The organism is uncultured Fibrobacter sp., assembly GCF_947305105.1.
GTDB lineage: Bacteria > Fibrobacterota > Fibrobacteria > Fibrobacterales > Fibrobacteraceae > Fibrobacter.
The window spans coordinates 1-42,264 of record NZ_CAMZCS010000029.1 but is presented as its reverse complement, the minus strand read 5'-3'; the positions used below and the strand labels follow the sequence as shown (position 1 = coordinate 42,264).

Annotated in this window: 31 protein-coding genes; 29 read left to right on the top strand and 2 right to left on the bottom strand. The window is 48.3% G+C overall.

Translation table 11 applies throughout. The features are described from left to right. Positions 1–243 precede the first annotated feature (243 nt). From Q0Y46_RS11830 to Q0Y46_RS11805, 6 genes are read left to right on the top strand one after another with little or no spacing between them, the layout of a single operon-like run. Positions 244–825 (top strand): ATP-dependent Clp protease proteolytic subunit, encoded by a 582-nt coding sequence (locus Q0Y46_RS11830; RefSeq protein ID WP_297947601.1) that lies wholly within the window; start codon positions 244–246, stop codon positions 823–825. Continuing rightward, on the top strand, positions 825–1,745 hold the full coding sequence (gene ftsY / locus Q0Y46_RS11825) for a signal recognition particle-docking protein FtsY (RefSeq protein ID WP_295679859.1): 921 nt from the start codon (positions 825–827) through the stop codon (positions 1,743–1,745). The genes Q0Y46_RS11830 and ftsY overlap by 1 nt, the downstream gene beginning before the upstream one ends. Before the next feature lie 17 nt (positions 1,746–1,762). After that, positions 1,763–2,125: a hypothetical protein gene (locus Q0Y46_RS11820; protein WP_295679856.1), complete on the top strand. Its 363-nt coding sequence runs from the start codon at positions 1,763–1,765 to the stop codon at positions 2,123–2,125. Then, positions 2,122–2,586, top strand: a complete 465-nt coding sequence (locus tag Q0Y46_RS11815) for a DUF255 domain-containing protein (protein WP_295679854.1) — start codon at positions 2,122–2,124, stop codon at positions 2,584–2,586. Before Q0Y46_RS11820 ends, Q0Y46_RS11815 begins: the two co-directional genes overlap by 4 nt. Continuing rightward, positions 2,571–3,743 (top strand): glycosyltransferase family 2 protein, encoded by a 1,173-nt coding sequence (locus Q0Y46_RS11810; RefSeq protein ID WP_297947600.1) that lies wholly within the window; start codon positions 2,571–2,573, stop codon positions 3,741–3,743. The genes Q0Y46_RS11815 and Q0Y46_RS11810 overlap by 16 nt, the downstream gene beginning before the upstream one ends. Positions 3,744–3,751: 8 nt before the next feature. Then, positions 3,752–4,213, top strand: a complete 462-nt coding sequence (locus Q0Y46_RS11805; RefSeq protein WP_295679850.1) for a hypothetical protein — start codon at positions 3,752–3,754, stop codon at positions 4,211–4,213. Here Q0Y46_RS11805 and Q0Y46_RS11800 read toward each other — a convergent pair whose 3' ends face one another. After that, positions 4,214–4,630, bottom strand: a complete 417-nt coding sequence (locus Q0Y46_RS11800; RefSeq protein ID WP_295679848.1) for a GtrA family protein — start codon at positions 4,628–4,630, stop codon at positions 4,214–4,216. It lies immediately after the preceding gene. Between the two features lie 167 nt (positions 4,631–4,797). Between Q0Y46_RS11800 and Q0Y46_RS11795 the strand changes: the two genes are divergently transcribed. The 19 genes from Q0Y46_RS11795 (at position 4,798) to Q0Y46_RS11705 (ending at position 31,665) form a co-directional block, all read left to right on the top strand. Next, on the top strand, positions 4,798–6,285 hold the full coding sequence (locus tag Q0Y46_RS11795; protein ID WP_297947599.1) for an acetyl-CoA hydrolase/transferase C-terminal domain-containing protein: 1,488 nt from the start codon (positions 4,798–4,800) through the stop codon (positions 6,283–6,285). Between the two features lie 143 nt (positions 6,286–6,428). Beyond that, the gene (locus tag Q0Y46_RS11790; RefSeq protein WP_297947598.1) at positions 6,429–8,588 is read left to right on the top strand and encodes a phosphoglycerate mutase family protein; all 2,160 of its coding nucleotides are present in this window, start codon (positions 6,429–6,431) and stop codon (positions 8,586–8,588) included. A gap of 60 nt (positions 8,589–8,648) precedes the next feature. Next, positions 8,649–10,964 (top strand): histidine phosphatase family protein, encoded by a 2,316-nt coding sequence (locus Q0Y46_RS11785; RefSeq protein WP_297947596.1) that lies wholly within the window; start codon positions 8,649–8,651, stop codon positions 10,962–10,964. Positions 10,965–10,981: 17 nt separating this feature from the next. Beyond that, complete coding sequence (locus Q0Y46_RS11780) at positions 10,982–12,289, top strand: histidine phosphatase family protein (protein WP_297947595.1); 1,308 nt, start codon at positions 10,982–10,984, stop codon at positions 12,287–12,289. A gap of 121 nt (positions 12,290–12,410) precedes the next feature. Next, a complete protein-coding gene (locus Q0Y46_RS11775) occupies positions 12,411–14,183 on the top strand; it encodes a histidine phosphatase family protein (protein WP_297947593.1) in 1,773 nt (590 codons plus the stop codon). Positions 14,184–14,373: 190 nt separating this feature from the next. Continuing rightward, positions 14,374–15,837: a hypothetical protein gene (locus Q0Y46_RS11770; RefSeq protein WP_297947591.1), complete on the top strand. Its 1,464-nt coding sequence runs from the start codon at positions 14,374–14,376 to the stop codon at positions 15,835–15,837. Between the two features lie 184 nt (positions 15,838–16,021). Continuing rightward, positions 16,022–16,870, top strand: a complete 849-nt coding sequence (locus tag Q0Y46_RS11765; protein ID WP_295679827.1) for an OadG family transporter subunit — start codon at positions 16,022–16,024, stop codon at positions 16,868–16,870. Between the two features lie 46 nt (positions 16,871–16,916). After that, positions 16,917–17,273: a biotin/lipoyl-containing protein gene (locus Q0Y46_RS11760; RefSeq protein ID WP_297947589.1), complete on the top strand. Its 357-nt coding sequence runs from the start codon at positions 16,917–16,919 to the stop codon at positions 17,271–17,273. Between the two features lie 13 nt (positions 17,274–17,286). Beyond that, complete coding sequence (locus Q0Y46_RS11755; protein ID WP_290959271.1) at positions 17,287–18,447, top strand: sodium ion-translocating decarboxylase subunit beta; 1,161 nt, start codon at positions 17,287–17,289, stop codon at positions 18,445–18,447. A 161-nt stretch (positions 18,448–18,608) separates the two neighbouring features. Beyond that, complete coding sequence (locus Q0Y46_RS11750) at positions 18,609–20,213, top strand: hypothetical protein (RefSeq protein ID WP_297947587.1); 1,605 nt, start codon at positions 18,609–18,611, stop codon at positions 20,211–20,213. Positions 20,214–20,408: 195 nt separating this feature from the next. Next, entirely contained in the window at positions 20,409–21,263 is an 855-nt protein-coding gene (locus Q0Y46_RS11745) for a TIGR02147 family protein (RefSeq protein ID WP_297947585.1), read from the top strand. Beyond that, positions 21,260–22,123 (top strand): hypothetical protein, encoded by an 864-nt coding sequence (locus Q0Y46_RS11740; protein WP_297947583.1) that lies wholly within the window; start codon positions 21,260–21,262, stop codon positions 22,121–22,123. Before Q0Y46_RS11745 ends, Q0Y46_RS11740 begins: the two co-directional genes overlap by 4 nt. Positions 22,124–22,132: 9 nt before the next feature. Continuing rightward, positions 22,133–23,785, top strand: a complete 1,653-nt coding sequence (locus Q0Y46_RS11735) for an FISUMP domain-containing protein (RefSeq protein ID WP_297947581.1) — start codon at positions 22,133–22,135, stop codon at positions 23,783–23,785. 195 nt (positions 23,786–23,980) lie between these two features. Continuing rightward, complete coding sequence (locus Q0Y46_RS11730; protein WP_297947579.1) at positions 23,981–24,853, top strand: TIGR02147 family protein; 873 nt, start codon at positions 23,981–23,983, stop codon at positions 24,851–24,853. After that, positions 24,834–26,645, top strand: coding sequence for an FISUMP domain-containing protein (locus Q0Y46_RS11725; protein ID WP_297947577.1), 1,812 nt, complete (start codon positions 24,834–24,836; stop codon positions 26,643–26,645). The genes Q0Y46_RS11730 and Q0Y46_RS11725 overlap by 20 nt, the downstream gene beginning before the upstream one ends. Before the next feature lie 180 nt (positions 26,646–26,825). After that, positions 26,826–27,683: a TIGR02147 family protein gene (locus tag Q0Y46_RS11720; RefSeq protein WP_297947575.1), complete on the top strand. Its 858-nt coding sequence runs from the start codon at positions 26,826–26,828 to the stop codon at positions 27,681–27,683. Next, positions 27,680–28,504: a hypothetical protein gene (locus tag Q0Y46_RS11715; protein ID WP_295679805.1), complete on the top strand. Its 825-nt coding sequence runs from the start codon at positions 27,680–27,682 to the stop codon at positions 28,502–28,504. The genes Q0Y46_RS11720 and Q0Y46_RS11715 overlap by 4 nt, the downstream gene beginning before the upstream one ends. Positions 28,505–28,521: 17 nt before the next feature. After that, entirely contained in the window at positions 28,522–30,069 is a 1,548-nt protein-coding gene (locus Q0Y46_RS11710; RefSeq protein ID WP_297947572.1) for an FISUMP domain-containing protein, read from the top strand. Positions 30,070–30,117: 48 nt separating this feature from the next. Then, positions 30,118–31,665: an FISUMP domain-containing protein gene (locus Q0Y46_RS11705; protein WP_297947570.1), complete on the top strand. Its 1,548-nt coding sequence runs from the start codon at positions 30,118–30,120 to the stop codon at positions 31,663–31,665. A 63-nt stretch (positions 31,666–31,728) separates the two neighbouring features. On the opposite strand, the gene Q0Y46_RS11700 is transcribed toward Q0Y46_RS11705, so the two are convergent. Beyond that, the gene (locus Q0Y46_RS11700) at positions 31,729–32,847 is read right to left on the bottom strand and encodes an ATP-binding protein (protein WP_297947568.1); all 1,119 of its coding nucleotides are present in this window, start codon (positions 32,845–32,847) and stop codon (positions 31,729–31,731) included. 209 nt (positions 32,848–33,056) lie between these two features. Here Q0Y46_RS11700 and Q0Y46_RS11695 point away from each other — a divergent pair, with 209 nt between their 5' ends. The 4 genes from Q0Y46_RS11695 to Q0Y46_RS11680 form a co-directional block, all read left to right on the top strand. Further along, positions 33,057–33,908, top strand: a complete 852-nt coding sequence (locus Q0Y46_RS11695) for a TIGR02147 family protein (protein ID WP_297947566.1) — start codon at positions 33,057–33,059, stop codon at positions 33,906–33,908. Between the two features lies 1 nt (position 33,909). Then, complete coding sequence (locus Q0Y46_RS11690; protein WP_297947564.1) at positions 33,910–36,027, top strand: FISUMP domain-containing protein; 2,118 nt, start codon at positions 33,910–33,912, stop codon at positions 36,025–36,027. Positions 36,028–36,038: 11 nt separating this feature from the next. Then, complete coding sequence (locus tag Q0Y46_RS11685; RefSeq protein ID WP_297947562.1) at positions 36,039–38,666, top strand: FISUMP domain-containing protein; 2,628 nt, start codon at positions 36,039–36,041, stop codon at positions 38,664–38,666. Between the two features lie 380 nt (positions 38,667–39,046). After that, a partial coding sequence (locus Q0Y46_RS11680) for an InlB B-repeat-containing protein (protein ID WP_297947560.1) occupies positions 39,047–42,264 on the top strand: 3,218 nt, incomplete at its 3' end.

Here is a 42,264-nt window from a genome sequence, read left to right as displayed (position 1 = left end):
AACGCTTGCGTTTCGGCATGGCTGAGCCGACGAGTCATGCGCCTGCGAATGACAACTTTTTAGGCTCGAGCTGTGATTCTCCTAACCACTAACCACTGCCTACTGTCTACTGTCTACTTCCTACTGTCTACTTCCTACTGTCTACTATCTCTCATCTCTCGTCTGTAGCCGCGTAGCGGCGTTCTCTCGTCTATATTCCCCTCTCTATTTTTCTACATTATACCCGAACAAAAAGGATTAACTATGGCCGATTGCAACGATAAGAAAGAAAACCAGGTTCCCGAGATGATGAAGAAGGCGGAAGAATTCCTCGCCTCCAAGCGCCGCATCTTTTTGTGGGGCGGTGTCGATGACGAGAGCGCCGAACGCATCGTAAAGCAGCTTCTGTACCTCGATTCGCTGAACCACGAAGACATCGTGTTCTTCATTAACAGCCCGGGTGGCGTGATTTCCTCTGGCCTTGCCATCTACGACTGCATGAACGCCATCCAGAGTGACGTGGTGACGGTCTGCTGTGGCCAGGCGGCTTCGATGGGCGCTGTGCTCCTCACCGCCGGTGCAAAGGGCAAGCGTGTGGCATGGCCGAACGCCCGCATCATGATTCACCAGCCGCTCATCCACGGCGAGATTGTGGCGCCTGCTAGCGACATCCAGATCCAGGCCGAAGAAATGCTGCGCATCCGCGGCATCACGGGCAAGATTCTTGCCGAGACGACCGGACACACCATCGAGGAAATTGACCGGGATACGGAACGCGATAACTTCATGTCGGCAGAAGAGGCGAAGGCCTACGGTCTTGTGGACAAAGTCGAGAGTCTTATCTAATGGGCTTGTTTTCTGCAATAAAGAAAGGGCTATCCAAGACCCGTGACGCCTTGGTGGGCGAACTCAAGGGTATTGTCGGCGCCGGTAAAATCACCGACGACACCTTGGAAGAACTTGAAGAACATTTGATCAAGGCGGACGTGGGCGTAGAAGCCGCGTTCCTTTTGACCGACGCACTGCGCGAGAATGCGCTTGGCAAATCGCTGACGACAGAGCAGGTGCTCGACATTATGCGCGACGAAGCCGAACGCCTCCTCAAGGACCCGCCGCCGTTCGAACTTAAGGGCAAACCGCATGTGGTGCTTGTCATCGGCGTGAACGGTGCAGGCAAGACGACCACCATCGGTAAGCTCGCCGCCCGCTGGATAAACGAGGGCAAGAAGGTGATGATTGCCGCTTGCGATACGTTCCGTGCCGCAGCGATCGACCAGTTGGAAACTTGGGCTCAGCGTAGTGGTGCCGAGTTCGTGAAGCACCAGGAAGGCAGCGACCCGGCTGCGGTCGCCTACGATGCCTGCCAGGCCGCCGTGGCCCGTGACTGCGACATCCTCATTGTTGATACGGCTGGCCGCCTCCACAACAAGGACTACCTGATGGAAGAACTCAAGAAGATAGTCCGCGTGATGAAAAAGGTGAACCCGGATTTCCCGCAAGATATATGGCTCGTGATTGACGGAAACACCGGACAGAACACCATAAACCAGACGAAGATTTTCAACCAGAGCTTCCCGCTGACCGGCCTTGTCGTGACCAAGCTCGATGGTACGGCGCGTGGCGGTTCGGTCCTTTCTATCACGAGTTCGCTCCAGATTCCTATCCGCTGGGTGGGCATGGGCGAACAGATCGACCAGCTCGTGGAATTTGACAAGCGTGAATATATAGACGGCCTTTTCGAGAACGCCCTCGAAGAGTCGAAGTAGGCAGAAGGAATCTCGTGATGCGGTTTGGGCGAGATAGTGCAGGACGGGCTTGCTTGGCGCTGCTCCTTTGTGCGCTTGGGCTTGTGTTGTCTGCTTGTGACAATGGTCCCCCCTCGGTAGATTCTAGGCTTGTATCCACGTATGTTGATATCCGCGTCATGGAACAGGCCCTCGGGACCGATACTCCGGAGTCTCGCCTCGCTCGCAAAGAAATTATTGAAAAATACGGCTACACGTTGGAGTCTTACAAGGCGGCTATCGACAGAATCCTTGAAGACGATAGTCGGTGGATTCCCTTCCAACAGGCTGTAGTTCGTAACATAGACTCTTTGCTCGGCAATCCGCTTGAGCCGCTGGGAAAGAAGGGAAAGAAAAAATGAGGCTAGCCCTTTTGTTGCTCCTGGCTGCCTGTTGCGCCTTTGCGGCACCCTTGAAAAAAGACAAGGAGGTCCATTGGCTTTCTTATACGGATGGGCTGAAAAAGGCCGTGAAGGAATCGAAACTTGTGTTCGTTTCGGTCTATGCCGACTGGTGCATTCCCTGCCACATCATGGACAAAAACGTGTATTCCGACCCTGACGTGGCGACACTTTTGAATTCCAGATTCATCCCTGTGAAGTTGAATGCCGAGTCGCAAGACACAATTATGTGCGATGGTCAGGCCAAAATTGCAGAACGATGCTATTTTGATGTATGGAATTTGTCCGCAGTCCCGTCTTACGTGTTGGTCGCTCCGAAAGGCATGAGTATCTTGACCCTCACGCAGTCGCTGGATGTCGATGACATGATTGTTTTGCTGAATCAAATTTTGATAAAAGAGAAAGAATGGATAGCTCGGTAATGGAACAGGTCTACTTCGTTGCGCTGGTTGGCTTTTGGGTTTCTCTGGCCCTCCTGGTGCTTTGTTATGCGCTGTTTCCGATAACGCTCCCGTTCGTCAGCGAGATTTTCAAGCGCAGGCACAAGCCGCAACCGTCAGGGCAAGCCTTCTTGCCGACGGTTTCCATATTGATTTCGGCCTATAACGAAGAAGGCGTCATCGAACGCAAGATTCACAACATCCTCTCCATCGATTATCCCAAAGACAAGTTGCAGGTGCTCATCGGCGACGATGGTTCTGCCGACAGGACTGCAGAAATTGTCGCGAGTTATGCGGATCGAGGAATCACTTTGGTGAAGGCTCCCAAGAATGCGGGCAAGGCCGCCATGCTGAACCGGTTACACAAGCACGCTACCGGCGATATCCTTGTATTCTGCGATGCGAATACGATGTTTTTCCCCAATGCGGTGCGTAAACTGGTTGGCCCCTTTATCGACAAGAAGATGGGCTGCGTCTGCGGCCACTTGATACTTTCTGACCGTAGCGGAAGTGTCTTGGGCAAGGGCGAGAGTTCTTACTGGGATTTGGAATCTGAGATGAAAAAATTCGAGGGCGCCTTGGATTTGCTGATAGGCGGTAACGGCGCTCTTTATGCCATCCGTAGGGAACTTTATACGGAACTTCCGGTAAAGAAGAGCGTCATGGATGACTTCTACATCACGACGAAAATTCTGCAGAAGGGTTACTACAGCACGTTTGTGGGCAGTGCCATCGGTACGGAGCAGACATCGAAGGAATCCTCCGGTGAGTACCGACGCAAGGTTCGTATTGGCCGAGCCAACTTCAACTACTTGCTTTCTTACCTCCCGCTTTTGAACCCGTTCCGCCCGTTGCGTGCGTATTTGTTCTTCTGCCACAAGGTGGTGCGCTGGTTCTCTCCCCATATTTTTGTTTTGCTGGCTCTGTGTAATGCAATCTTGTTGCCGAAGGGACTGTTCTACCAGGTGTTCTTTGGCGTGACGGTTTTCTGTGTCATTGTGGGCGTATCCCGGATGGTGCCCCACGCTTATTATTTCCTGATGATGAATGTGGCCATGCTGAAAGGGTTTTTCCTTTCGTTCACGCGGGAAAAGAGTGGCGGATGGGCTCGTGAGGCCCGTGGAGACGACGACGCATAGGAGCCGATATGAAACGCTTGCTTGCAATCCTGTTTGTCTGTGCCTTGACGTTTGCTGCGCCTAGGGCGAACGCGTTTACCATGGATGTCCAGGGCGGCATCGTGAATGCGGTGAGCGACATTACGTCGTTCAACCTGAATGTATTCGGGCATATTTGGTTCCCTATCGACCAGATGGTTTTCTTTGGTATCGGCAGTGGCTACAACGAGTTGGACAACGTTGGCTATATCCCCGTGATGGCATCGGCATGGGTCCGTTTGCCGATAGGGGGGCAGACTTTGCCTGTGGTAACAGGTGATATCGGCTATGCTTTTGGTGACGACCACCAGATGATATGGCGTGCCGGCGGTGGCTTCGATATCAAGAACGGAGATTATTCTTCGATTTTGTTGATGGGCGGTTACCAGTTCCTCGAAGAACGCGGCAGGGGATACGTTTATCTGCAAGCCGGCATTCTGGTGGAACTGTAATTACTTTTTAAAGACCCATTTCTTGTAGAGCATGAAGCTCACGATCACGTACACGACGTTCGCGATGATATTGGCGAGGTAACCGGGTTTCATGAATCGCGACATGAAATTGCTGATGCTCATGCACCAGGAAACGTGTGAGAACAGGTAGACGCAACCTTCGAGCACGAGCAGGTTTATCGAGTACGAACACAGGAAGACGATGGCAAAGCGAATGACTTCGGTCCGCTTCTTGTTCGTGCTCTTGAAGTTCCAGATGCGGTTACAGAGGTAGCTGTTCAATCCCCCCGCGACAAAGCCGAGAAAGTTGGAGAGTTCCAGGTTCCAGTCAAGAATTTGGTGGAGAATCCAGACCACGATGAGCGTGATGAGGGTATTTAGAATGCCGATGATATTGTATTTGATAAAATGAAGCACGAGGGGGAAGATAGTAAATAGTAAACAGTGAACAGTGGTTAGTAAACAGTAAACAGTGATTAGTAAACAGTAAACAGTGATTGGTAACCACCAATCACTAATCACTAACCACCAATCACTAACCACTAATCACTAACCACCAACCACTTTTATTTATCTTTTACGCCATGGACTGGATTACTTCAAGGAAATGCAGTGCCGAAATAGCTGCAGGAATGATAAATAACGGGGATGTTTTGGGCTTGTCCGGCTTTACGCTCGCGGGGTATCCCAAGGCTGTCCCTGCCGCCCTTGCCGAACGCGCCACCCGGCTGCACGAGGCCGGTGAGGATTTCAAGGTTACGCTTTTTTCGGGAGCCTCTACTGGCGACAGCTGTGACGGCGCCCTCGCCCGTGCCAATGCCGTAAGCCTCCGCATGCCTTACCAAAGCAATCCGAGCCTCCGCAAGGCGATAAACGACGGCAGTATCCACTATATCGATGCACATCTCGGCAAGATGGGCTATCTTGTTCGTACCGGGGCCGTTCCTGCACCGACGGTTGCCATTATCGAAGTATCCGCCATTTTGCCGGATGGCCGCGTCTGCCTTTCGACATCGGGTGGCAATTCCGTGTGCTACCTCGAAATGGCCCAAAAGATTATCCTGGAATTGAATACCCGCCTGGGCGACAGCTGCATCGGCATGCACGACAGCGCTTTGCCCGAGCTGCCGCCCCACGCAAAGCCCCTCCCGATTTATTCGGCTGGAGACCGCGTCGGGAGCGAATTTGTGCAGATTGATACGAACAAGGTGGTCGCCATTGTCGAACAGGACTGTCTTGACGAAGTGACTCCTTTCGTGGAACCTGACGAAGTTTCAAAAAATATCGGCGAGCGCATTCTGGACTTTATCCGCTTCGAGGAATCCCGCGGGCGCCTGCCCAAAGGCATGGCCTACCAGAGTGGTGTCGGCAAGGTGGCGAATGCCGTGCTTTGCGCCATGGCCGAAGACGATCGCTTGGGCCAGATTGACCTTTTTACCGAGGTTATCCAGGAAGCCTGCCTGCCGCTCCTCAAACGCGGTAAACTTGGAATTGCTTCGGGAACGGCGCTTACGCTTTCGCAGTCGGCCCAGAAGGAATTCGTGGAAAACAGCGCTGAGTGGAAAAAGCATTTTATCCTGCGCCAGCAGGAGGTGAGCAACAGCCCCGACGTTATCCGCCGTCTTGGGGTTATCTCTATGAACACTGCGCTTGAGATGGACATCTTCGGCAACGTGAACAGTTCGCTGGTCTGCGGTTCTGCCATGATGAACGGCATTGGCGGCTCGGCGGATTTCGCTAGGAACTGCGCACTCGGCTTTTTCCTCACACCTTCGGTCGCGAAGAACGGCGCTATCAGTTCCGTGGTCCCTTACGTGAGCCACGTGGACCATACCGAGCACGACACGATGATTTTCGTGACCGAGCAGGGCTTGGCTGACTTGCGTGGGTTGCCCGCCGAGGAACGCGCTCGCCTGATTATCAGGAACTGCGCCCATCCCGATTTCCGCGACGAGCTGACCGATGTATTGGAGTTCGGCCTGAAGCATGCCAAGGGGGTTCACCTCCCGCTTGCCCTGTCCCGGGCCTTTGAGATGCATAACCGGTTCTTGGAAACGGGGAAAATGCTTTAAAAGTGGTTTGGGCTGCCCTTATAGGCTGTCGCCCGGCTTGAATTCTTGTTACAAAAAAATTATTTTTTAGCGAGCTTTTGACTGAACCGGTCCAAGGCTTGGTTTTTGGGATGCTCTGTTGGCTTTATCGGCAAGGATACGATATGTCAAAGTATTGCATGGGTAAACTCATGGGATTGAAGGCCTTGGGTCTTGCAGTGTACGGTGTTTGTACATTGTGTTTCTTTGTGTCGTGTGGTGATGACAGTACTAGTGGCTCCGATTCGAAGTACGAGATGCGCCTGTGCGATTCCACGAGCGTTGGGGCTGTCGATTCTTTGGATGGCGTCCAGTATATTTGTGGGGCCGATGGCTGGGCCAAGGTTTTGGACAGTTCTTCTGTAGAACCGGCGAAGACGGATTCCCTTGGCCAGGGTTCTTTTGTCTCGCATCAGGACACGGCGACGTCTACAGATTCCTTGAATCAGAATTCGACTGTTGGCGATTCTACGCAACGCCACGATACTTCCGAAGTCGTGCAGACGGATCCGTCCAACACAGACGATAAGGATCCTTCGAAATTGGAAAATGTCATGGTCACGGGCTCGTTCGGCTATGGCATCTTCGATTCTAGGAGTTCCGTTGTTGTGGAAGTCCTGGATGAGAGTTTCAAGAAGACCGGGAGCAGTTTCCCTGCAACGATTTCTGCGAAAGATGGGGCCTATTCGGCTGCAAACGTGACGTTCCTCCCTCCTTATGCGCGTGCGAGTGTTTTCGGCAAGGTCACCGACTTGGTGCATGGCGGCTCGATAACGATGAAAGACACCTTGTATGCACTCGTGAATGCTCAGGGAAAGGGCGGCGAAGCCAATGTCAACGTCCTTACGTATCTCAAGTCCGTTTACATGCAACACCTTTTGAAGTCGTCCGAATCGACGACTGTGGGGAAGGCTTCCCAAAAGGCGTCTGACGCCGTCTGGAAGGCGTTCCATTTCGACAAGGCCGGTTTGGGCTCGGTTGATTCGGTGACGTCGTTTGCTGCTGGCGAAGCGGGTGCCGCTCTCTTGGCCGTGACGATCATGATGCAGGCTGTTGCAAACGATACTGCTGCGAACTTGTGGAAGGTGGCCGCTGACTTCGCGGATGGTTCTTGGAAGGATTCCTCTGCCCGTGCTAAAATTGCAGACTGGGCGTTTGGCGTGGATGTCAACGATGAATTCGAGACCGTCCATAAGAATGTGGAAAAAATTGGGCTTGCCTCTGTACCTGGTTTTGAAAAGTACATCAGGGCCTTCTACCTGGCAGAATTGGGGATAGAAGCCTGCGCTGCCGAAAGCTATGGCGCTGTCGTCCATGCGAAAAATAAGTTCAGCAAGTATTATGCTGCGGACGATTCCGATGTATCGGTCACGATGGATCGCTTCGTGTGCGACGAGAGTTCGGGAGCCTGGCGCGAAGCGACGGACAAGGAAAAGGACACTTACGGGTTTGGTGCCGGCCAGGATGGCGAAACTCGCCAGGGCCTTGTCAATGCAGGAATTGTCTACACCTACAATGCGGCCAGTAGCAGTTGGCGTGTGGTGTCTTCCCGTGCCGAACGTGACGCCTACTTTGTCAAGAAGTCCGCCATTACCGACTTTGTCGATATTCAGAAAGTCTATGATGGAATCAAGGACGACGAGAAGGTGATTTTCCTGCTCCGCCATGGTGAACGCGACAAGGACATTGTGAGTAGGGAAGGGCCCTTGACCAGTAAGGGGGTTCAGGAATCCAAGGAAGTCGGAGCCAAGCTAAAGAAACATAAAGAGGATTTCCGTCTCGGGGCTTCCGAGTTCTACCGTGCGCAGCAGACGGTTATTTCGATTGCTCTCGGGCGTGGCCAGGATACGACGATTGCTGATACTTTCCCCGAGTTGAACGACGACTGGTACATGGTCAACCGTGATACGGTGAACAAGGTGGAAAATGCTTCCGGTGGTGGCTGGGAGGCAATCGGCCTTTATGTGTACAACGGCGCCTACACCGATGGCGCAGAAACGGTCGCATACTACAACTTGAAGGACCGCTCCGCCGAATTGATCGAAGATGTTTTGCTCGCCAAATACGATACGGTCCCCGAAAGGTTCATCATGCTCAGTTCGCATGACAAGCTGATGGTTCCGTTTGTCGCCTACTGCTCAGATTTGAATATTAACATGAACGTGAAAGACGGCGGAACGTGGATTAATTACCTTGCCGGAATCGCTATTATCTGGGATAAATCCGGAAATCGTCGCTATGTAGCCTTTAAAGGGCTAAAATCTGGCTATTTCCAGGGATGGTAAGCTAAAAATCAGTCAATAGGATTTGGATAATAGAAGAAAATAATCTATATCTATGTTACTATGAAGAAATTATGTTCCTTATTCCTTATTGCCTTGTTGGCAATTTCGTGTGGAGACGACAAGTCGTACTCTCCGGAGGAAGAGGAATTTTCAGAAAGTAAAGATGCAGATTCGACCCGTACGGGGCATCACAGTCACAGGCAAGGGTACTCAAGCAGTTCTAAGAAGGGCTCGTCGGATTCCAAAAATCCTTGGGAAAATCAGAATAAGGTGGATTCTGTCAACCATTCGGGTGTGAACCCTCCTGACCTTGAAACCATAGTCGTCGATACAAGCGTCGTGAGCACAAAAAAGGAACTTCCGCCTTGCACCGCGCAAAACGAGGGCGAAACCTTCTTGGTCGACGAAGCCAGCGACTTGTATTTCTGCATCAATGGTGAATGGCGGACTTCTGTAATCGGTATTGTGAAGGCGACTTGCGCAGATGGCAATTTGACGGTGGATCCGTTTACGGCGAGTGACGCTGCCGAAGTCGAAGACCCGGCACTTGCGGGGACGTACCGCAGGGTGGCTGTCCCGGTTGCGGGTGCCGCTCAGAAGGGGCCGTTCCGCTATGGGGCTTCGGTCAAGATTATTGAACTGGACAGCGCAAAGCGCATGGCCGATTCTAGGCGGACGCACGAAACCTGCATTGCCTCGGGTGACGGCAGCTATGCGTTCCCGGGAGTGAACCTGGTCTCCCCGTATGTGCGCGTCGAGGTGAACGGGTATTTCCGTAACGAACTTTCGGGCGGGCTCTCGACGTCGATGGTCACGCTCCATTCTGTGACTGATTTGACCGAACGTGATTCTGTGAACGTCAACATGCTGACTCACCTGGAATCTCCGCGCCTCATGAAACTCGTCGAAAATTCCGGGTTCAACCAGCCTATCCGGAGCATGAAGGCGCAGGCGCTCAAGGATGTGCTCTCTGCGTTCAACATCGATCTCGGTGGCGGTAGTGGAAGCAGTGGCGGGGGCAACAACGGCGGTTGGTTCTTTGGCGGCGGTGGAAATAATGGTGGCGGTAGCTGGGGTGGTGGCCACACTCATACCACTACGGCTTCGGGCTCTTCGGTCACGGCAGACGAGGTGAACCTTTTTGGTGGCGATGAGTATAGTGCGGCCTTGCTTGCGATTTCAATCATGATGCAGCGCAAGGGCTCCGGTCACGAGATGGTAAGCTATGCCAACGGTATTGCCGAACGCATCAAGGGCAATGGCAACTGGGACGACAACAACGCCCGTGCGGACTTGGCGGACTGGCTCATGGAGTTGGATGCAAGTGGCGGCTACGATAAGATTCGCCAGGTCTTTGCCTCGTGGGGCAGGGGCGACGCTCCCGATTTCGAAAAGCATTTGCGCAATTTCTGGTCTAAGGTTTACGGCTTTGAGACCTGCAATTCCTATACGGCGGGCCAGGTCAAGAACGTGAACACGAGCCTCAGTGCTTATTTCGCTCCGTACTACGACCATCCGGATAGCCCCAAGATTCGCTTCATCTGTGACAATACGCTCAAGTCTTGGCGCGTGGCCACCGACATTGAAAAAGATACGGTGGGCTTTGGGCCCGGGACCTACGCCGGCCAGATCCGTAACGGGAAAATAAATACGGACAAGTCTTACGTTTACGAACAGAGCAAGCGTATTTGGCGCGAAGCGACCGCTGCCGACGTAACCCCGTTCGAGGATATCGCCGATGTGCTTGCGACGGTTGCTCCTGGCGAGAAGGTTATCTTCATCCTGCGCCACGGGGAACGTACCGACGATACCGGCAAAACCGGTCACTTGACCGACAACGGCAAGAAGCAGTCGCAGTCAGTGGGCGCCAAGTTGAAGGGCGAAAGTATCAGTTTTGCGAACTCGACTTACACGAGAAGCAAGGAAACTGCGGAGAATTTTGCGACGGGTGCCGGGTTGACGTTTACCGAAAACACTATCGAGGAATTGGATGGCGCCTGGTTCGTGAAAGACGACTCAAGGCTGGAAAACTATAAGAGCTCCGATGGTGGTGGCTGGGTCGTGACTTCGGCTTATGCTTACCAGGGCAAGTATAGCGATGCTTTCTATGATTTGGATAAACGTGGCGAAGAATTCATAAATACGGTCGTGATGCCGCGATTTGCCGATATCAACCGCATTGGTGTTTGGATTTCCCACGACATGTTGGTTGTCCCGTTGGCGGTTTATGCCACGAGCAAGAAAGTCAATCTGCGTTACTTTGATACAAAGCAGTGGATTAACTATTTGGCAGGTGTTGCCATTATACTGGACTCGAATGGGATTGCTCGCTATGTGCCTGTCAAGGGCTTGGCCTCGGGAACAATGACCTTGTAGCCTAAACAAAAACAAAAATGAGAAAGAGAAAATTAATCAAGATCCTGTTCTGTTTATCTATTCTGGCGTTACTTAATTCTTGCGGTGATGATTCGGAAACTTCTGTAAATTCTAAAGGTTCGGATGCGGGGGAGCGCGATTCGGTCGTCGTTCATGATAGCGTGAACGTGATCGATAGTATCCGGATTATCGATAGCGTTGTCGTGAAGGATAGCGTTCGCATCATTGACAGCGTAGACGTGAAAGACAGCGTCCGCATCAAAGACAGTGTTGTCGTGAAAGATAGCGTCCGCATCGTTGACAGCGTAGATGTAAAGGATAGCGTCCACATTATCGACAGCGTGAACGTGAAGGACAGCGTCCGTATCATCGACAGTGTGAACGTGAAGGATAGTGTCCGTATTATTGACAGCGTGAAGGTGCGAGACAGCGTCCATGTTGTGGATAGCGTGAAAGTGCGTGACAGTGTTGCCGTCCGGGACCCGGAATATTTCCTGGGAAAATGCAGCCAAGAAAACAAGGGAACGCTCAAGTCGGCTATTATTCAGGATGAACTCCGCTATTTTTTATGTGACGAAGGAACGGTCATGTGGCGTGCGGCGAGCAATGTCGACGTGAATAACTACTATGTCCAAAAATCGGCGGTGACCAAGTTTGTCCGTTTGGATTCGGTTGCAGGCATTTTGGCAGAGGGCGAAAAACTTGTCGTGGTGATTCGCCATGCAGAGCGGAATACTGATTCTGCATCTGGGACACCTTTGAATGCAAACGGGGTGCAGCAGGCAAAAGAACTGGGTGGAAAACTGGCCTCCAACCTAGAATACCATTATGGAGCTTCGGGTTCCATTCGCACCCAGCAGACTTGCCGCTATGTCGCGGCAGGCCGTGCAAGAGTGGATACCCTTGTCGATCTCTCTGTCGATACGCTTTCCCATATGGGAGAATCCTGGTATGTGAAGGATACTGATGCCTACAATACGGCAAAGAACAGCAAAGGTAGCTGGTATGTTCTTTCCAAGTGGGCTTATGAGAACAGCTATTCGAGTGCGTTTTACGATTTTGAGCCGAGGTGCTCCGAATGGATTGATTCGGTGGCTATCCCATTTTCCGAGCGGGCTGGAACGGACGTGGCGTTCGTTGCGACGCATGATTTGTTGATAATGCCTTTGGTTGCGTATATCTCGGCTAAGAAAATAGACATCAAGTATTACGATTCCAAAAAATGGCTGAATTATCTTGCTGGTTTTGCCATCGTTCTGAAACCGGACGGATCCCGTGTTTTCTACGCCGTCAAGGGCCTGGATGCCGGAAGAATCTCATCGTAGTCAATATAAAGTAAATTAAACTAAACGTAAAACAGGCCTTGAAATTTTTGTAAGAAAAAAGTAAATTTGCGCACAACTTAAACAAAATTACCTAGTCGCGGTAGCGACAAAGATGTGCCAAATGAAATCAAAAATCCTTAATGCCTTGTTGAGCGCTTCGTTCGCTCTTGTTTTTACTGCTTGCGAGGACACGGCAATTAGCCTGGAAGGTGAAAATGAGCTTTCGGCTGATTCGGTTCTTGTCCGTGATAGCATAAACTGGATTGACAGCGTAAATTATATAGATAGCGTTCGAATTACCGATAGCGTGAATATTATCGATAGCATCCGCTACGAGAAGGTGACTCGCTTTTTGGACAGCTTGCGCATTACGGATAGCTTGCGTATTCGGGACAGCCTGAACATCATCGACAGCGTTCGTTACAAGGATGTCGTCCGCTACGTCGATAGCCTGCGTGTTACGGACAGCTTGAATATCATCGACAGTGTCCGCTATAAGGATGCTGTTCGGTTTGTCGATAGCTTGCGCATCACGGACAGCTTGAATATCATCGACAGCATTCGTTATAAGGATGTTACGCGATTCCTTGACAGTTTGCGCATTACCGACAGCCTGAATATCATCGATAGCATCCGTATCGTTGATAGCCTGCATGTCATTGACAGCGTCCACATCATTGACAGCCTGCATGTCATTGACAGCGTCCACATCGTTGACAGCTTGCATGTCATTGACAGCGTCCACATCGTTGACAGTTTGCATGTCGTTGATAGCATCCATATCATTGACAGCCTGAATGTAATTGACAGTGTTCATATTGTAGATAGCATTCGTATTACAGATAGCATACATGTTATAGACAGCATCCGTATAAAGGATAGCTTGAACGTGATTGACAGTATCCGTATTCGTGACAGCTTGAACGTAATCGACAGCATCCGTATTCGGGATAGCCTGAATATCATCGACAGCCTCTACATTCGGGATAGCCTGAATTTGATAGACAGCATTCTTTACAAAGACAGTACCCGTGTCGTGGACAGCATCGTTTTCCATGGCCCGGAGGAATACTTGGGCGTGTGCGGCCGAGCCAATGCAGGCGAGGTTAAGACTGTCACCATCAACGGCGAAAATCGTTATTACGTTTGCGACAAGAGTACGCTCTTCTGGCGCATTGCCGCCGGGCATGACCTGGACAGCTATTTTGTGACCCAATCCGCGGTTACGCATTTCACTCCGTTCGACTCGATCGTTAATGGGCTTGCCGAAGGTGAAAAGGTGGTGATAATGGTGCGCCATGCCGAACGGGGTTCCGATTATTCCAGGACGGGCCCGCTTACGGATAATGGAAAGCTCCAGTCGTATGAACTTGGTGCTAAATTGAAGAGTGGCGCGGAAATCTATTATGCGGGTTCGCAATTCATCCGTACCCATCAGACGTGCAACAACATTGCCAAGGGTCACGGCGATGCCGATACGCTGGCTGATACTTTGTCTGTGTTGAATGACGGCTGGTTCATAAAGAACCAGAATGCCTACAATTCAGCCCAGTGGCAGGCGGGGGGCGCCTTTGCGTTTCTCTCCAGATGGGCGTACGAGGGAGGATATACCAATGCATTCTACGATTTGGCCGAAAGGAGCTCTGAATTGATCGAAGATCATCTCATTCCTGCATTGGAAAAATCCGGAAAGTCGATAGGAGTGTTCGTCTCGCACGATGTGATGCTCCTGCCTTTGATTGCGTATGTCTCCGATGGAAATATCGATTTGAAGTATTACGAGTCTACGAAAAATCGCTGGGTGAACTATCTTGCGGGTTTTGCCGTCGTTATCAAGCCGGATGGAACCAAGGTGTTCTATGCAGTCAAGGGGCTTGATTCGGGTACGATGTAGGATTTTGTAAATTACACGGGCTATGCAGATTATAGCCTGTGTATTACAAATAAATTGTTAATAAAAATTTTACCTTATCTGTGGTGTAGCTGCGTAGATAAAAATTGACTTCACATTACAACTAAAGTATATTTTGTGTACAACTTAAACTTGCTGACAAATGGTGTTGGTAAAAAGGAGTCTGCACAAAATGAAATCACTCACTCTAAAATTATGGACAAGCGCCCTGCTTGTCTTTTTCTTTGCTGCCTGCGAAGACAGTACAAATGTTTCCGTAAACGTGGAAGAAACGGATGCGGTTGCTTCTGATTCTGCTGGCCCTGATTCGGTCGTGATTCGGGATAGTGTGAATCTGATAGACAGCGTCCGTTATATCGATAGTTTGCGTATTAAAGATAGTGTACGTATTAAGGATAGCTTGAATATCATTGATAGTGTCCGTTATAATGAAGTTACTCGTTATCTGGACAGTTTGCGCATTAGAGATAGTGTGCGTATTATTGATAGCCTGCATATCGTCGATAGCGTCCAGTATAGGGAAGTGACGCGCTACCTTGACGGCTTGCGTATTAAAGATAGTCTGCGTATTGTCGATAGCTTGAACATTATCGATAGTGTTCGCTATAAGGATGTCGTGCGCTATATTGATAGCCTTCGCGTGACGACTCGCTTGAACGTCATTGATAGCATCTATATCGTGGACAGTTTGAATATCATTGATAGCTTGCGTATTACGGATAGCATTAATGTGATTGACAGTATCCATGTCGTGGATAGCGTGGTTGTCCATGGGCCGGAGGATTACTTGGGCGCATGTAACGACTCGACTAAGGGCGAACTCAAGGTGGCCTCCATTAATGGCGAAGATCGTTATTTCTACTGCGACAACGGAACGCTCCTTTGGCGTTTAGCGACTGAACAAGAGAAGATGGGGGTCATTAACAGCCAGCTTGTCACTCAATCTGCGGTCAGTGACTTTACCCCGGTCGATAGTGTCTTTGCACGACTCGCCGAGGGTGAAAAGTTGGTGGTGATGTTGCGCCATGCCGAACGCGTGAACACGATTAGCAAGGAAACACCGCTGACGGATAACGGAAGGCTTCAGTCCCAACAGCTCGGGGCCAAGTTGGTGGGTGGCCCGGAAATCTATTATGCGGGTTCGGAATATATCCGTACTCACCAGACGTACAATAATATTGCCATAGGGCGTGGTGACGCCGATACGCTTGGCGATACTATAAAAGTGCTGAACGAGGGTTGGTTTGTAAAGAACCAGATGTCCTACTACATGGCCCTTTACAACGAAAATGATGATGGCAGGGGCGTCACGACGAGATGGGCGTTCGAAGGCGGCTACGACGATGCGTTCTACGATTTGAAGACCAGAAGCTCTGAATTGCTTGAAGATCATATTATCCCGGCGCTGGAAAATTCCGGAAAGACAATCGGCGTGTTCATCACGCACGACATTATGCTCATTCCTCTTGTGTCCTATGTTTCCGAAGGGCGAATTGACTTGAGGTACTATGAGTCTCCAGAAGACCACTGGCTGAACTATCTTGCCGGTATCGCGGTGGTCCTGAAACCGGACGGAACCAAGGTGTTCTATGCGGTCAAGGGCCTCGATGAAGGTAAAATGACCATCATTGAATAAGGCTTTGTTTAGGAATGTTAACATTTGGGGCGCGCAGAAAATGCGCGCCCTTTTTATGTCTATCCAACTCCCGATAACCACCCATCACTTCCTACTTCCTACCTCCTGCTTCCTACTAAAATTCTATATTTCCCCGCGCTGATTTTTACAAAACAGAAACCCATAAGAATGGATTGAATCCAATATGAACGAAACACAGAACAATGCACCCGAATCCCAGGAAGTGGCTCCCGCCGCAGTCCAGGAAGCGGACGTGCAGCAGCCGGCTCTCGTTGCTCCGCAACCTGAAGCAAAGGTGAAGGGCAAGTTCGACGAACAGCTCGGGCTCATGCTCCCCTCCGATGCCGCCCAGGTCCAGGCGCAGCTTTCCATGCCGGGCATGGATGATTCGATGGTTTACAAGATTGTGGAAACCCACAGCGGTAACCATTCGGTCCTTTACAAGACATACGAACAGGCTGTCCTTGCCCGCGATGTTCGCGATTCTATCGAGAACGCCGCTGGCCACAAGGTGCTCCCCATCGCGAAGGCGAAACTCGGGTCCACCTACTGCAAGGGCCAGTATTCCACCGAACAGGGCTGCAAGGGCGACTCTGACACGTTCGGCATCGGCTCCCTGGTTGAATTCCAGGCGACCGGCCTTATCGTGGTGATGTGCGTCATCATTGGCCTCACGGTGCTCTGTTACCTCATGAACTTCATCATGGCGAAGCTCGGCCTCAACAAGGACAAGGCTCCTGCCCCCGCGGTCAAGGCTGCTCCGGCACCTGCCGCTGTCGCGCCCGTGACTATCGGCCCCGCCCACTGTGACTGGGATCCGAACGCGAAGAGCGTACACCCGGGCTTCACCAACAAGCAGCTCCAGGCCTTCCTCGGCATTGCCGCCGTCGCCGCCCTGGAAGAACACCCCGGCATGAGCAACGAACAGTTCCTTGCCCTGGTGACCGCCGCTGCGACCCAGGCCATTGGTCAGCCCTGCCGCGTGACCGCCTACAGAAACATTAACTCCCCTGCTTGGACGATTGTCAAGTAAGGTAAACTTTTAAAACTTAACAGGCTTAAAGCCAGGAAAAATCAAAATGAAGAAAACAGTCCGTATCAGTTTCGAAGGCAAGACCTACGACGTCGAAGTAGAAGTTCTTGATTCTGCCGTTGCCGCAGCTCCTGCTGCTCCGGTTGCCGCCCCCGCTGCCGCTCCTGCCGCAGCTCCTGCTGTTGCTGGTGGTATCGAAGTCAAGAGCCCGCTCGCTGGCTCCGTGTTCAAACTGAAGGTCAAGGTTGGCGACAAGGTCGAAGCCAACCAGGAAGTGGCTATCATCGAAGCCCTCAAGATGGAAAACCCGGTGGTCGCTCCGTGCGCAGGTTCCGTTACCTCCATCTCCGTCAAGGAAACCGACACCGTCGTTGACGGTCAGACCATGATGACCATCGCCTAAGAGGTACAGATAAATGAGTTCACTCTTGCAATCGGTCGTCGAGTTCGCAAGCGATACCGGGTTCGCATACGTCACCCCTTCGATGGTGATTATGTGGGTCGTGAGTTTCGTCTTGATGTACTTGGCGATTGTCAAAAAGTATGAGCCGCTGCTGCTCTTGCCGATTTCGCTCGGCGCATTGGCGGTGAACATCCCGAGTGCGGGATTCTACGATGGCGGCTGGAGCATCGAAGGTATGTTTACCCCGACGGCCGGCCTCTATTACTACATCAGCCAGGGTATCCACCTGGAACTCTTCCCGCCCATCATCTTCTTGGGCGTGGGTGCCATGACGGACTTCGGACCGCTTATCGCTAACCCGCGTACACTGCTCCTCGGCGGTGGCGCTCAGTTCGGCGTGTTCGCGACCATGTTCTGCGCTGTGGCTTTCGGTGGCTTTACTCTCGGTGAAGCGGCCTCCATCGGTATCATTGGTGGTGCCGACGGTCCGACCTCCATCTTCACTGCAAACAAACTTGCCAAGCACTTGATTGGCCCCATCGCGGTCGCGGCCTACACTTACATGGCCCTCGTTCCGCTGATCCAGCCGCCTATCATGCGCCTCATGACCAACGACAAGGAACGCAAGATCCGCATGAAGGCTCTCCGCAAGGTGTCGAAGGCCGAACGCATCGTGTTTGCCGTGATGGTGATGATCGTGTGCATCCTCGTGGTGCCCGATGCTTCTGCTCTTATCATCATGCTCATGCTCGGTAACATCTTCAAGGAAGCCGGTGTCGTGGAACGTCTCGTGAAGACCTCTTCCAACGAACTCATGAACATCGTGACCATCTTCCTCGGCACGTCCGTAGGCCTCACGATGTCTGCCGACATCTTCCTCAAACCGCAGACCCTCATGATTATCGCCATGGGCGTTGTCGCCTTCGGTTTCTCGACCGCAGCCGGCCTCTTCCTTGCGAAGATCATGAACTGGTGCTCTCCGAAGAACCCCGTGAACCCGCTCATCGGTTCTGCTGGCGTGTCCGCCGTGCCGATGGCCGCACGTGTTTCGCAGGTGGAAGGTGCCAAGTATGACCCGCAGAACTTCTTGCTGATGCACGCCATGGGCCCGAACGTGGCTGGCGTGATTGGTACCGCAGTCTGCGCCGGTTACATGATTTCCAGACTCTCGTAGTCTAGACTGTGTCATGGCGAGCCCGCAAGGGCGTGGCCATCACAGACCCGCGAAGGCGGGATCCCCTTGCAAAGGAATGCCCTCGGCAATACGCCGGGGGCTCCTTTTTTTCTAAATTTGCTTGCCACAGGGAATATGGTAGTTGTGTGTGTGGAGTATGCATGAAAAGACTGATTGTATTGATTTCGTTGTTGCTGATGGCTACGGCTGCCATGGGTCAAACAGATAAACCCCAACCCAAAATGAACTTGCGTATGGGAAGTACTCAGCAGACGGTATTTCCTGGCGATACCATAGAACCCGTTGTTTTTGTGGTTGAAGGGGCTCATGTTGTAGAATACACGCTTTTGGATTCGCTCACCGGTGTGTTTGAGTACGACGATTGGGTCGAAAAATCGCTTGCCACTGTTTCGGGGACTGTCGCTACTGACACGGACCCCGGCAAATACCTGATAGAGATTCTTGCAACGGATACGATAAATGGAACCAGCGTTTCCATGTTTTATATTACGGTCCTCTCGTTAAAGGATGCGTTTGTACTTTCTGACGGAAGCTTGAAGCAGAACGTTATGGCTGGGGATTCCATCGAGCCGATTGTGTTCGACTACCAGCAGTTTCACAGTTATCGCATCGATAATTTGCCGTCGGGCCTGATAGTCCAAAAAGACACTAATTCCAAGACAATCACGATTGAAGGGGCTGTCGAAGACTCTCATAAAGACGAAAAATACAAGTTTGCTTTGGCCGTTTATTTGACAGAACGGGATTCTGTTGTCTATAACTTCGAACTTGAAGTGGAACATATTCCCGTCGTTACAGACATTAAGATACTCAAAAATGATTCGCAGGTTGTTGTTGCTGGCGACAGCATCAAGCCCGTCACGCTCAAATACGAAAACATTACCGACTTGCACTTTAAGGACATCCCGAAGACTTTAGATCCCTATAATGACCCAGAGGCAAAAATGATCTTGTTGCAGGGTGCCATTCCAGAAGATTTCGGTGACTCGACACTTGTCATGAGTATATGCGCAAAAGGCCTCGACAACAACGACACGGCATTCGTAAAGCTCGTAATCAAACACAAACCCGGCGAAACGAAAATGGAACATGCCAGCGGCAAAACCACGCAGACCGTAAACGCTGGCGATTCGATTGAGCCCATCGTGTTCAAGTACGAACTGGCAATGAACGCTCTGGGATTAAATTACCCCGAAGGGACACTTGTCGCTGAGAGGGACACAAAGGCAAAAACTATCACCGTTAAAGGTGCCGTGAGCGAAAATGCGAGTGGCGAATACAACGTGAAGGTCGTTGCCGAAGGCTACGAGAATAACGATACGGCAGAGGTGAAAATCGTCGTGAAGGATCCGGAAGCCACTTCGAGTTCGTCAGTTGCGAAATCCTCCAGTTCCAAATCGAAATCCTCGAGCAGCGTCAAGTCTTCGAATAGTGCAAAGTTGAGTTCTTCGGGCAAGTCCAGTAGCTCTTCGCGTAAGTCCAGCAGTTCCAGCAAGAAGGGCAAGGATGCTTTGCCGATGGTTACTGTTGTTCCGCAGTTTAGCGTGGAAGTTGTCGGTCGCAATATACAGGTGTTTGGCGCCGTCGATGCTGCACTTGGTGACACCTATGCCCTTCTCGATATGCAGGGCCGTGTACTCCGCCGTGGGCCTGTCACTGGCGCGAACTTTGCCATCCCAGTAGGCCAGGCGGGCACGTACTTTGTCCGCATCGGCAACGGAATGCAACGTGTTTCCGTGAAATAAATAGCTTGTTGAAATCTAGGGAAGCCCTTCGGCTCTGCGCCGAGGGCTCTTTTGTTTTATAGTTTTGTATTTTTGTTTTATAGAATGCAAAAAATATTTTATTTAAATAAATAATGTGCGAAATTTGCTTAAAATCGCCATTTTTGTTTTTTAGAAAATGTTGCATCCCCAAAAGGGATAATCTATCTTATTGTCATGATGAAAACGGTTACTGAATACAAAGATTATCGCCAGTATATTCTGGACTACTACAGCGAACGCAAGCGTAGTTCTGCATTTACTTGGCGCGAGTTTGCGAGGCTTGCGGGGTTTGCCTCGGGGTCGTACTTGAAGCTTGTTTGCGATGGTAAGACCCGGCTTCGTGAGGAAGGGGCGAAAAAGACGGCTTCTGCCATGGGTTTGCTGGGCTTCGAGTACGACTATTTTGTCTTGATGGTTCGCTACGAAAGTGCGAAAACGGATCGGGAAAAGAAAAAGTGCTTCGAAGAAATGCAGGCGCTGAGTGCAGCGCACCATGTCAAAATCCTCGGGAGCGACTTGTACACTTTCTACGAAACATGGAAACATTCCGTGGTGCGTGAACTTGCGGTTGCTATGCCGGGGGCGAAGCCGCATGAGATTGCCAAGGTTTGCAGGCCCGCGATTTCTGCTGCCGACGTGAGCGACAGCCTTCGCTTCCTTCTCAAGTCCGGCTTGCTGGAAAGGGATATCAAGGGCAATTACCACCAGACGAATCGTTCGCTAAGTACGGGCCGCCTGAACGTGGTGGTTGTGGCGATACATTCGCTGCTGCGCCAGATGGGCGAGTTTGCGCTTGAGGCACTTGACAAGTTGCCGATTTCGGAACGTCATTTTAGTGGAATTACCATGGGCATGACTGCCGAAAGCTACGAAAAGGTTGTCGTGGAACTCACGGAATGCCGCAAGCGCATCGTGTCGATTGTCTCGGCGGATAAAAACGTGGAAAAGGTTTGCCGTTTGAACATGCAACTTTTCCCGTTGACAGAAAATTTGAAAACAGTAACAGCGGGTAAAGGAGAAGAAAAATGATGAATTGTTTTGATGAAACCAGAAATGCTTTCCGTCCGGGCAAGCCGTGGAGAGCGAAAACAGGAATTTTGCTGGCCCTTGTATTGGGAGTTCTGTTCGGTGCCTGTTCTGATAGTGAAAAGGTTTCCGGCACGAGCGAAGAGGCGGAAGGCATTGTTGCGATTACGAACAAGCAGATTGCCGGCGTGGCGCAGAAGGGCCCTTTTGTAAAGGGTTCGAATATTGTCCTCGCGGAAACGTCGGCGGATGGTAGCCTTAAGCCTACGGGCAAGGAATTCTTTGCCACGACTCGCACCGACAAGGGGGATTTCCAAATAGATGGCATCAATTTGGAAAGCCAGTTTGTCCGGCTGAAGGCGACAGGTTATTATAAAAGAGAAACGACGGGCGAGAACACGGTATGCCAGATTAGCTTAAGGGCTCTGTCCGACATCCGAGATCGAGACCAGATAAACATCAATATCCTTACGCATCTTGAATACGATCGCGCTCTTTACCTCGTTAAAAACGGGAAATCGTTTGCCGAGGCAAAAAAGCAGGCTCGTGAAGAATGGATGCAAGAGTTTGGCTATGAAAACCTTGCAGATGATTTTGAGAATCTGGATATTGCCAATGACGGAAAAACAGACAAGGCGCTGGAACAAATTAGTGCGCATTTCGATGAATGTATGTTCGGTGAATATTGCGGTTCTATTTGCGCTTATGAGACCAATAACGATTGCAGTGGTGTTCAAGCAGGTATTGACGATCTTGCACGGGTCTTTTCTACTTCAGGCGAACTGCCTGGATTGAGAGGTTCTGTAGAACTGCATGGAGATGATGATTTCTTTAAGTGTATATACGAATGGATGGGAAAATAAGGAGGAATTATGTCTAAAAAAAACCTTGCCATTTTCACGTTACTTGTCGCAGGAACTTTTTTCACGGCGTGCAGCCAGTTTGAATCGGGTTCTGAAAGTTCGGCCTCTGGAAGAACTATTTCCGGGAAGTCGCAAAAGGGGCCTTTTACAAAAGGAACCAAAGTGACCCTTTATGGGATGGATGAAAAACTGCAGCAAACGGGGGCACATTTCTCCACGGAAATCGATAACGACCGCGGTGAATACTCCTTGAAAAACATTGATTTGGACGATCGTTATGCATGGCTCAATGCCAACGGCTACTTTACCAGCGAGTTGAGCGGTTTTCCTTCTGAACAAACGATTTCGTTGAATAGTCTTGTCGACTTGCGGGACCTAGACCATGTCAACATCAACGTTCTGACGCATCTGTCTTTTGACCGAATTCGCTATCTGGTCAAGCAGGGTAAAACTGTTGGCGAAGCGAAAAAACAAGCCGAAAAAGAAGTGATGGCCGCTTTTGGTTTTTCAGAGGAGACGGAAGCCTTTGATCAGCTCGATATTCTCAACAATACCGAAGGCGATGCTAAACTTTTGGCAGTCTCCATGATTATGCTTACGGGTAAAGATATGGGCGAAGTAGCAAGTACTTTGGCCGAGATTTCCCTGGATTTGGAAAAGGATGGAACCTGGGATGACACTGTCTTGATTCGCCGGACAAAAGACCTTGTGTCCATGGATTATCACGATGGCGTTTTTGACAATGCCAAAGTCGGGCTTGAACCCGTCTACGATTACTACACTTACGATAATGATGGCCGCGATACCGTTGCCAGGTATGTAAAAGAATGGGTTGAAGTCGCCGAAGTTCCCGATTTTAAAAAGTTTCTCAAGCAATTCGCTTCTCCTTGGGATTCTGTATGGGGGCACTGTAACACTCAAGACGAGGTCAGAAGAACGACCCATTTTGAAGAAAAGGAACGAGTTATTTGCCGTGACGGCGTATGGATGGGTTATGATGGAGAAAGAGACGAAGGGGACCCTCCTGTTGACACCACGGGAAAATATGGCTCTTTTGTCGATGAAAGAGATGGTATGGTTTACAAGACTTTAGATGTTGAATTAAAGAATGGCGATACGGCTACCTGGATGGCAAGCCTTTTGGAATACGACACTAAGAATGGTGATGATACTGTTTCTCGCTGGGGAAACAACCGAGGTGAAATGTATTCTAAAGGGATGACAAGTTATAGCCCTGGGATCGGTAGAGGGTATACGATTTGCCAGATTTTTGGGCTTTCCGCTGGAGAAAAGTGCGAGTTTAATAGCTCTGAGGTTCGTCTTAAAAAGCCGATAAACCTCAATGAGAATGTCCAAGGTATATGCCCTGACGGTTGGCACGTACCCAATAATCAGGAGTGGGACCAAATGGCTGACGCCATAAAGGATGATCTCGAAATGCTAGAACTGATGCGTTATCCCCAGTATCCCAATCCGGAACAGAAAGCTGTGTATCATACCTCTTTCTACAGTAATTATACTATTGAGCCTGGTGATAACCCGTCCGATGACTCTCGTGATAGCTTTGGAGTTTATGTATCGTCAATTCGAGATATAAGGTTGCCAATATTAGGTCTCAACGATGGGGATATACTTTTGGGTCTCCGTTGCGTGAAAGACTAGGATAATTTGTATAACTCTCTCTTTTAGGCCCCGCTTGCGGGGCCTTTTTCGTGTACCCACTCTCTCATGTTCTCAGAACATGCGTGTCATGTTCTAAATTGCTGAATTTTTTCAAATTTAGCGAAAAGTGGTAAAATCTGCTCAAAAACGCAAATTTTATGTCCTAACTTAAAAAAATAGGGTATATTCATACTCATGAAGGAAATTGTTGAATATACAGATTATCGCAAGTACATCCAGGACTACTACGATGAACGCAAGCGCTGCTCGGCATTTTCGTGGCAGGAATTTGCCCGGAATGCAGGCTTCTCGTCGGCAGTGTTCTTAAAGTACGTTTGCGAAGGGAAGAAGAACCTGAGTATCGGCTCCGCAGGTTCTGTCGCGAATGCCATGGGGCTTGCCGGCTATGAGCAGGCTTACTTTGTGCTGATGGTCTCGTATGCCCATGCAAAAAGCGACAAGGCGAAAAGGGCCGCATTCGAAGAACGCTGTGCTTTGGCGAAAGCGCACAAGGTCCATGTGCTCGGTGACGAGGAGTTTGACTACTTCAAGTCGTGGAAAAATTCGGTAATCCGCGAATTGGCTCCGCACATGCCCGGCGCAAAGCCGCTCGAGATAGCGAAGGCTTGCAAGCCGAAGATTACGGCGGCGGAAGTTTCCGAGACGCTTGACTTCTTGGTGAAGGCGAAGCTTTTGAAGAAGGACAGGAACGGGAACTACCATCAGACCGACAAGGCGATTAAAATGGCTCCTGTGGAGGCCGTGCCGTTGGCGGCTCGCGATCTGCAACGCCAGATGGGGGAATTTGCCATCCAGTCGCTTAATCTGCCGCTTTCCGAGCGTGTCATGTCGGGGTATACGCTGGGCCTTACGTCACGTGCTTTCGAGCGGATAAAAAAGGAAACGGAAGATTACTACCGGCGCGTCGTGGCGATCGCTACCGAAGACGACGAAACGGAACAGGTCTACCGTTTGAACGTGCAATTGTTCCCGATGAGCGAACGCTTGGGGACGGGGAAGAAGTGTGTATCTAGTAAGGAGGACAAAAATGAAAAGGGATGTTTATAAATTTTGTGGGGAATGCTTGGTCTTTACGATGGCTTTTGCCATTTTGTTGGGCTTTGTTGTCGCCTGTTCCGGTTCCGGTGACAAAGATTTTGTAGGCGGCGCTTCGGGTGATGCGGGTGTTATCGCGATTACGGATAAGCAGATTGCCGGCGTGGCGCAGAAGGGTCCACTTGTAAAGGGTTCCAACGTCGTACTCCGTGAAACATCGGCGGAAGGGAACCTTATACCCACGGGCAAGGAATACTATACTACGATTACTGGCGACAAGGGCGAATTTGCAATTGACAGCATTAATCTGGAAAGTCAATATGTACTTCTTTCTGCTGAAGGTTACTATACGCATGAATACGATGACAATCCGCTTTCGGAATGTCAAATGCGCCTAGATGCGGTCTCTGATTTGGCGAATCGCAATACTTCAAACATCAATCTTTTGACTCATTTTGAATACAAGAGAGTGTTGAATTTGTTTAAGTCCGGCAAGTCGTTTGCCGAGGCTAAAAAACAGGCGATGACGGAAGTTTTTGCGGCGTTCGGGGTAGATATGGAGGCTCCGTTGGCGGAAGACTTGAATATTTTCAACACGACAGAAGGGGATAGGACTCTCTATAATCTCAGTCTGTTTGTTGATACACGAGAATTGTGGGACCCGTGGGAGGGCGAATTGAATTCCGATGAAGAATGGGAACATTGGACAAATCCCGATCGCGTCAATTGTCCGAATCTCCAGATATTTATTGATGGAATTGCCGATGACTTTGCCGATGATGGTGTGTTGAGCGATACCATTATGCAGCACTTGGCAAGACAGGCTTATGATCAGGCTAGAGAACATGTCGCTGCAGAATTCTACAGTGAAGAAAATATGAGAGCGAAGGATAGCGTGGACCCTGGTTCGTTTGAAATCCTTACGATGAAGAAAAAAAAATACGACTTTGGTAAGTTCTTGTTTTTAAACTATATGGGTGTTGAACAGTGTACCGAAGACCTTTGGGGCGAAGTCAGAAAATTCGAAAGGCCTATTGTACGGTATAATCCTAATTTGGAACAGATGGCACCTTTGGATTCAGGCTACCTTCTTTGTGATGGTTATAGCTGGGAAATAAAGACAAAAGAACAAATAGATTCGCTTACAATGAGAATCGATCATGAATCGGGGACTATGGTCGATCTGCGAGACGGCAAAAAATATAAAACGGTAAGTTTTGTGTTTAATGGGAAAAACTATGAGTGGATGGCAGAAGACCTTAAGTATGAAACAACTTCGGGGTTGTATAGCTGGACGACTGCCATGCAAATTGATGATGAATATATGAACCGACCTCTTGATGAAAGTTTGATTGATTCTTTACATCAAGGAATTTGCCCTGTTGGTTGGCATGTGGCCAATGTTAGGGATTGGGCGGACTTGATTACTTATGTGGGTGGACTTGAAAATCTGCTTGACGAAACATGGAGAACGGGCGGAAAATCCGACTTTGCAAAGAGTACAGCTGGCGTTTTCCATAATAGGTTCGATTTCAATCTTGAACCGATGGATAAGGAGTACTTGAGACTCTATTATCACACGTACGCACATGAATCTTTTGCTGGCGAGAATACGCAGGAATTATGGATGGCTTTGTACCAATACTGTGTTGAAAATAATGAAATGTGGGCTTGTGATCTTGATCAAAGATATCGTAACTTCAACACAAAATTGAACCAAATTCCAATCTATATTGGCAGCGGTGCTTGGCCACAAGATGATCATCCACTAGAGAAAGCTCGAGTCCGCTGCGTGAAAAACTAGGATAAATTATCTCTCTCTTATTCAGGCCCCGCTTGCGGGGTCTTTTTTCTGTGTTCCTGGAACACATGATTGTGTTCTGGATTGCTGAATTTTAATTGAAAAAATAGAAAAATGGTAAAATTTGAACAAAAATGCAAAATTTGTGTTCCCAATAACATTTGTTAGGTTATATTTAATAGCATGAAGGAAATCGTTGAATATACAGATTATCGCAAGTTCATCCAGGATTACTACGATGAACGTAAGCGCAGCTCGGCATTTACCTGGCGCGATTTTGCACGCGATGCAGGCTTCTCGTCGGCGGTTTACTTGAAGTATGTTTGCGAAGGAAAGAAGAACTTGAGTGTCAATGCCGCCGGCTCGGTTGCGAATGCCATGGGGCTCGCGGGTTTTGAACAGACCTATTTCGTGTTGATGGTCTCGTATGCCCATGCGAAGAGCGATGCGGCGAAGCGTGTCGCCTTCGAGGAACGCTGTGCTCTGGCCCAGGCGCACAAGGTACATGTGCTCGGGAAAGAGGAGTTTGACTATTTCAAGTCGTGGAAAAATCCGGTGCTGCGCGAACTGGCTCCGCACATGCCGGGGGCGCGGCCTCTCGAGATGGCCCGCACCTGCAGGCCGGTGATAACCGCCGCCGAGGTGAGCGAGACGCTTGATTTGCTGGTGAAGATGAAACTCCTGAAGAAGGACAAGAACGGAAACTATCACCAGACGGAAAAATCGGTGGCGATTGGAACTGCCGAGGCTGTTCCTGTCGCGGCGAGAGATTTGCAGCGCCAGATGGGGGAATTTGCGATAAAGGCTTTGGACCTGCCGCTGTCGGAGCGCGAAATGTCGGGGATGGTCTTGGGCCTGACGCGACGTTCTTATGACCGCATTCGCAAGGAACTTGAGGATTGCCGCCGCCGTATCACGGCAATCGCCACAGAAGAAAATGAAACGGAATATGTTTACCGATTGAACATGCAACTTTTCCCGATGAGCGGACGCTTAGGGACGGGGAAGAAAAGTGTATTGAATAAGGAGGACAAAAAATGAAGAGGTATGTTTATAAAGTGTTTGGAGAATGCTTGGTCTTTACATTGGCTTTTGCCATTTTGTTGGGCTTTGTGGTCGCCTGTTCCGGTGATAAAGATGTCGCTGGGGGCTCCTCCGTGGATTCGGGGGTTATCGCCATTACGAACAAGCAGATTGCTGGCGTGGCGCAGAAGGGCCCGTTTGTGAAGGGCTCCAATATTGTCCTCAAGGAAACTTCGGCGGCTGGAAACCTTAAACCCACGGGCAAGGAATTTTTTGCCACGACACGTAGCGACTCTGGCGATTTCGTGATTGATGATATCAACCTGGAAAGCCAGTATGTTAGGCTGACGGCGACGGGGTATTATAAAAGAGAATCGACGGGCGAAAATTCGGAATGCCAGGTCCGTCTCAATGCGTTGTCTGATGTTAGCAATAGAGATCGTGTAAATATCAATGTGTTTACACATTTAGAATATGCTCGCGTTCTGAAGCTGATTGAAAAAGGAATGCCTTTCCGCGAAGCAAAAAAACAGGCCCATACAGATTGGTTGAATGTTTTTGATAAAAAGCATCTTGATGAGGATTTTGAGGATTTGGATGTCAATGGGAGTAAGCCTGATGATGAAGCGTTGAGGCTGCTTAGCTCATGGATTGATAATTGTGCTTTTAATGAAGATATCCCTTCTGACAAGCGATGCGCTGTGGGGCAGAATTTCGTCGATGCCTTTGCCGACTCCTTTGCCAAATCGGGTAAATTGCCTTTTGATTTAAATGTTAAAGACTTTCCAAAGAATGCGATGAGGCTCTGTGACTATACGTTAAGTAGTTATTTTGAATAATGATTAAGGAGGAAAAAATGTTTAGAAAGGGTTATTATGTTTTTGCGCTGCTTGTCGCCGGAATTTTCCTGGCCGCTTGTGGCATGGATGAAACCAGTTCGGGTGAACCTGGATCGACAAGGACCATCTACGGGACTTCGCAAAAGGGACCGTTTGTAAAGGGATCCGAGGTGACCCTTTATGGGATGGACGAAAATTTGCGCCAGACGGGTGCTCATTTTTCCACAAAAGTCAATAACGATAAGGGCGATTATTCGTTGAAAAAAATCAATTTGGACGATCGCTACGCCTGGCTCAATGCGAATGGCTTCTATATCGATGAGGTGACTGGAGAAAAATCCGCCCAGAAGATTTCGTTGAACAGCCTCGTGGATTTGCAAGACCTTGATCATGTCAACATCAACGTTTTGACTCATTTGGCCTTTGACCGCATTCGTTACTTGGTCAAGCAGGGTAAGCCCGTCGACGAGGCGAAACGGCAAGCTGAAAAAGAGGTGATGGCCGCTTTTGGGTTCTCGGAAGAAACGGAGGCATTTGATCAACTTGATATTCTAGGCAATGGTGAGGACGATGCTAAACTTCTGGCGATTTCTTTGATAATGCTTACTGCCAGAGATATGGGCGAAATTACTGATCGTTTGGCAACGATTGCACTGGATATAGAAACAGATGGCGTTTTGGATGATACGACCTTGATGGAGAAAATCAAGAGGTTTGTTTCTCTTTATGATAACGAAGGTTTTTATGCAAAGGCACGTCAGAATCTAATTGGTATGAATGCAGCTAAAATTCCCGACTTCGAAAAGTATATCAAACTGTATGTCTCTCCTGGGGTTTCAATAGGGGAGAATTGTAATAACCAGGATGAAGTTGTGAATAAAGTCCAAATTAGAAATGGGAAAATTATCCAGCCCGAAAAGTTAATTTGCCGTGATGGTGTATGGAAAACTTATATGGGATACAGGGAGGAAGGTCAGCCCCCTGTGGATACCACGGGAAAATATGGTTCCTTCGTAGATGAACGGGATGGTCGTGTCTACAGGACGCTAGATGTTAAATTAAAGAATGGCGATACGGTTACTTGGATGGCTAGCCTCTTGGAATACGAACCAGAATTTGGGGAAAGAGAATGGGGCTATGCTCCTGGAGTGGGCCGATATTATTCTACATCTCAACTTCTGAATATTCCATGTGATAATTGTGCGAACGACTCGTTGTATAAGATTTTTGAACAAATTATAGATCAAAGACCGCATCAAGGAATCTGTCCCGATGGATGGCATATTCCCGGACCTGATGAAGCGGAGAACCTGATGGATGCAATAAGGAATGATTACGAAACCCGTGAACTTTTTGTTTATTTGCAGTACGAAGAAGAAGTGATTCATGGCGTGTATCCTGACGAAGATATCCCACATTACGCCATCTTTTTAAACTACTCTGCCGTGTTCTCTAGTTATTATGGTGAAGTCTTTGCTATTTGGGACATTAATGGATTCGATAATTCTGCAGGTATATGGATTAATGGTGCTGTGACATATCCCGTCCGCTGCGTGAAAAACTAGGATGTTTTTGACTTTCCTAATTGACGAATAATGATTAAGGAGGAAAAAATGTTTAGAAAGGGTTATTATGTTTTTGCGCTGCTTGTCGCCGGAATTTTCCTGGCCGCTTGTGGCATGGATGAAACCAGTTCGGGTGAACCTGGATCGACAAGGACCATCTACGGGACTTCGCAAAAGGGGCCGTTTGTAAAAGGAACCGAGGTGACCCTTTATGGGATGGACGAAAATTTGCGCCAGACAGGTACACATTTTTCCACAAAAGTCAATAACAATAAGGGCGACTATTCGTTGAAAAAAATCAATCTGGACGATCGCTACGCCTGGCTCAATGCGAACGGCTACTATATCGACGAGGTGACTGGAGAAAAATCAACCCAGAAGATTTCGTTGAACAGTCTTGTGGATTTGCAAGACCTTGATCATGTCAACATCAATGTCCTGACTCATTTGGCCTTTGACCGCATTCGTTATCTGGTCAAGCAGGGTAAGCCTGTTGACGAGGCAAAACGACAAGCTGAAAAGGAAGTGATGGCCGCTTTTGGGTTCTCGGAAGAAACGGAGGCATTTGATCAACTTGATATTCTAGGCAATGGTGAGGACGATGCTAAACTTCTGGCGATTTCTTTGATAATGCTTACTGCCAGAGATATGGGCGAAATTACTGATCGTTTGGCAACGATTGCACTGGATATAGAAACAGATGGCGTTTTGGATGATACGACCTTGATTGGCCAAATAAAGAAAGATGTTTCCATGGCTAATCATGATTCCGTTTATAACGTTGTAAGCCAGAACCTAATAAATATGGGGACGACCAAAGTTGCTGATTTTCAAAAACATCTTAATTCGTTTGTTGTTCCTTGGGATTCGACATGGGGGCTCTGGATCCGTTGTGGCGATTATGATGGGGTCAGGGCTGTAACATATGATAAAATGGGGTACAGCCATTATATTTGCCGTGATGGAGAATGGAAGAGATATTATGGAGCTAGAGATGAAGGCGATGCTCCTGTAGATACCGCAGGGAAATATGGTACCATGGTGGATAAAAGAGACGGCCGGGCCTATAAGACTTTGGATATCAAAATGAAGGACGGCAAGACCGTTACTTGGATGGCGAGCCTTTTGGAATACAGTCCTTCTTTTAATTATAGCAATGTAAAGTTCTGTGAAAATGATCCGTCTCAAAGATATTGTGTCACCAAAGAAGACAGAAATTATGGATCGGTAGAGTGGATTTTGGGTAATGAGCCTGGAATTGGCAGAGAATATCCTATCTGTATGATTTTGAATCTCTCCGATAGTGGAAAGTGTACAATTGAAGGATTGAATTCGGACATCATAGATCGTGTGGTTGATGGAGAAAAATATCAAGGAATTTGCCCCGATGGTTGGCATCTTCCTAGTGAGAAAGAATGGAATGAATTGGTGGAAATTATGGAGGGTGATTATAGGATTGATGAACTATTGCGGTATACTCAGTATAGGGAAAATGAATATTTCGTTACCTCCACTAGTTGGTCTCTTTACAATAACTATCAACTTATTAAAGAAAAATATGACTTTGGAGTTGTTGTCCGTTGTGTGAAAGATTAGGATGAATTCGACTCACACTCTCTCTTCGAGGCCTTGCCAGGAAACTGGCGGGGCCTTTTTTTGTTATAGTGATTCCATCCAGCGGGACATGAATACGTTGTAGACGCTGTAGTTTTTTCCGTTTAAATCGCTTTGTTCTAGCAGCAGTTCTTTTTCGACGAGGGTAGTAAGGATTTTTTTTGCGGTCGCACTGCTGCCTATCCTGTATTTCATTAGGAATGCGCTTGCGGTTGGCTGTCTTACGGAGCCTTCCTTGGCTACCGCGATTAAGAATTGCCACTGCTTTTCGGTAAGCAGGTTGCGACGTTCAATGAAATTGGTGATTTCAAGCCGTATAATACTTGATGCTACGTTTTTTACATTTTCCAACGAAATTTTATTAGAAGATTCCGCAAATACTTGGTTACATACAAATTGCGTATAGTAAGTATGCCTTTTTGTCCAATCCAGGATAAAATCAACGGCATCGTCGTCAATGTTTTTTCCGGCTTTTTTGAAAAGACTTGTGATAAATGCCTTGTATTTCTCTAAATCAATTCGGTCGATATAGACCGTCCTGGAACTTTCGTAAAAAGGTTTCTTCGCATTGGTGAACATATCTGCCATTAAATGTTTTTTGCTGCCACAGAAAATGAATTTTACATAATGGAGTTGCTGGATGTAGGTCCGCAGTAAGGCTTCGATATTTGTTTCCTTGAATTCACGAATTTGTTGAAATTCGTCTATGGCGAAAATAATCTGTTTCCCTTGCTTTTCAAGAAAGTCAAAAATTGTTTTTAACGTTGGCGTTTTTTGCGAATCTGTCTGGAAGGATAGAGAAACCTGAGGTGCTCCGGAAATAGGGTCGTAGCTAAGAAGCGGTCGCACGTTTTTGAGAGCGATGAAGAATTTTTTTATCAAGGAGTCGCTGGCCATGGAACTTACGATGGCTTCGGATAAAATTTTGATAAAGTCCTCTAGGCACTGAGCCGAAAAAATGTCGGCATAAATGCATGTATAGTTATTTTCTTGGAGTGTGTCGAAGGTCCTGAAAATGAGCCCAGTCTTGCCGTAACGCCGTGGGGAAATCAATGTGACATTTGATCCGTTGGTCAAAAGGGAAACTATGTCCATAAGCTCTTGTTCGCGATCGCAAAAGCGTTCTTTTGTTGTGTAGGGCTCTAGAGAGAATGGATTTTCCATAATGACCTCATTTAACTTTTAGTAAGTTGCTCTTAGTAATATACCAAAAGTTTTATAAAACGTCAATAGGGGAAACTCCTGTATTCTGGGAATACGCTGTTTGTATTCTGAAATGATGAAATTTGATAAAAACGCAAAAATTGGTAAAATCTGCATAAAAACGCAAATTTTGTATTCCGTTTTTGCATTGAATGCCTATATTTATAGACATGAAGGAAATCGTTGAATATACAGATTATCGCAAGTTCATCCAGGATTACTACGATGAACGCAAGCGCAGCTCGGCGTTTACGTGGCGCGATTTTGCACGTGACGCCGGGTTCACTTCGCCGGTATACCTGAAATATGTCTGCGAAGGGAAAAAGAACTTGAGTGTCGGCGCTGCCGGCTCGGTCGCGAACGCCATGGGGCTTGCGGGGTTCGAGAGCACCTATTTTGTGCTGATGGTTTCTTATGCGCACGCGAAGAGCGACAAGGCGAAGCGTGCGGCTTTCGAGGAACGCTGTGCGCTGGCACAGGCTCACAAGGTCCGTGTGCTGGGGAACGAGGAGTTCGATTATTTCAAGTCGTGGAAAAATCCGGTGCTGCGCGAGATTGCTCCGCACATGCCGGGGGCGCGGCCTCTCGAGATGGCGCATGCCTGCAAACAGAAAATATCCGCGACGGAAGTTTCCGAGACGCTGGACTTTTTGATGAGGGCTGGCCTCCTAAAGAAAGACAAGGACGGGAACTACGTGCAAACGGAAAAGTCCATCTCGATGGGACCCGTGGACGCCGTGCCGGTGGCTGCCCGCGAAATGCAGCGCCAGATGGGGGAGTTCGCCGTGAAGGCTATGGACTTGCCGCTTTCGGAACGTGACATGTCCGGGGTGACCATGGGCATCACGCGCCGGGCCTACGAGCAGATAAAAAAGGAAATTGCGGATTTCCGCCGCCGCATTGTGGCAATCGCTTCGGCAGACGACGATACGGAACAGGTGTACCGCCTGAACATGCAACTGTTCCCGCTGAGCGAAAGATTTACAACAAAAAAAGATGATAAACTGAACGGAGTGGAATAAAATGAAAAGTATGGTACAAAAGAAAATAGGGATGGGGGTGTTCTCGGTTTGGGCTCTTGTCTCGATGTCGCTGTTTGTGGCGGCTTGTTCCAGCTCCGCTGAAAAGAGTATCGCGGGTGGCACTACGGAAGATGCCGGAATTGTGGCAATCACCGATAGGGTTGTTTCGGGCGTGTCGCAGAAGGGCCCGTTCTTGGTGGGGACTTCGGTGACTATCCAGGAACTTGATGGGCAGACTCTGGATCAGACAGGAAAGAGCTTTAAGTCAAGCATCAAGAACGACAAGGGTGAATTTACCGTGAAGGGAGTGAATCTTGTTTCGCAGTATGCCTTGCTCGAAGTGAATGGCTATTATCGTAACGAAGTTACCGGACAAAAATCGGGAGGGATGATTATTCTGAACGCTTTGACTAACTTGCAGTCCCGTGATCATGTGAACGTGAACTTGGTTACGCATCTAGCGACAGGGCGTATCTTGAAACTGGTGCAAGAAGAGGGAAAATCCTTTAGCGATGCAAAAAAACAGGCAGAACAGGAAGTCTTGGCTTCGTTCGGGATAACGGCTAGTATGGGGAGTTCCGAGGATCTGGATTTGTTTACAGGTGAGGGCGGTGCTGCACTGCTTGCAATAAGTGTGCTGATGCAAAGGGATGTGTCCGAAGCCGATTTTTCTGAACGGATTGCGCTTGCTGCGATGTCGTTTGCCGATAGTGGCGTTTGGGCCGGTGCCGACAAAGCTGAGGTAGCTGATTGGGCGTTCAATGTTTATGCAAGGTTCCAGGGCTCCACGAGTGCACAAGGAATAAACGTATTGGCGGAAGCTCGTAATTACGTAGAATCTTGGAATGATGGGGATTCCGTTCCGCCATTTGAGAAGTATATATACAATTTTTGGGTGAATGAATACGGGCTTGGATCGTGCAGTGAAAAAAATCTTTATGCGATTCAAACTAACACAAACAAAATGAGCAAATATTACAAGTATGAGTTCTCATGTTATAAAGAGGGTTGGGAACTCGTTCGTGTGACTAGGGGAGATGATGGCTACCTATATAGATCCTTTAAGGAGGATAAATATTTATGGAGTGCTGAAAATTTAAGGAAAACCAATACGTCAAAGGGAACGTGCTACGATTTGGAAAAATCTAATTGCGAAACGTATGGAGCATTGTTTAAACGAGATGAAGCGATTTCTGCGTGTCCGGATGAATCTTCCCTGCCGACATTTAAAGATGTTCAGAGGCTTCTGAATAAATATGGGGGGGACGGCAAAAAGGTCGCAAAGGAATTGCGTGCAGAGGATGGGTTTCATGCTTTAAATGGGGGATGGTATGATGGAAATGAATTTGTTGGCAAGGATGAAATGGCTGTTTTTTGGCTTCGTTCGTGGGGCTTTGAAAAAAAAGGCTTCTTTTTCTTGAAAATAGATTCAAAGGGCGCAAGAATTGAATTCATGGAAGAAGATGAAAATGTTGTTGTACAGGCGTCTGTTCGCTGTCTTGGTGATGATAGAATAGATGATAGTGAAAGCGAATCTATTGACGAAACAATGGTTTACCGTGACCGGAGAAGTAAATGGGGTGATGAATTCTATGATCTTGTTGACATTGAAGGGAATATATGGATGGCTACAGATATGGCTTACTATTTTTATGAGAGTGACGATAATTTAATCTATCCATGGGACGAAGCGAAACGTGCATGCCCCGAGGGGTGGCACTTACCCAGTCGTCAGGAATGGAATGACTTGCTGATGCTTGTTGCCGATAGTAGCCGGGGAATAAAAGAGGGTGAGACGGAATATTATGGTGTTGACTATAAATTGATGGGGGATGCCAATGATTGGATAGACGATTACTATCAAGATGATTATGATGGTATCGGTAATATAGCTGACTTTGCTTTTGTGGGACCACATAATTTATATGGTTTTAATGTTCACCCTTATCTTTACGATCGTTCACATGCCTTCTTTTGGACGAGTTCCGATGCTACAGAAGAAGACAAATCTGCGGAGAGTGCGACCCATGCTTATGCGGTGAGTATAGGTCTGGATAGTGTGAAGATTGTTTTGCATGATAAACAGACGCAGAATGCCGTGCGCTGTATTAAAGGCTAATGGAGGGATACATGAATTGTAAATGGATAGCACTGGTTATGGTTTTTGAAGTGCTGCTTGCGGGTTGTTCCGAAGACGGTACTTTCAATGGTGGAGAATCTTTTCTCAGTATTGAGGGGGTTTCTCAGAAAGGGCCTGTCTTGGTAGGTTCGTCTGTGGTGGTACAGGAACTGGATAGCGCTACTCTATTGCAGACGGGGAAGACTTTCAGGGGTAAGGTGGTGAATGACAACGGGGCGTTCTCTATTGAAAAACTGGGATTAAACTCGCCTTATGTTTTGCTCGAGGTTGATGGTTATTTCCACAATGAAGTTACCGGGCAGAAGTCAAAGGGGCCGATATTTATGAAAGCCCTTGCCGATATTAGCGAACGGCCCCAGGTGAATGTGAACTTGTTGACGCATCTAGAATTTGAACGCGTCCAGGTCTTGTTGGAGGGGGAGAAAATACCTGTTGCGGAGGCTAAACGTAAGGCGGACCGTGAAATTTTTGCGGCATTCTATGACGAGGGTGATTACGACAATGTTGAAAATTTGGACATTTTCGGAGATAGCGAAGGCGATGCGGCTCTCTTGGCTATAAACGTCTTGCTGCTCGGGAACGTAAGCGAAGCGGAGTTCATGGAACGTTTTGCCAAGTTGGGGGGAGATTTGGCCGAAGACGGTGTATGGGACGATTCTTTGCTCAAGGGAGAGATTGCGGATGATGCGTGCTTGATGGACCTTTCCGGAAAACTATCAAATGTGCGCGAAAATATGAAGGGCTGGCATATTAAAGATGACATCGTTGAATTTGAACCTTATGTCACTGCATTTTGGGAAAATTTGTATGGGCTAGGAAAGTGTGATGAGTCTAATCTGGGGAAAATCAAGACAGTCTCCTATGCTTCAAGTCTATTTGAGGGCAGGGATTTTATATGCGAAGAATCTGGGCGCTGGACTACGGATATAAAGGAATTTTCTGCTGGATGTTCTTCGTGTGGTGTTATGGTTGATCCGCGCGATGGTCACGAATACCGTACCATAAGAATGGGTGGACAGAATTGGATGGCGGAAAACTTGGCTTATGATAGATGGAGCTATGAACATATGAAATTCTATGATAAAGGGGAATTTCAGGGCTATTTGTATAGTGATATTGGTGAGTCGGCCTATTTATATAATGATCTTTGTCCAGAAGGTTGGCGATTGCCGTCTTCTCAAGATTTCGATTGGTTGCTAGAAGAAGTGGAGGAAAATGATTACAAGAACTTATTTTTTGAAAATGGGTGGAATTTGCATTTGGGAGGAGAAGACGAATCGGCCCCATATTTGGTTAACAACAAAGGTTTTTTCCCAGTGATTATATATACTTTTTCGGGAACAAGGTATTCGCTAAATGTAAGTTCGGATGTAGGCAGTTCTACGAATAGTTTTGGATGGGCCTTGGTACGTTGCATAGAGGCTGATCATGGAAATCTTGATGGATTGCCTAGATGCAGTGCAGAAAATGAAGGCGAAATAGATTCTGTTTTGAATACTGGGGATTTCTATAACCCCAAGTTTGGCCATACAATTTCATATTACAGGTGCGAACAGAAGTTCTGGAAAAATGTGGATGCAAGTGTTGGATGTGATACAGTTGGAGTATCGGTGGGCGATGTTTGTAAGATTCAGGTCTCTTGGAGGGGTATACAGTTTGGAAATGATTTTTTTGAATATTATGAATATCTGGGTGATGGAGAATGGAAATACTTTGATTCCCGTAATAAAATAAACGGGGAATGTTCTGCCGAAAATGAAGGTGAAAAGGAAATCATTAGCTACAAGCTCAATTCGGACATCAAAACGGAATATTATATCTGTAATGATCGTGGCTGGTCTCAGTTGATGAATGAAATCGATTATTTCTGCACGACGAAGAATACGGTTGTTGGTGATACATGCTCGTTAGAGTCATCCGATAGTACGCGACATTATATTTATTTGGATGACATTTATTATAATGGTTTAGATTATGATTCTGCGAATCAGTGGGTGGAAGCCACTGTTGACCCGGAATTGGGCTATTGTCCAATGTCAGTTTGGTATAGTGATTATTATGATGAGCATATGCGTTATGTCAAAAATGGTGAGGAATTTTATACTTGTGATGGTGGCGTATGGATGCAGGTCGGCTTTGTCCCGCATCAATATACGGATTCGCGTAAAGAGGGCCTGACCGACGAGGAATACGATGTTCTGGACTTGCCTAAAGAGGCTTCGGTAGGGGACCGTGCCGGTGGCTTGCTGGAGAACTGCTTCAATAATATGAAACTGGAGTTGGGCGGGCCGGATGAGTGGCGTTACGAAACGTATGATTACTGCTTGTCGCAAAATTATTACCGGTATCGCGGAGATGGCAGCTGGACGTTGGAAACGGAAGAAGATCTGATAAACGACAAATACTACAACGCACCTAGTGATTGCACTCCTGAATCGGAAGGTGCGGAATACAGCTATTTGCCCGGCTCGTATTTTCCGGGAAACAGCTACAAACGAATCGCCGTTCAACGCAACACCATAACGATGGCGGATGGATCTATTAAAGATGTATTTTATTGTGACGATGAAATTGTAGGGTTTGTTTTCGGCCGGTCCCAAAAAAGAGACCCTAATTAAATATGGTGTAAATAGTAGTTGTTAATTAGAGAAAAACTCTTTCAATCTACTTACCTTTATAATAAATGACCCGCAAAAGCGGGCCTTTTTCATGGCATGGTTATGGACAACTTGTCCAGAAAAATGAAGGAAATCAGCCTTGTAAAGGCATAAATATGTAAAAAAATAATTACAACGCTTTAAAAAGAGTGTGATTTTCGTCACTGTGAAAAATTTCACACTTTTTTCATAAAATCAAACCTTGAAACAAAATTACGAAAAAATTACATTTTCGCGCAAAACTAACCCTCAGAAGGTAAAAGATGAAAAAAACAATCCATGCTATTGCTGCACTTTCTTTAGTGTTAGCATCAACGTCATTCGCCATTAGCAAGGCGGATATGACTATCTTAGGCCAAGACTACGCCAAGGTTACGACTTGTGCGGATTTGGATCAAGTCCGTACTTGGACAAATAATGGCGAAGTTGTCAATGTCTTCGTGATGAATGACATTGATTGCGGTAACAAGAACTTTGCTCCGATTGGTCAATCCGAAATCAAAGCCTTCGAGGGCATTTTTGATGGTAACGGAAAGACGATTTCCGGGATGAACTTCACTGCGGTGACTAGTATAGATACGCTAAATCTGTCGGAAACCGTTGCTGGCTTCTTTGGTATAATTGGTAAAAAGGGCGTTGTCAAGAACATTACCATTAGTAAATCCAAAACGAATGTGACCTCTTCCAATTATGCGGGCATTCTTGTTGGTTTGAACTATGGTGTGATTGAAGGTGCCAAGACGACTAAGTCTGACACGGTGAAATCTTCGGGTGATGTCGGTGGCATTGCCGGTCGTAATGGTGGTTACGGCACGATGATTGGTTGCGAAAACCGTGCCACGGTAAAGGATGGGGCTAATGCTGGCGGTATTGCCGGTGCGAATACGGGTGCAATCAGCACTAGCATCAACTATGCTGCAGTATCCGGCACGATTGCCGGTGGTATTGTGGGAAACTCTCACTATAGAACGATACAGAAGGAAAAAATCACGCACGTTCCTGGCCGTATCGCGGCTTGTCAGAACCTTGGCTCTGTGAGTGGTTCGAAATATGCTGGTGGTATTGTTGGCGAAAACAAGGATGGTTCCATCAACAACTGCCGTAACGATGGCTCTGTTGCTGCTACTAATACTTACTGGACTGCTATTGCCGGTGGTGTTGTTGGCTATAGCTATTTTGATAATAATTCGAAATATGAGTCCGGTAATTACACTGCCGTGGTGTTGAACTCCTTCAGCACGACGAACTCTGTTACGGGTAAGACTGTGGGTGGTGTTGTCGGTAAGGTCGGAAACGAAAGTTCTCATAAGGACTATTCTAAGGTCGAAAACTGCTACTACGATTCTCAGGTTTTGTCTAAAGTCACAAAGGCGGTTGGTTCTGAAGACAATTCCACGATTACGACTGTTAAAGGCGAGACGACTGCCAACATGAACACTAATGAAGATTTTGTCCGTGTTCTGAACACTCAGAACGGCAAGATTGAATACACATTTGTTTGGCTCTTCGAATCTGGCAATTATCCGGTGCTTAACTTCTCGGGTTGCCATGGCAACTACAAGATTACGTTCGTGGTTAATGGTAAGGTTACTCTCGAAGCGACGACCGTTAAGGGCAAGATTGTCGAAGCGACTGTTGCCGACCCGACGGTCCCTGGCGCAGTGTTCCGCGGCTGGAAGGACGATCATGGCAACGTGCTGACTTCTGCTGAAGCTCAGACTAAGTTCTACACTCGTGCTGTGACTTACAATGCCGTGCTGAACGAACTGTTCGAAATCACCTTCGTTACCGATTACGGTGCGGAATTGGCCAAGAAGTCCTTCGAAAAGAACACCATGGTATTCTACTACGACGAAGAAAACGGCTCTGAAGTTCCGGCTGACCTCGAAACGGATTCCGCAACCTACAAGTTCACTGGTTGGGACAGACCGTTCGCTGCTGCTACCAAAGATACGACTTACACTGCTCAGTTCGAAAAGATTGCTAAGACCTTCACTGTGACGTTCTATGTCCAGGGCGAAACCTATGACGAACAGACCGTTGCTTTCCATGCTAACGCTCAGGCTCCTGCCGATCCGGTTGTCAAAGGCTTCCGCTTTGACGGTTGGGATAAGGAATTCACGGACGTGACGACCGACCTGGAAATTGACGCTCTCCTGACTGCGATGACTGAAGTCTGCTTCGTTACGGTTGACACCACTAAGTGTGACTCGGTCCCTGTGGATACGACGATTGTTATCCCGGATAATCCGCCTTCCAGCGACTCGCTCACTTGCGATGCCTGGTTGAATGGCGAAGTTGAACTCCATGCCGGTGACGAACTGACGATTGCTCAGCTGACGACTCTCGAAGCCAAGTGCTCCGTGAACAAGCTCGACGTGAAGTTCTTCGTTCTCGATAACATGATTGATTCCCAGAGCGTTGCCTATGGTACTGCCGCTCAGGCTCCGGCCGATCCGGTTGTTGAAGGCTATCGCTTTGAAAACTGGGATAAGGACTTCTCGTACGTGATTACCGCTCTCAATGTGAACGCCAACATGACCAAGATGACGACTGTTTGCGTCATCGCTCTCGGCGAAACCAAGTGCGAAGATGTTCCGGCTGACTCTACCATGCCAACTCCGGTTGTCCCGTCTAACGAAGACAGCACCTGCACGGAATGGACTGTTAATGGTGAAACCTTCACCGATTCTACCTTCATCGCTTCCGAAGTTCCTGAACTTGTGGCCAAGTGCCATGCTAACGAACTCATCGTGAGCTTCTATGTGGCTGAAGGCTCCAATGATGCTGCTCTCTTCAAGACCCAGAAGGTTGCTTACGAAGCTGCCGCTACCGACCCGAAGGACGAAGTCCTGGAATTCTATGGCGAAGGCTATCGTTTCGATGGCTGGGACAAGGACTTCTCGAAGGTGGTTGAAAACCTCGACGTTACGGGTAAGGTCACCAAGATGACGACTGTTTGCGTCATCGCTCTCGGCGAAACCAAGTGCGAAGATGTTCCGGCTGACTCTACCATGCCAACTCCGGTTGTCCCGTCTAACGAAGACAGCACCTGCACGGAATGGACTGTTAATGGTGAAACCTTCACCGATTCTACCTTCCTCGCTTCCGAAGTTCCTGAACTCTTGGCCAAGTGCCATGCCAACGCCTTCGACGTGAAGTTTGTCGCGTTCGACACTGTCCTCGTTGACAGCCAGCGCGTTGCCTACGATTCCAACGCCGTTGCTCCTGAAGTTCCTGCTTTCGAAGGATATCGCTTCGATGGTTGGGACAAGGAATTCACGAACGTCCAGTCTGACCTCATCGTGAATGCCAAGATGACTGCGGTTGTTGAATACTGCATCGTCGCCCTCGGCGAAACCAAGTGCGACACTGTTCCGGCCGATACGTCCATCACGACTCCGGTTGTCCCGTCCAACGAAGACAGCACCTGCACGGAATGGACTGCTAATGGTGAAACCTTCACCGCTGAATCCTTCACCGCTTCTGAAGTTCCTGAACTCGTGGCCAAGTGCCATGCCAACGCCTTCGACGTGAAGTTTGTCGCGTTCGACACCGT

Excerpts from the sequence above, each read along its gene's own strand:
- Q0Y46_RS11750 (WP_297947587.1), top strand. The coding sequence starts at position 18,609 with ATGAAAAGACTGATTGTATTGATTTCGTTGTTGCTGATGGCTACGGCT.
- Q0Y46_RS11810 (WP_297947600.1), top strand. The coding sequence starts at position 2,571 with ATGGATAGCTCGGTAATGGAACAGGTCTACTTCGTTGCGCTGGTTGGC.
- Q0Y46_RS11730 (WP_297947579.1), top strand. The coding sequence starts at position 23,981 with ATGAAGGAAATTGTTGAATATACAGATTATCGCAAGTACATCCAGGAC.
- ftsY (WP_295679859.1), top strand. The coding sequence starts at position 825 with ATGGGCTTGTTTTCTGCAATAAAGAAAGGGCTATCCAAGACCCGTGAC.
- Q0Y46_RS11820 (WP_295679856.1), top strand. The coding sequence starts at position 1,763 with ATGCGGTTTGGGCGAGATAGTGCAGGACGGGCTTGCTTGGCGCTGCTC.
- Q0Y46_RS11795 (WP_297947599.1), top strand. The coding sequence starts at position 4,798 with ATGGACTGGATTACTTCAAGGAAATGCAGTGCCGAAATAGCTGCAGGA.
- Q0Y46_RS11740 (WP_297947583.1), top strand. The coding sequence starts at position 21,260 with ATGATGAATTGTTTTGATGAAACCAGAAATGCTTTCCGTCCGGGCAAG.
- Q0Y46_RS11745 (WP_297947585.1), top strand. The coding sequence starts at position 20,409 with ATGATGAAAACGGTTACTGAATACAAAGATTATCGCCAGTATATTCTG.
- Q0Y46_RS11700 (WP_297947568.1), bottom strand. The coding sequence starts at position 32,847 with ATGGAAAATCCATTCTCTCTAGAGCCCTACACAACAAAAGAACGCTTT.
- Q0Y46_RS11685 (WP_297947562.1), top strand. The coding sequence starts at position 36,039 with ATGAATTGTAAATGGATAGCACTGGTTATGGTTTTTGAAGTGCTGCTT.
- Q0Y46_RS11755 (WP_290959271.1), top strand. The coding sequence starts at position 17,287 with ATGAGTTCACTCTTGCAATCGGTCGTCGAGTTCGCAAGCGATACCGGG.
- Q0Y46_RS11690 (WP_297947564.1), top strand. The coding sequence starts at position 33,910 with ATGAAAAGTATGGTACAAAAGAAAATAGGGATGGGGGTGTTCTCGGTT.
- Q0Y46_RS11695 (WP_297947566.1), top strand. The coding sequence starts at position 33,057 with ATGAAGGAAATCGTTGAATATACAGATTATCGCAAGTTCATCCAGGAT.
- Q0Y46_RS11815 (WP_295679854.1), top strand. The coding sequence starts at position 2,122 with ATGAGGCTAGCCCTTTTGTTGCTCCTGGCTGCCTGTTGCGCCTTTGCG.
- Q0Y46_RS11830 (WP_297947601.1), top strand. The coding sequence starts at position 244 with ATGGCCGATTGCAACGATAAGAAAGAAAACCAGGTTCCCGAGATGATG.
- Q0Y46_RS11785 (WP_297947596.1), top strand. The coding sequence starts at position 8,649 with ATGAAGAAATTATGTTCCTTATTCCTTATTGCCTTGTTGGCAATTTCG.
- Q0Y46_RS11805 (WP_295679850.1), top strand. The coding sequence starts at position 3,752 with ATGAAACGCTTGCTTGCAATCCTGTTTGTCTGTGCCTTGACGTTTGCT.
- Q0Y46_RS11720 (WP_297947575.1), top strand. The coding sequence starts at position 26,826 with ATGAAGGAAATCGTTGAATATACAGATTATCGCAAGTTCATCCAGGAT.
- Q0Y46_RS11725 (WP_297947577.1), top strand. The coding sequence starts at position 24,834 with ATGAAAAGGGATGTTTATAAATTTTGTGGGGAATGCTTGGTCTTTACG.
- Q0Y46_RS11780 (WP_297947595.1), top strand. The coding sequence starts at position 10,982 with ATGAGAAAGAGAAAATTAATCAAGATCCTGTTCTGTTTATCTATTCTG.
- Q0Y46_RS11765 (WP_295679827.1), top strand. The coding sequence starts at position 16,022 with ATGAACGAAACACAGAACAATGCACCCGAATCCCAGGAAGTGGCTCCC.
- Q0Y46_RS11760 (WP_297947589.1), top strand. The coding sequence starts at position 16,917 with ATGAAGAAAACAGTCCGTATCAGTTTCGAAGGCAAGACCTACGACGTC.
- Q0Y46_RS11775 (WP_297947593.1), top strand. The coding sequence starts at position 12,411 with ATGAAATCAAAAATCCTTAATGCCTTGTTGAGCGCTTCGTTCGCTCTT.
- Q0Y46_RS11715 (WP_295679805.1), top strand. The coding sequence starts at position 27,680 with ATGAAGAGGTATGTTTATAAAGTGTTTGGAGAATGCTTGGTCTTTACA.
- Q0Y46_RS11790 (WP_297947598.1), top strand. The coding sequence starts at position 6,429 with ATGTCAAAGTATTGCATGGGTAAACTCATGGGATTGAAGGCCTTGGGT.
- Q0Y46_RS11705 (WP_297947570.1), top strand. The coding sequence starts at position 30,118 with ATGTTTAGAAAGGGTTATTATGTTTTTGCGCTGCTTGTCGCCGGAATT.
- Q0Y46_RS11735 (WP_297947581.1), top strand. The coding sequence starts at position 22,133 with ATGTCTAAAAAAAACCTTGCCATTTTCACGTTACTTGTCGCAGGAACT.
- Q0Y46_RS11710 (WP_297947572.1), top strand. The coding sequence starts at position 28,522 with ATGTTTAGAAAGGGTTATTATGTTTTTGCGCTGCTTGTCGCCGGAATT.
- Q0Y46_RS11770 (WP_297947591.1), top strand. The coding sequence starts at position 14,374 with ATGAAATCACTCACTCTAAAATTATGGACAAGCGCCCTGCTTGTCTTT.